General features: G+C 40.7%; 40 protein-coding genes (2 of these 40 running past the window's edge). 25 read left to right on the top strand and 15 right to left on the bottom strand.

Annotated features, from left to right (window positions below):
* The 5 genes from FAX86_RS16975 to FAX86_RS16995 all read left to right on the top strand — a co-directional run.
* Positions 1–1,221 carry the 3' portion of a golvesin C-terminal-like domain-containing protein gene (locus FAX86_RS16975; protein ID WP_144394672.1) on the top strand. The gene continues 258 nt to the left of window position 1, outside the view, so only the last 1,221 of its 1,479 coding nucleotides appear in the window; its start codon lies beyond the left edge, outside the window; it ends in the stop codon at positions 1,219–1,221.
* Positions 1,222–1,487: 266 nt separating this feature from the next.
* Positions 1,488–5,204 carry a Dyp-type peroxidase gene (locus tag FAX86_RS16980; protein ID WP_144394673.1) on the top strand — a complete coding sequence of 1,239 codons (3,717 nt, stop codon included), beginning with the start codon at positions 1,488–1,490 and terminating at the stop codon, positions 5,202–5,204.
* A gap of 56 nt (positions 5,205–5,260) precedes the next feature.
* Positions 5,261–6,220 carry a DUF2608 domain-containing protein gene (locus tag FAX86_RS16985; protein WP_164503645.1) on the top strand — a complete coding sequence of 320 codons (960 nt, stop codon included), beginning with the start codon at positions 5,261–5,263 and terminating at the stop codon, positions 6,218–6,220.
* 41 nt (positions 6,221–6,261) lie between these two features.
* Positions 6,262–7,704 (top strand): alkaline phosphatase family protein, encoded by a 1,443-nt coding sequence (locus FAX86_RS16990; RefSeq protein WP_144394675.1) that lies wholly within the window; start codon positions 6,262–6,264, stop codon positions 7,702–7,704.
* 172 nt (positions 7,705–7,876) lie between these two features.
* On the top strand, positions 7,877–8,761 hold the full coding sequence (locus FAX86_RS16995; RefSeq protein ID WP_144394676.1) for an alpha/beta fold hydrolase: 885 nt from the start codon (positions 7,877–7,879) through the stop codon (positions 8,759–8,761).
* Positions 8,762–8,773: 12 nt separating this feature from the next.
* On the opposite strand, the gene FAX86_RS17000 is transcribed toward FAX86_RS16995, so the two are convergent.
* From FAX86_RS17000 to FAX86_RS17030, 7 genes are all read right to left on the bottom strand, one after another.
* Positions 8,774–9,826, bottom strand: a complete 1,053-nt coding sequence (locus FAX86_RS17000; protein ID WP_144394677.1) for a GGDEF domain-containing protein — start codon at positions 9,824–9,826, stop codon at positions 8,774–8,776.
* Positions 9,827–10,005: 179 nt separating this feature from the next.
* Positions 10,006–11,184 carry an aminotransferase class I/II-fold pyridoxal phosphate-dependent enzyme gene (locus FAX86_RS17005; RefSeq protein WP_144394678.1) on the bottom strand — a complete coding sequence of 393 codons (1,179 nt, stop codon included), beginning with the start codon at positions 11,182–11,184 and terminating at the stop codon, positions 10,006–10,008.
* A 17-nt stretch (positions 11,185–11,201) separates the two neighbouring features.
* On the bottom strand, positions 11,202–11,798 hold the full coding sequence (locus tag FAX86_RS17010) for a hypothetical protein (protein ID WP_144394679.1): 597 nt from the start codon (positions 11,796–11,798) through the stop codon (positions 11,202–11,204).
* A complete protein-coding gene (locus FAX86_RS17015; protein ID WP_144394680.1) occupies positions 11,795–13,591 on the bottom strand; it encodes a hypothetical protein in 1,797 nt (598 codons plus the stop codon). The genes FAX86_RS17010 and FAX86_RS17015 overlap by 4 nt, the downstream gene beginning before the upstream one ends.
* Positions 13,588–14,187 (bottom strand): OmpA/MotB family protein, encoded by a 600-nt coding sequence (locus tag FAX86_RS17020; protein WP_205859241.1) that lies wholly within the window; start codon positions 14,185–14,187, stop codon positions 13,588–13,590. The genes FAX86_RS17015 and FAX86_RS17020 overlap by 4 nt, the downstream gene beginning before the upstream one ends.
* A complete protein-coding gene (locus FAX86_RS17025; protein ID WP_144394682.1) occupies positions 14,187–15,095 on the bottom strand; it encodes a MotA/TolQ/ExbB proton channel family protein in 909 nt (302 codons plus the stop codon). Before FAX86_RS17025 ends, FAX86_RS17020 begins: the two co-directional genes overlap by 1 nt.
* Positions 15,079–17,364: a hypothetical protein gene (locus FAX86_RS17030; RefSeq protein ID WP_144394683.1), complete on the bottom strand. Its 2,286-nt coding sequence runs from the start codon at positions 17,362–17,364 to the stop codon at positions 15,079–15,081. Before FAX86_RS17030 ends, FAX86_RS17025 begins: the two co-directional genes overlap by 17 nt.
* Positions 17,365–17,865: 501 nt before the next feature.
* On the opposite strand from FAX86_RS17030, the gene FAX86_RS17035 reads away from it, so the two are divergent.
* Genes FAX86_RS17035 through FAX86_RS17045 form a run of 3 tightly spaced genes read left to right on the top strand, consistent with a single transcriptional unit; the run spans position 17,866 to position 22,972 of the window.
* Positions 17,866–18,501, top strand: coding sequence for a TetR/AcrR family transcriptional regulator (locus tag FAX86_RS17035; protein ID WP_144394684.1), 636 nt, complete (start codon positions 17,866–17,868; stop codon positions 18,499–18,501).
* A complete protein-coding gene (locus tag FAX86_RS17040) occupies positions 18,498–19,862 on the top strand; it encodes an efflux RND transporter periplasmic adaptor subunit (protein WP_144394685.1) in 1,365 nt (454 codons plus the stop codon). Before FAX86_RS17035 ends, FAX86_RS17040 begins: the two co-directional genes overlap by 4 nt.
* Positions 19,859–22,972 (top strand): efflux RND transporter permease subunit, encoded by a 3,114-nt coding sequence (locus FAX86_RS17045; RefSeq protein WP_144394686.1) that lies wholly within the window; start codon positions 19,859–19,861, stop codon positions 22,970–22,972. The genes FAX86_RS17040 and FAX86_RS17045 overlap by 4 nt, the downstream gene beginning before the upstream one ends.
* A 72-nt stretch (positions 22,973–23,044) precedes the next feature.
* Here the strand turns inward: FAX86_RS17045 and FAX86_RS17050 are convergent, their stop codons facing one another.
* A complete protein-coding gene (locus tag FAX86_RS17050; protein WP_144394687.1) occupies positions 23,045–23,716 on the bottom strand; it encodes a hypothetical protein in 672 nt (223 codons plus the stop codon).
* Between the two features lie 292 nt (positions 23,717–24,008).
* On the opposite strand from FAX86_RS17050, the gene FAX86_RS17055 reads away from it, so the two are divergent.
* Positions 24,009–24,572 (top strand): Crp/Fnr family transcriptional regulator, encoded by a 564-nt coding sequence (locus FAX86_RS17055; RefSeq protein ID WP_144394688.1) that lies wholly within the window; start codon positions 24,009–24,011, stop codon positions 24,570–24,572.
* Positions 24,573–24,632: 60 nt separating this feature from the next.
* Complete coding sequence (locus FAX86_RS17060; protein WP_144394689.1) at positions 24,633–25,313, top strand: DUF1272 domain-containing protein; 681 nt, start codon at positions 24,633–24,635, stop codon at positions 25,311–25,313.
* Positions 25,314–25,320: 7 nt separating this feature from the next.
* Here the strand turns inward: FAX86_RS17060 and FAX86_RS17065 are convergent, their stop codons facing one another.
* Genes FAX86_RS17065 through FAX86_RS17075 form a run of 3 tightly spaced genes read right to left on the bottom strand, consistent with a single transcriptional unit; the run spans position 25,321 to position 28,467 of the window.
* Positions 25,321–26,583, bottom strand: a complete 1,263-nt coding sequence (locus FAX86_RS17065) for a sensor histidine kinase (RefSeq protein ID WP_144394690.1) — start codon at positions 26,581–26,583, stop codon at positions 25,321–25,323.
* A gap of 10 nt (positions 26,584–26,593) precedes the next feature.
* Positions 26,594–27,286, bottom strand: a complete 693-nt coding sequence (locus FAX86_RS17070) for a response regulator transcription factor (RefSeq protein WP_144394691.1) — start codon at positions 27,284–27,286, stop codon at positions 26,594–26,596.
* 59 nt (positions 27,287–27,345) lie between these two features.
* Positions 27,346–28,467 (bottom strand): DJ-1/PfpI family protein, encoded by a 1,122-nt coding sequence (locus FAX86_RS17075; protein ID WP_144394692.1) that lies wholly within the window; start codon positions 28,465–28,467, stop codon positions 27,346–27,348.
* 134 nt (positions 28,468–28,601) lie between these two features.
* Here FAX86_RS17075 and FAX86_RS17080 point away from each other — a divergent pair, with 134 nt between their 5' ends.
* Entirely contained in the window at positions 28,602–29,822 is a 1,221-nt protein-coding gene (locus tag FAX86_RS17080; RefSeq protein ID WP_164503646.1) for an aspartyl protease family protein, read from the top strand.
* A 160-nt stretch (positions 29,823–29,982) separates the two neighbouring features.
* On the opposite strand, the gene FAX86_RS17085 is transcribed toward FAX86_RS17080, so the two are convergent.
* Genes FAX86_RS17085 through FAX86_RS17095 form a run of 3 tightly spaced genes read right to left on the bottom strand, consistent with a single transcriptional unit; the run spans position 29,983 to position 33,819 of the window.
* On the bottom strand, positions 29,983–30,807 hold the full coding sequence (locus FAX86_RS17085) for an HvfC/BufC N-terminal domain-containing protein (protein WP_144394694.1): 825 nt from the start codon (positions 30,805–30,807) through the stop codon (positions 29,983–29,985).
* Positions 30,808–30,835: 28 nt separating this feature from the next.
* On the bottom strand, positions 30,836–31,792 hold the full coding sequence (bufB, locus tag FAX86_RS17090) for an MNIO family bufferin maturase (protein WP_144394695.1): 957 nt from the start codon (positions 31,790–31,792) through the stop codon (positions 30,836–30,838).
* The gene (locus FAX86_RS17095; RefSeq protein ID WP_144394696.1) at positions 31,792–33,819 is read right to left on the bottom strand and encodes a ferritin-like domain-containing protein; all 2,028 of its coding nucleotides are present in this window, start codon (positions 33,817–33,819) and stop codon (positions 31,792–31,794) included. The genes bufB and FAX86_RS17095 overlap by 1 nt, the downstream gene beginning before the upstream one ends.
* Before the next feature lie 576 nt (positions 33,820–34,395).
* On the opposite strand from FAX86_RS17095, the gene FAX86_RS17100 reads away from it, so the two are divergent.
* Complete coding sequence (locus FAX86_RS17100; RefSeq protein WP_144394697.1) at positions 34,396–34,707, top strand: DUF6916 family protein; 312 nt, start codon at positions 34,396–34,398, stop codon at positions 34,705–34,707.
* 14 nt (positions 34,708–34,721) lie between these two features.
* Here the strand turns inward: FAX86_RS17100 and FAX86_RS17105 are convergent, their stop codons facing one another.
* Complete coding sequence (locus FAX86_RS17105) at positions 34,722–35,210, bottom strand: GNAT family N-acetyltransferase (RefSeq protein WP_144394698.1); 489 nt, start codon at positions 35,208–35,210, stop codon at positions 34,722–34,724.
* A 71-nt stretch (positions 35,211–35,281) separates the two neighbouring features.
* On the opposite strand from FAX86_RS17105, the gene FAX86_RS17110 reads away from it, so the two are divergent.
* The 13 genes from FAX86_RS17110 to FAX86_RS17170 form a co-directional block, all read left to right on the top strand.
* Positions 35,282–35,818: a phage tail protein gene (locus FAX86_RS17110; RefSeq protein WP_144394699.1), complete on the top strand. Its 537-nt coding sequence runs from the start codon at positions 35,282–35,284 to the stop codon at positions 35,816–35,818.
* An 18-nt stretch (positions 35,819–35,836) separates the two neighbouring features.
* Entirely contained in the window at positions 35,837–36,370 is a 534-nt protein-coding gene (locus FAX86_RS17115) for a phage tail protein (RefSeq protein WP_144394700.1), read from the top strand.
* A 10-nt stretch (positions 36,371–36,380) separates the two neighbouring features.
* Complete coding sequence (locus tag FAX86_RS17120) at positions 36,381–36,920, top strand: phage tail protein (protein ID WP_144394701.1); 540 nt, start codon at positions 36,381–36,383, stop codon at positions 36,918–36,920.
* A 73-nt stretch (positions 36,921–36,993) separates the two neighbouring features.
* Positions 36,994–37,818: a sulfotransferase gene (locus FAX86_RS17125; protein WP_144394702.1), complete on the top strand. Its 825-nt coding sequence runs from the start codon at positions 36,994–36,996 to the stop codon at positions 37,816–37,818.
* Positions 37,819–37,864: 46 nt separating this feature from the next.
* Complete coding sequence (locus tag FAX86_RS17130) at positions 37,865–47,947, top strand: putative Ig domain-containing protein (protein WP_144394703.1); 10,083 nt, start codon at positions 37,865–37,867, stop codon at positions 47,945–47,947.
* A 107-nt stretch (positions 47,948–48,054) separates the two neighbouring features.
* On the top strand, positions 48,055–50,118 hold the full coding sequence (locus FAX86_RS17135) for an ATP-dependent nuclease (protein ID WP_144394704.1): 2,064 nt from the start codon (positions 48,055–48,057) through the stop codon (positions 50,116–50,118).
* 430 nt (positions 50,119–50,548) lie between these two features.
* Entirely contained in the window at positions 50,549–51,439 is an 891-nt protein-coding gene (locus tag FAX86_RS17140; RefSeq protein ID WP_144394705.1) for a hypothetical protein, read from the top strand.
* Between the two features lie 154 nt (positions 51,440–51,593).
* The gene (locus FAX86_RS17145) at positions 51,594–52,424 is read left to right on the top strand and encodes an ATP-grasp domain-containing protein (protein ID WP_144394706.1); all 831 of its coding nucleotides are present in this window, start codon (positions 51,594–51,596) and stop codon (positions 52,422–52,424) included.
* Between the two features lie 412 nt (positions 52,425–52,836).
* On the top strand, positions 52,837–53,577 hold the full coding sequence (locus FAX86_RS17150) for a hypothetical protein (protein WP_144394707.1): 741 nt from the start codon (positions 52,837–52,839) through the stop codon (positions 53,575–53,577).
* Between the two features lie 32 nt (positions 53,578–53,609).
* Positions 53,610–54,455, top strand: coding sequence for a hypothetical protein (locus FAX86_RS17155; protein ID WP_144394708.1), 846 nt, complete (start codon positions 53,610–53,612; stop codon positions 54,453–54,455).
* A 204-nt stretch (positions 54,456–54,659) separates the two neighbouring features.
* Complete coding sequence (locus FAX86_RS17160; protein WP_144394709.1) at positions 54,660–54,977, top strand: hypothetical protein; 318 nt, start codon at positions 54,660–54,662, stop codon at positions 54,975–54,977.
* 439 nt (positions 54,978–55,416) lie between these two features.
* Positions 55,417–56,259 carry a hypothetical protein gene (locus FAX86_RS17165; RefSeq protein WP_144394710.1) on the top strand — a complete coding sequence of 281 codons (843 nt, stop codon included), beginning with the start codon at positions 55,417–55,419 and terminating at the stop codon, positions 56,257–56,259.
* A gap of 214 nt (positions 56,260–56,473) precedes the next feature.
* Positions 56,474–57,671: the 5' portion of a serine hydrolase domain-containing protein gene (locus tag FAX86_RS17170; protein ID WP_144394711.1), read on the top strand. 215 nt of this gene lie beyond the right edge of the window; only the first 1,198 of its 1,413 coding nucleotides appear in the window; its start codon is at positions 56,474–56,476; its stop codon lies off the right edge, out of view.

A 57,671-nucleotide genomic window follows, 5' to 3' on the forward strand; every position in this document is an offset into this window, starting at 1 on the left:
GTTTACAACACTTGCTATTCACCACGCAGCCATCAAGTCACTCAATATTTAGAATTTGGCAACACGACGGAAACGTTTGTCACCGATCAGGATTGTCAAACCGATCCTTTTGTTGGTCAATGGCGTACGCTGGGTACTTATCGTTTTGAAGAAAATGAAATCGTTGCATTCACGATAACGACTGAAGGGAGTAATAACCGTTATGTTGGCGCTACTGCCATTCGTTACCTTTATGATGAAGTTACTGAGCCGGCTGAAAACCAACCACCGCAATTGCAGCTTTCATCGAACTCTATTTCCGTCAATGCGAACGAGTTAATTACTTTAACAGCATCGGCATTTGATCCTGAAGAGGGTGATTTATCATCGCAAATACAGTGGAGCTCACCACTGTTTTCGACGACTGGAGCGGAGTTTTCTACGCGAGTGGGTACCGAGTCATTCGTGGTTAATGTTTCTGTGTCTGATAATCAAAACGTGAGTGCAATAGAAACGGTTCAGGTGCAAGTCAATAACGTTGCATCGGTCAATCGCAAGTTTTCGTTTGGCTGTGAACTAGGATCAATTTCATCATTAAATTTAACAACCTACAACGCGATTGCGTTGCCGAATGTTGGTGCCATGTGTGATCGTTACACCGCGCAATTAACCAATAACGATAATAATCGTACCTTATTCTACAATGGCGAACAGGGGCGAATTGATGGCGTGGTTGCACGTTATCCACTCGAGGCCATTCTACGAAATGTTGGTATTGCGCCTGTCAATCAACCTTCGCAACCGCATGTTGTTGCACAAAGTGCGTATAACTTTGTCGGATTACATATTCATCATATCGATTATAATCAGATTGACAGCGCGCACCTGGTGGTCGGTCAACGTGGTGCGACACAAAATACGATTGAAGGTAAACAAACAGTATCTGGTACATCGTACGTTAATGATATTGGCCATAATCAATTGCCCAATGGTCGGGCTGATATTCGACTGGTGATTGATTCTGGTGGTGTTGTTACGGCTTATTGGCAAGAGCCTAATCTCAGTGGTAATCCTGCATTAGATAATTGGACGCTATATCGAAATACTGGAGCGTTACCAGGTTCCAATCCAAATTGGGGGAGCTCAGGTCAAGTTATCGTTGGTATTATCACTTACGCCTATTATCAAAATGGACTGCCTTTTTGGGGCGTGGCAGACCAACTTGAAATTAACGAGGAATAATTCTCTGAACAAACAGTCCTGACAACTTAATCAGGACTGTTTCAAAATTTTGTTTACTAATCGATTGATTCTCAATCATTGAAATGATCTGTGATGAGCCTTTGAGTTTGTTTTAGATGTTTTGATTTCTTATCTAATAAATTCTTTTCTTTTTTCGATATGAGATAAAAGTAACTTTATCTCGTAATCGAAATGTCATTTTGTTAATCCCTGCTAGTTTTATTGCTAGCCCTTATCATTTTAAAATTTATTCACGGAGGAGTCTTATGACTAAAAACCGTCCATCCCCTTTGCGTGCAGAAGTCACTAACCTTAACTTTGGTCAGGAAGGTATCGCAGAATTTCCCAAATATGGTCACTTTGCGACTTTCTTTATTAAGAAAGATACCGATGACTTATACGAGCGTTGGTTAAAAGTTGTAAAGCTCACCGATGAATTATGCGCAAAATCGAAAGGCGAGGTGGTTTGTGTAAGAGGTGTGGACTTTTGTCTATGGACTCGTTGGTGCAAAGAACTAAAAATGCCCGTACCTAAAAGTAAACCCGATCATGCGTTACTTAATGACAAACCCTTTACCAATTCTGGAGGGGATCTTTGGTTTCATATTAAAGGAACGACCAACAAAAGTTGTGAGCGAATTTTTGAAGCTATTGAAAAGGCGTTGGATCCTGTCACAGAAAAGATTATTCACACTCCAGCTCATAAAATGCATGGCGGAAAAGTGTTTGGTGGACGCTTCCGCGATGCCATGATCAATCCAGTCGATCCTGTTAATTTATCGAACCGAGTGATTGTAGGGGATGAAGATGCTTTTTATCGCGGCTCAGCTTTCGTATTACAGCAAAAGTTTAAACACAACTGGGCACAGTTAGACGATAAAAATCAAATTGAAAAAGAAGATATGATCGGTCGAAATGTTAATGACGCCATCATTCCAATGCACGATGATCGTAGCCACATAAAGTGTGTTCGACAGGTAAACGGCGAGCGTGTGACCGACCGTATTTTACGACAGGCTTTGCCTTATGGTCAGTCAAAAACCGGCAATGGTAAAGAAGAAGGCGTCTATTTTGTCGCTTACGCCAAAGACAATAATATCTATCACGATTTAATTACTAATATTGTTGGGCCGGAAAAAGGCTTTATTAAAGATAAAATGCTCAGCAATACACATGCAACTTCAGGTAATTTCTGGTTTGTTCCTTCGGCAGAAATCATTAAATTAGCACCTGCTAAAGGAAGTATTCGAGTTCCTGAGAATGAGTATTTCGATGTCCGTAGTTCTAATGGGTACATGTATTACAATAATCGTGACTTTTTGCATCAGACTCAATTGCGAAAAGATGGTGATGAATTTAGCGATCGGATTTTATTACTGTTAAGCCAAAATTTTAGTCGCTGGAATGATACCTGGGAAAAGCCACAAATTATGCCATCGCCTGGACATTTGAGAGACCATTTAAGCAATGATAAATGGAAAAAATACCAAAAGTACGCGACCAGTAAGTCGGCGGCATTACGTAAAGGATTGGCAATAAAAATTAGTCTTTCCGATGTCTTGTTGCAAGAGCAGTATCGAGAGTTGGCAGGATTACATAATATAAAACCCTATGAACTTTTAGTGGGGAATATGCCGCCTCTCACTTTGGGCAGTGGTACTCAAGTTATGGAGTATTTAAACGAAGAAGAAAAAATAGAAGGCTTCTTCGGAATGAAAAATGAGTACTCGGCTACCGGACACAATATACCTAACTATAAAAAAGTATTGCGTTTGGGTGTCGGTGGGTTATTAAAAGAAGCGCAACAAAAGTTAAAAGGTTCGACCGGAGAAACACGTGCTTTTTATCAATCGGTAATTTGGTCTCTTGAAGGACTCGAAGCGTTTATTTTAAGTTATGCGGAACTAGCCAAGTCGTTGGAGGAGTCGACGCCTAAGACGGCTAAGTTTGAACGTGATAACTATGCTGCTATTGCTAAAAGAATGACTAAGCTGGCGTCAAAAAAGCCTAAAGGATTACTCGAAAGCTTACAGTTAATTTTTATCATTAACTGTGCATTACATCAAACCGGCGAACCCATGTCGATAGGACGACTTGATCAATATCTAATAGAGCCTTATTTGGCCGATATTAAAGCGGGTAAACTCGACGGTGCAGGAGCGCAGGAAATTATTGATGCTTTTTGGTTGAAAATGGATGAAACCGTTTTATATAACCGGCAGCACATGCAAGATTATCTAACCTATGGCACCGGCGCTGTATTTTATTCCGCAGGAAACTTTCCGCAAGGTTCTGCTTTAAACCAATGGGTACAACAAGTCACCCTGGGTGGCTATTTACCGACTAATTCGAAAACGCCAAAAGATGGGTGTAATCATATTACGTTACTTTGTTTAAAAGCAGCGCGTCGTCTTCCTCTTAATGCACCTTGTGTTTCTTTGCGTGTGCATAAGAATATGAATGAAGGACAGCATAAAGACATTATTGAAGAAGCGAGTAAAGCCATATTGTCTGGCGGCGCTCATCCTATTTTAATGAATGACGATAAGCTAGTGAAAGGATTGTTAGACAGCGGGCCAATAAAGCCTGAAGATGCTAGAGATTACGTTTGTGATGGATGTTATGAGCCGGTAATTCAAGGACGCAGTGAATGGGCGTTCAGTTATGTTCCAATTTTACCGGTGGTTGGTATGGCAATGAATCAGGGCGCGACAATTGCTGGTGCAGGATGGGTTCATCTACGTGGTATGAAAAATGGTTGGAATTCTCCACCACCCGAAACCATTAGGTCGTTTAGCGAGTTCTTAGATATCTTTTATCGTCAGTACACATGGCAAATCGCAGCTTTCTATAACACGCTAATGAACAGTTATGGCTCCTTATGGGAAATTTGTCCCAGCCCTTTATTTTCATCGATGACCGATGGTTGTATGGAGTCGGGTCGAGATATGACCAATGGTGGTGCTGAAATTCATATCGTTGCTCCTATGATGTGTGGCATTACCAATGCGATAAATTCTTTATACGCGATCAAGAAAATGGTATTTGATAAAGAATCGGCAGTCACTACGTTACCGGAATTATTGCAAGCGTTATGGAACAATTGGGGCGAAGATATGAAAGAGCCGTTTCAGAATGAGTTTGCTGGTGAAGCTCGTTCGGAAGCAAATGCTAGTCGATACAAAGAATTGAGAAAAATATCTTTGGAGCTTCCTAAGTTTGGTGAAGGACAGTGTGAAGAACTTAAACGACTTGCCGACAAAGTGGTTGACCGTTGCGTCAAGATTATACGAGATGGAATTGAAAACCCGGTTCCTTCAGTCAAAAAGGCTTACGATAATTTAAAGAAAAAATATTCTATAAAAGGCAAACCATTTGAATTTACGGTTACTCCGGGTGTTGGAACCTTTGAAGACAATCTTGGTTTGGGTGTGGGTATGGGGGCTTCGCCCGACGGGAGACTGGCCGGTGAGCCTATTGCTGATGACTTCTGTCCAGCTCCAAGTCCATCGGACATGCCGCCGATGTCAGAACCTCACGACATATATAAAGGACTCGACGACTGGAATGTGCCTTCTATTAACTATGGGCTTTCTAATGCGTCGCCGGTTGATATCAATATTTATGAAGATTTTAAGCCAGACGATCTTCAGGAGGTTATTCAACAGTTTGCGCAAGGAAAAATTGGTTCGAATCTATTGACGGTTACCACAGCTAATCCGACAACCTACGCTAATGCACAGGTGTATCCTGAAAAATACGACTTAGTACGGGTTCGTCAAGGCGGCTGGAGTGAGTTTTATATGGCAATGTTCCCTGAACATCAGGCTTATATCGCTCGACGACCTTATTATGGTGTTAAAACCTCCACTGAAAAACAATCGCTAAAGAAAAAGGCGAGCGCTAAAAGCAAAGGAGAACAAGCCAAAAAGAATTCGAAGAAAGGGAAAAAGGTAACTAATAAAATAGTTAAAGATGCCTAGTGACCTGGTGAAATAGAACTTAACTTGAACAACCCATTTATCGGAAGGAGATGGCTGTGACAATAAAACGAAAAATAAGTTATCTGATCGGAGTGCTAACCCTGTGCTCGTTTCAGTTACAAGCATCGTCAGACTTTAAAACCGCCGACTCATTTAAAGCCGTGGAGTCGGCTATTGAAGAACAAGGTTCCTCATATAAACATACTTTATTAGTGATGGATGATGATGACACATTAACCATGATGCGTTGTCCCAATCAAGCTAATAAAAAAGATTGTCAATACTTAGGGGGGCCCGCTTGGTACAGTTGGCAATCCTCTTTATTGAATACTCCCAACGCAAAATATCGAATCGCAAAAGACGAGGCGGATTTATTGAAAAAGGCAGCGTTACTTTTATCGTTGAATGATATGGATTATACCGAGACTTCTGTACCTGAAATATTAACTAAGCTCAGTGATAAAGGTGTCAAACTGGTGGTTTTAACGGCTCGTGGTGGTAGCAATTTATCGGCGACGGAAAGTCAGTTTGAAAGTTTGTTGTTGGATAAGAAAAAAAGTGAAGCAAAGAAAAATGCATCATCATTTTTTTCACTCATTCAAAATAGCGGTTTAAAAGGACTTAAAAGCGATATTTCAAGTATTGCTGGACCGATTAGTGCAACCGATTGTAATGCTGAACGTTCGGCTTATTACCAATCCAGTATTATGTATGTCGCAGGGCAGAATAAAGGATCCATGCTTCATTGTCTGCTTGCAAAGACTCAGTCGGGTGACATTAAAAATATTGTCTTTATTGATGATACGTTAAAAAACGTAAAAGATGTACAAGCTGCTTTCAAAGATAGTAAAAACTATAATGTGACAGCCATTCATTATACGGCACTCAGCGCGCACAAAATGGCTTTAACTCAGGGCAAAGATGCGCACTACTTTCAGCAGAAGGCGAATGAACGTTGGCTAAAAATTAAAAAGAGTTTGTCGAATGCCTTATTAAAACCTGCAGCGGTTCATTAATCACTTAATTATTTTCGAGTAAATATAAAAAGGATCTCACTATGTCAAAGTCAGCTTGGTCAAAAATAGAACATATTGTCGTGTTAATGTTAGAAAATCGTTCATTCGATCAAATGTTGGGTTATTTGTATCATGAGCATGGTAATAAATCACCATTAGGACATGATTACGAGGGATTAACCGGGGAGGAGTTTAATTTTGACTCAAAAGGAAACTCCGTTAGTGTTTTTAAGATCAAGCCCGACGATAAATACGCTTACTTTATGCCAGGAGCGGATCCAGGAGAGGGATATTTTAATACAAATGCACAGTTATTTGGTGACCATATTGCGCCAGAGCCAATAAAGCCAGCCGATAACTCGGGCTTTGTTAAAAACTTTGAATACACACTCGGTTGGGAGAAGACGTCCGACTGGTCGATTCTACCGGGAACGAAACCAGATCATATTATGGGAATGTTTCCGCCCAATATGTTACCGGTGCTATCCAGTTTGGCAATGAATTATGCGGTTTGTGATCATTGGTATTGTTCGGCACCGACGGAAACATTACCTAATCGAGCATTTGCAGCCATGGGAACCTCGCAAGGTCGACTGACTGATAAAGATAAATTATATACCGCACCAACTATTTTTAATCTTATGTCAAAACATAATAAATCGTGGTCAATTTATGGTTACGACAAACCGCCATTAAGTCGAGGTTCTTATTCTGATATTACTCATGCTGATGACAGTCATTTTGGAATTTTTTCTGATTTTGAAAATGCTGCGAAAAAAGGATCTTTGGCGAATTATGTTTTCCTCGAACCACAATGGGGCAAAAATGGCAATAGTCAACACCCTAATTACGACGTTGCGCGGGGCGAACAATTAATATTTGATGTGTATCAAACGTTAAAAAAATCGCCTTTGTGGGAAAAAACACTGTTGATCATTACTTATGATGAACACGGTGGTTGTTATGATCATGTCGCTCCTCCTGAAAATGCAACACCTCCAGACGACACTCATGGTCAATACGACTTTGACTTTAAGCGCTTTGGGCCAAGAGTTCCTGCTGTTTTAGTCTCGCCTTATATTGAAGCGGGAACGGTTTTTCGAGTTCCTGAAAGTGGTACGCCACTTGATCATACTTCGATATTAAAAACGATAGAAGAACGTTTTGATTTACCTTCATTGACCAAACGTGATGCAGCGGCTCCGAGTTTAAGCCATGTTTTGACGTTAGACAAAGCTCGAAATGATGATCCACTTGACGGTATTACTGTACCAAAAAGCGATGAGTCGGTTGATTTATCCAGTGACTCCGATCATTTACAAGAGCTGTATCTGGAAATTATGCGCCAACTGCCTAACGAGGAAGTATTGCAAAAAGAATATCCCGAAGAGCAGAAGTCATTAAAACGCAGTTCAGAGTTGCTCGATTATGCTGAAAAACGTTATCAAGAATACTTTAATGCTCGTAAAGATAACATCACTTAATGTGACAGTGTTTCTGAGTTTTAAACGACCTCATAACGAGGTCGTTTAATTGGAACGATTGATTTTTGCTATTCAGTCTTGTTTTAATAGATTCATAAGCAAAGAAGTTGAAGGAATCTATAAACTTCTGTAATCTCACCATCAAATCTCGTCTAACGCAATATTCTCATTTATGTACCAAGAATCTTTATTTGTTCCAGTTGCTGACCACCAGCTTCATCTACGCCATATTTGGCGTGATAATGGTGGAGCACCTGTCTTGATGCTCCATGGTGCTATAGAAAATGGAAAAATATTCTACACGGAATCCAATAAAGGGCTGGGAAGTTTTTTAGCCAGACAAGGTTTAGATGTCTTTGTTGCTGACTTTCGCGGTCGAGGGCAGAGTCAGCCGAGTTTGTATGAGTCTCAAAATCATGGACAGTATCACTCAATTACTGAAGATATTCCGGCATTGATTGAATTTATCCATCAGCAAACCAATCAACCGGTTCATATTGTTTGTCATTCGTGGGGAGGCGTATTGGCTGCCAGTACCATGGTGCGTTTTCCAGAGTTGAGAAGTAAGATAAAAAGCTATTTATGTTTTGGTACAAAGCGTCAGATAACGGTTTGGAATTTTGAACGATTGTTAAAAATCAGCCTAATTTGGAAACGATTTTCGCCGTGGATCGCAAAAAGAAAAGGTTACTTGGATGCGAAAAAATTGAAGATAGGTTCTGATGGTGAAACGCTTGATACCTTAAAAGAAGGTGTATCCTGGGTTAAGATTGGACCATGGCAGGATCCTGTAGACAGTTTTGACTATGAGTCGGCAGCAAAACATTATGATTGGCCACCGACCTGGCACATTACCGGACTTAAAGATAAGGCTTTAGGCCATGAAAAAGACGTGAAGGTATTTATGGCAGAATGTCATAATCCTGATGCGGATTTTAGTTTGTTATCGAAAGCAACGGGAAACCACGTGGATTATGATCATATTAATATACTGACTCACCCCAAAAGTGAAATGGATCATTTTCCAAAAGTTGCCGCCTGGTTAAACAAACATTAATGGCTAACACTTTTAGTCTTTTTTCTTGTGGCGTTCGCATAATTCGACCCGATTTCTGCCGCTATCTTTTGCAATATATAAAGCAACGTCGGCTTGTTTAAGCAGTGTTTCTGCTCTGATTTGTCGCTCGAAAGTTTCGAGCGCGGCAACGCCAAAACTGCACGTAATATTAATTTCAATATCGTCTTGTCGAAATATGTATTGCTCAACTCTCTCGCGCACTCGTTCTGCGACCAGTACACCTTTCTCTGAGTCTGAATTTGTTAAGACGATAACGAATTCTTCGCCCCCAAATCGTGCCACCCAGTCTGTTCCATCCCGAATGCAGGTTTGTGCAATATCGACAAACGACTTTAAGATTGAATCTCCTACGCTGTGTCCATAAGAATCATTTATTTTTTTAAAGTGATCAACATCAACAAAGATAACGGTAAGCGGGTAGTGAATGCGTAAACTGCGATTGATTTCTTTGGGCAGTTCTTTATCGAGATAAAGACGGTTATAGCACCCGGTTAATGGATCCCGTCTTGATATTTGTTTTACTTTGTTGGCTAAATTGAGAAAATTTTGGATCAGTTTAAATCCCATAAATGCGAAAAAGATAAAGTAGAGAATTAAGAACGACATGATGAGTAGGCGAGCAAATCCGGGTACTACCGCCCAATCAATGTCGAATAAATACATGCCACCAAATGACACGAGTGATGTGAGCATTATCGTGCTTATAAGTAACTTTAAAGCACCGATAAATGTCGCGTTGGTGAGTAAGACAAGTAACACAGCGAAAAGAATTTCTTCTCCTGGCGCTATGAGAAATATGCACGATGTTAACACCGCATCGATATGCATATTAATCACTTCCTGGCGTTTTGTCGTCCACCTGGCAGCCAATAAAATAGCGGTAAAGGGCCATAGTAGACCGGCGATCAGCACAAATATCGCCGGAACCTCTACGAGCCTTTCACCACTGACCACTCCGGCGATTAAAAGGTACGTATAGGCAGCCAACAAACGTGGCAAAAAATTAATCTTTGCTACTGGGTGCGCTTTTTTTATAAATTTCAAAGGGTTAGCTTATAAAAAAGTTTGAGTTCTTATTAAAGACTAAACTATATCTTGCGATTTTTCACGATTAATTGATGGTTGTATTGAGAGCTATGCTCTTGATGCCTAACAAGCCGATAGTCGCATCGCTGTTTCATCTTTGAGCATATTTTTACGTATCCATTGTTGCATTTAATTCACTAGTCAATAAAGTTAATTGCTTCATCCAGATATTCAACCAAAATATCCAATTGCTCTGTCGTATGCGACGCGGATACATGGATTCTAATAAGAGATTCTCCTTCCGGAGTATTCGGATAACACAGTCCACTTACAAGAATATTTTTAACAAACAAGTATTCGACTATCTTTTGCGCTCTCAGAGTGCTGCCGACAACAATACTCACCATGGGATGATCGTTAAATAAAAGTTTCCAGTCTTTAAGGGCTATTTTTTCTTTTAAATAATTTGCATTGCTTTTTAATTGCTCAATTGCCGATACATCTTGTTCCAGAATATCGATTGCTTTCATAATGACAGCGGCGTTAACGGGGGCAATTGGTTCCGATAAAATATAGGGTTTAGCACTTTGTCGCAGCCAGTTGATCAAGGTGCGATCACCACCGATAAATCCACCACTAACGTGACCCAGTGCGTTTGCAAATGAACCCGTGACCAAATCTTGCTTATCTTGTAAATTGAGTTCACTGAACAGACCGCGACCGTTCTCACCCAAAATACCTAAGCCAAGACTGTCGTCTACCACACTAATGGCATCATAAGATTCTTTGAATTCTTGAATGCGCTCTAAATTTGCGTATTCACCATTGGCGTTAAAAACTGCGTCAGTAACGATCATTCGAAAACGAGCATTTTCGGAGCACTTAATATGGTACTCCAAATTCTCATCGTCTTTATTTTTGTAATACACCGCTTTAGCTCGCGATAAGCGAATACTGTCAACTAAGGTGAGATTTGTCATTTCGTCGAGAAATATTACGTCACGCTCACTGGTAAGAGGTTCAAACAAACTCATGTTTGCCGTGTAGATCGAGGGGAAAACCATACAATCTTCAAGAAATAAAAATTCGCACAATCGTTCTTCGAGTGACTTAAATAAGTCCAGAGTTCCTATAAATGTTCTGGATGACGTGCTGCCCATGCCGTATTTGCGTATCGCATCTAGCGCCGTAGCCTGGAGTTCTTCATTAGTGCGCCAGCCTAAAAAATCATTATCGATAAAGTTATGTGCTTTGAATTCACCAAAGTCAACTTGCATGCCATCCGATTGACTGACATTAATTTCATGACGTAATAATCCCGCAGCATCCATATTCGTCATTTCTTTGGCGAATAACTTTTTCATTTTTTCAGACATAACGATTCACTGCTCCTTTATCGTGCTGTTCCGATAAACCAAACGATAGCACTCATGCAATATTGCCAGGATAGGCTCTTCTGGTTGGTATAATCGAGGCAAAACTTATCAAGCCCTTGCGCCAAACATTGATAGTCATCGCCCTTACAGTTTGCCTCTGGTGTTAAAGAAAATTGGGTGACCAGTCTTGAGTACTTTTGTTCCAATCTGTTGACGATGATTTGCCGTGAATTGCCAGTGTTGTTCTTTAGTATTTGATATCGCTCTGAACGAGGAATAAATACCACTTCACTGAGCTTGTTAACCACAATTATATCGGAGTAGAGCTCGCAGTTTAGCTTCTTTTTTTGACTTCTTAAGCTTTTGCAATTATCCATCGCGTATTGAATCAAACATTGGGTCCGTAAGCTCGACAGATTGGAGGCACAGTTATTGCGATCGACAACATTGATATAGCTATTAACGTTATCAATATCTTTTTCTTGAGCACTGGTAATCGCGACTAAAACCTTTTCAATGTAATCAATGCGACTCTGTTGTTGATAGGGCATTGTTTCTGCCGCGAGCAATCCACAAAAAACTAACAAAATTAAAGGAGTAGTCAGCTGTTTCATAGGCGTCCATGATTCTTTATATACTCTACGCGGAATTTCTCAACGTAGTTCTTAAGGTGAACATGATATGGATAGACTTCGAGAAGATCGTCTCTTTTTAAGATCCACTCATTGCCGAGAAAAATATCGGCGTCTTTAAGCACTTCCAGACGCGTTAAACGATATGAGGGTTGTTGTAAAAACTCATTCTCCGTTATAGCGGTACTTTCACTATCGGCGTCTTTCAGCTTGATATTGGATTGACTGTTGTACTGTGTATAACGAAACTTATTTTCCATAGAGCTCGAAAACTGTTTATACATGAGTATTTGAGGGTCTCGGCCATCATCGGTTATTGGAAAAAACCGAGTATTTACCTTAAATTGAGTATCTGCCAATTCTATTGTTGTTTGCGAAGTCTTACTCTTTCCATCGTCTCTACGCATGAAACATTGAAAGCTGACAAGTTCGTTTTTATCACGCAGTTGTTGCTCGCTTTTCGCTATCTTATTCTTGTTAAAAACGGTGTTCTTGGTATTGTCATCGCTCTTTGATTCACTAGCTGTCTCTTTGCTGGAGTCAATAGGCTCTACATCGTCAAGTTTTCTTAAGCTTTCATCAAGCGATAAAATTGTCTTTGCCAAATCGTGTCGCTTAAAAACAAGTTCAACTTCAGGCAACACTTTTTCTTTTGTTAAAAAACTTGTTGGGTTGTTGGCTAATTGTTCACAAGTATCTATCTCGGCATTCCAGTGAATGGTGTATTCTTTGCAAAATCCGGCGGTGATATTGACTTTGGGGTTGAACAACAGTTGGCCATAAGCGTGTTCCAGATACTGGCTATACTTACGCTTCTCATCATCTGTAGCATTAATCGTATTAGTTTGATTTTGGAAATCTTCTAAGCATTGTCCAGGTAACAGTGTTTCAATCGCTTTGTGCAAATACTCAGGCTTTGGAAAAGGTAAGTTGGTCCAGATATGGTGCGACGCTCGAGGAGCGGCACTAATGGCGTATCTTTGATAATCTGTGAGTGCTTCGATTTGATCGAGTTGTGCTTCAAACTTTTTCTTAATGTTTTTCACCTCGTTACCCGTGAAAAATACGACAGACTTGTCGATGAAGCTAGTAATTTGTCGAGTGAAATAATGGGCATAGGGTTCTTCTTTGCGGCGTTTTTCGCATACCTTGAGCTTTTCAACCTCCACCTTTTCCGGTTCACATTCTCCCAGGTCTTTGGCATATCCCAGCTCAAAAGCCTTAAGAATTAATGCACAGCCTGCTTTGGGAACCTGTTCTTCGACAACAGCCAGTTGTTCAGGACAAAAGTCGGAAGACGTTTGTAAAATTTCTCCGGGTAAGTCAGTCACTTTACTAAAGCCACGGTTGTCCAAGGTAATTAATGCCAATAAGAAAAAGATTGAGATACAACCTAGCTGACGTAAAACTAAAGGCAGCTCTTGCGCATTTACTTTTGATAAGTAGCTGATGGCAAAGCTCAAGTTGTTCTTTGTATATAGAGTGGTTGAGCCTTTGGGAATATTTTTAGGCTCAGTTAAATGAAGCAAGAACTTACTTTTTCTATCAAAGCTCCAAAATTTGAAAAATACGCTACCCAAAATTATGGAGAATAAGCCAATAAAAAACGAAAGGCTTTGGTTTAAACTCTTTAAATAATCCAAATTTAAGACATCGGATCGATAAGCGAGCAACAAAAGACCAAATACAATTAAAAGAATAACAATGGAGTTGGTGCCAACATTGATGTTGATCAACCCTTTTTTGTTACTGTTTAGATCGGAGTTTTGATTCATTCGAGGTCAAACTTATTAATTATTTTGTCTTCAATGGTAATCCGTCGATTCTTCGACTTTGCTGCTCTTAAGGTTTGTCTTTGAGCTTCCGATATTTTACCTTCGAAGTCGGGTACTTCTTGCACCGCTGTGTTATCGGCGTGTGTGCAAATAACAGCATGATCAGAAATGTCATCACTGTAGTTTTTTAATTCTTCGTAAGCGGCGTAGGCCCGTTGAAATCCAAGGTTAAAATTGTTTTCCTTCTTACCGTCACCGTCGGTATGGCCATGGATGATCAACATCCGCTTGGTCAATCCTCCTGTTTGGAAGTTAAGCACTTGACCCGTTTCGTCATAAAACAATTCTTTGAAAACTTCTTTACCTTCAGGGGAGATTTGCGATTTTCCAGGAGCGAAGAGTACATCTCCGGGCAAATTCAACATGCGGTCGGTAACATCGCCAATAGTTTCACTGACACCAATGTCCTTGCCTTGATTCAAAGACCAAAGTATGACAAAAAATACCATAATGATGGTCATCAAGTCGGTATAAATCACTTGCCAGGCGGCGGCGCCTGAATTTCTTGTTTTTTCAGTCTTTACAAACTTATTCATCATTCCACCTCAATGGTGTTTTTATTTTCCATGATGACCTGTAATGCGCGGCAGAAAGTTTCGTAATCGTAGTCTAAGTCGACCATACGGCGTTCAAACCGTGTTCCTATTATGCGGTAGATGGACGAGAATATTGCGCCATAAAGAGTAGTTTTAAGTGCTAATGCAAGTTGTGGTGACAAGGATTCCACGGTAACGTCAGAACCTAAACTATCAAACATAATAATCAATCCGATAATTGTTCCTATGAGACCAAAAAGAGGCATAACACTGGAAACAAAATCGAAGTTAGATGTGGAAGACTCATAAAGTTCGTGACACTCAACGTAGTAAGAGTGAGCAACAAACTCAGCGTAATCAAAGTTTTTACCCGATGAAACAACTTCTTGAATATCACGTGAGAGAGGATTGTCGGGTAATCGAATGGCCGATCCTTGTCGTACCAGTCCGACCGCGACACTGCCATCTCGGCCGCGCTGAATGTTGAGTTCATTTTGCAGTGCGATTAACGTTTGTTGAATGTTAGAGGCTCGTTCATTCAGATGTTTTGACGAGAAAAAGATTATGAACGATGAAAACATCAACTTAATCAGTGCAAGACCTGTGACATAAATGAGTAGGCCAATAGAGATGGTAAACATGGAAATGAAATAGTTTTCGGTAATAAAAAAAACCGATGCAACGAGTAACATAATTCCAAAACCAATCAAGCCGACAAAACCTGCTCCAGCGGCTGACTGCTTAACTTCTCGTGTACTTTTATTAAAAGATGGAAAAAAAGTGCCTTTAGACTTTTTGTTGTCATCATCGGCAGATACATCTTGCGACGATAAGTCGTCTAATGTTGTATCCTCTGTTGATGCGTCAGGATTACTCACGTCTTCTAAATCGTCATTTTCTCTCGTCATTGTCTTTCTCTTCTTCCTCTTTGGATTTTTCTATGGCTTCTTGAATTGCTTGCTCTTCGTCCTGAATGATTCGTAAATATTCTGGGTGGTATTGATAGGACTCAAAACCAATCCATGCCACCAGGCTGACAAACGCGAGTACGGATGCCCACTTAATTGAACGTCGTAAAATAACACTTTTCTTTTCGTTCAGTGGGTGCGCACAAAACTTTGATAACCAGACAATTCGGTCATATTCGTCAGTGCGGCTCAACTTAGGTTTTCTATTATCAACAACCTCTTTTACAGCCGTTAGTATTTTATCTTGGCTTTCTAATACATAGTTAGACATACGTCGCGTTGTTAAACATTTAGCATCCTCACTAACTTGATAGTATAGATGCTGGATTAAATGGTGAAGGCCAAAATTCAATACGACAAAAGTATCTGAAATAATTGAAAAATAACGCGAAAAGAAAAAGTTGTACGACTTCTTTTTTTCGCCTTTTTTATAACGAAAGTAGAAATAAGGTGTTGAGAATATATGTTCATTACGTAACAGACCGCCCAGTTTGTGCATGATTATGCCAAACAAGAAGTCTTTATCATCCATACTGGCATCATCGATTTCAGCATCTTCGTCATAGGGCTCATTAAGTAGTGCATCCTCCAAGAGTAAAGCTTCAACAACTTGCATATCATCGAAGTTATCCGACATAAGCGATGGCAGATCATCTTGTGGTTGGAATTCTGGTAAGATTAGCCCTTTAATTTTTCCTGCTCGACTATTCGAATGGGATTGACGGAGGTTTATGTCGCTCGCGAAGTAACTGGCAATTTTTTTTATGATGGATTCTCTTTTCTGGTCACTCATGGAAAAGAGCTTTTTCTTCTTATCGGGATTTAAATTGGGTTGCAGATTAAAAGCGCTGGTGTGGCGATACTTTCGTTTGATTAATTTTTTTTCTGTGTCTCGAGAAATGGCAAAGTCAATCAGTCGTTTTTCGATAACGATACGCGGCCTGCCAAAGCCACCGCCGTAACTAATGACACCTTTATTTTTTCCTGGAAGAAAAACGATATTATCAACCAGTTGCTTATTTAGAGTGACGCCATTGCGTTTTAAGTAACCGATTAAATATTTCTTTATTTTTTTATGGGACATGCTATTAAAGTCTAACTGACCATCAACCAGCTTGACATCAAGAGTCATCGCAAAAACTTCAAGAGTTAAACCTAGCCAGTAGCAAATAAATAATCCCGACAGTGGAAATACATAGAGAAAGATTGTTTTGTCGTTAAAGTTTAAGTATTGGCAAAACGTGTAAATTCCATAGAAGTAGCCCGAAAAAAAGAGTAAAACAAAGGATAGTTTTATCAATAAAGTAATAGAAAAAGCTCGAATAAGCGGAAAGATTGTTGTTTGTGTAATGCGCTCAATGCCTTGCAAGCTGGGAACAACTATTTTTAAGTTGATTATAAGAAAGTAGCCCCACGCAAAGCCGGCGAAAGTAGGAAATAACCATTGATATCGCGCAAAGTCATTTAACAGGCCTTCAATAAAATCGGATAGTTGAAAGTAATCAACAATAAATGGGTAGCCAATGATTAAATAGCTGACCAGCAGAAAGGGTAAAAAATATTGCCGGATGATAAAGACTCGTTCGGTATTTTTACGAGAGTTTCCTAAAAACGATAGGAAATAAGGAAAGCTAATAAATAATGCGAGAGCGATAATAAATAAGTTTCGGTATTTCGTGATAAAAGAGGCCGTTTCCGATGTTTCAGCCTCATTCAATTCGTTGTTGAGTTGAGTCGTGAACTTTCGTTGCTCGAGAATTCCACCTTTCTCCAAAAATGGTTTGAATGCCGCGAAGGCTTCCATTCGGAGTTTCAGCATTGAAGAGTCGGTACCTATGGCAACAGAGCCAGATTCGATTAAGCTTTCTTCTCGAACATCATACACTTTATAGTCAATATCGGAATTATTGACTTCGCCTAGCATTAAGGCATCGATGTTTAACTTTTGATACAGTTTTATCAGGCAGGAGATCGAGCGTTCTGGACACTGGCTTAATTCGTTGTTGTCTTTGTTGACGGAAATAATTCGGGCGTAACCGGCGAGGTCATTGTAGACGTTTTTTTCTAATGCACTCACGAGCCAGGGGCTTTGCTCTTCTTTAGCAACAAAACTGACAACAAAACGTCCCTTTACCACTTCATCATCAGCATGCAGCGGTTTAAGGAAGGATAGAATTGTAATTGCCAGAAAAAGCAGTATACGAATCAATTTTATTCTACTTATATGTCATGTTATTTGAAATATGTCTGATAGACATAGTAAAGAGAGCAACCAAAGCCTCGTAAAACATTGACTTTAAAGGGATAGTTCAGACTAACTCCAAAGTCAAATATCTCTTATTAGGCGTAAGATTACTCGCGAATGAGGGATACACAAGGACATCCATCACAGACCGATTAAAAGGACCTTGGCTTTGCTTAGAGATGGGGAAGCCGTCATCCTTTTAACGTAGGTCGGTCCTATTTTCGATGAGCTCAATGGGCAGATATTGGGAATTACATCATTTTGTATTCGAGATATGAAACTTTAATGTTCTTTCAAAATATAATCAGTCCAAAGAGGGTGATTGACCAAAGCTCATCATCTGATCAGGATGGTGTCAATCAATTGCCAACTGAAGCGCTTTCAGGACCAATTGAAGCACTTTCTGGTTGCTTTTTTATCGAGAACTCTATTTAATTACACGTCTGTGTAATTAAAGGCTTGGCTATGAATGCATCTCGAGGACGTCCAATTGATTCTGATAAGCAACAGGAGCAAAAACTTAAGTTGCTTCAAGCCGCACGAGAATTACTGGACGATAAAACTTACAAGTCGATTACTGTGCGTGATATTGCAAGCCAGGCAGGCGTGAATTCTGCCATGGTGCGTTATTATTTCTCGAATAAAGAAGGTCTATTTGTCGCCTTGTTTCAGCAACTCTCAAAAAACCAGTTTGAAAAAATTAAAACCTTGCTTGAACTCGAGGACCCATTAAAACAATTTATCCCGATGATGATTCAGATGGCTTGCCAAAACCGTGGCTTAATCCGGTTTGTGCACGATGAGGTGCTAACGGAAGAATCGTCGTTAAAGAAGACATTTATCGAAGGACTGCCCCGAAATATTGCAACTTTTTTGCCTCAATTGATTCAAAGGGACATTCAAAAAGGTCGGTTTCGTGAAGATTTGAATCCAAAGTCGGCCGCATTTTCACTCATGAGTTTAATTATGCTTCCTATTGTGATTGATCCGGTCCGAGAAGATGTTTGGCAAATTCCCATGAGCGATATCGAAAGTCCTCAGTGGGCCAATCACATTTATCAATTATTTATTAACGGCTGCAGCAAGGAGTCGAACCAATGAAACAATTTTTACAGCAAAAGTGGACACTTCCCGTAATGATCGTTACAGGGGTAGTGATCACTCTATTAATCATTGAGTTGCAACCTGAGTTAAAGCATCAAAATAAGGAAAAGTATCCAGTCGTTGTTAATGCAATTAATGTCAGGGAAGCCAAAGTTGCGCCAACTATCACTGGGTTTGGTAATGTCGTCGCCGATCGAAAACTCGAAGCAAAGGCCGAGGTGAGTGGGCGAGTAACCTACGTTCATCCAGAATTGAAAAAAGGCACCTTTTTGTCGCAAGGTACCTTACTGATAAAAATCGACGATAAAGATTATCAGCTGGCTTTAAAACAGGCTGAGGCCGATCGGGTGGCTAAGCAAGCAAATCTCAAAGAGCTCGAGCTCACTATCGAAAACAATGAGTTGGAACTTAAGCTGGCGAAGCAAAAACTGTCGGTTCGCAAAAAAGAACTTAATCGGTTAACTCAATTACAAAAGCAAGGATCCATTTCACAGTCGCGACTCGATCAGGAGAAGCAAAATTATCTACAACAGCAACAAGAAGTTCAAAAGCTAGAAAACTTAAAAACGACTTTACCATCGGATATGGAAGTCGTTAAAGCACAAATTGCCATTGCCGAAGCCAAGGTGAAACAAAGTGAACGCAATCTGGAACGCACACAAATTCACTTGCCGTTTAACGGACGTATCAGTCAGGTTCGCGTTGAGAAGGATCAGTACATCACCGCTGCGAGTCCGTTGTTTAATGCGTTTAGTATGGAAAAAATGTTGGTCGAAGCTCAATTTCCGGTTGAGCAGTTTCGCCAGATCGCCGCGGTACTCGACGGCGATAAATTGTCGTCGTTCAGCCAAGAGCAAAATTCCAATATGACCGAGATATTGTCATCAATGGGACTGAGTGCTGAAGTGAATATTGCCGGTAAGTCTCGAGTAAAATGGAAAGCCGTGGTCGAACGAATTAGTGACGACTTGGACCCCAAAAGTCGAACTATTGGAGTCACGGTAAGTGTAAGTGACAGTTATCAGATGATGGTGCCCGGCAAGCGTCCACCACTGCTGGAAGGTATGTATATGGAAGTACAGTTACAAGGTGCCGCGCAACAACGCCTTGTGATCCCAAGGTTTGCACTTCACCAGCGACAAGTTTATTTGATTAATAAGGAACAACAACTCGAACGTCGAACGCTTAAAAATTTTCATTTGCAAGACGAGTTAGTGATCGTCAATCAGGGATTGTTGGCAGGAGAAAAAATTATTACATCTGATGTTTTCCCTGCTGTTGATGGTATGACATTAAATCCACAAAACGATCAACGAACCGCAACACTAATGGTTAAGTGGCTGGAGCAATACCAATGATTCGTTTTTTTGCGGCGCATCCTACAGCAGCCAATTTATTAATGATTTTATTTTTGGCGTTAGGGATATCTGTGCTGCCCGATCTTAAACGGGAAACTTTTCCTCTGATTAATTCCTGGAAGGTTGAAGTTCGTGTTGCATACCCTGGCGCGACTCCTCAAGATGTCGAACTGGAGATCTGTAAGCCGCTGGAAGATGCCTTTGACGGCATTAGCTTTATCGATGAAAAAGTCTGTCAAGCGCGACAAAATCTGGGTTTGATGACCGTTAAAATGTTGGAGCAGGGTGATTTTGAACAGTTTAAAGATGATATCAAAACAGCGGTCGATGGCATCAACGGTTTCCCCGCACAGTCAGAACCTCCCGTGGTTAAAGAATTGGGACGTACCCAAAATGTTGTTGCAATTGCCATTACAGCCGACTTGTCTCAACCTGAGCTAAAAACTTTGGCAGAACAAGTCAAGCAACGGCTGTTACAGCACCCAGAAATTCCCCTGGTTGAAATCAATGGTTTTTCTACCCGGCAACTGCGTATTGAGGTAACTAATGAAAATTTGCGTCGATACGGATTAAGTCTGGATCGGTTAACGAAGATTATCAGTGAACAAAATATTAACCTGCCCTCCGGGAGTATTGAAACATCAACTCGAGAAACACAAATTCGCTTTAATGATGAACGTCGTTCTATCGAAGGGCTGGCGGAATTGATCGTATTACAGGGTGAGCAAGGAAATGAAGTTCGACTGGGTGATATTGCGACTATTTCCGACACCTTTGAATTGTCCGAGCAAAAAGTTCGCTTTAATAACAAGCCTGCAGCGTTATTAAAAATTAACAAAAATACGATTGATGACAGTTTAAATGTGTTGGCTGCAGTTGAGCAAATGATTGCCGAAGAAAATGCGCGCTTACCAGAAGGAATCGATCTACAATTAACTCAAGATGCGACCAGTATCGTTAAAGATCGTATCAAAATGTTAGCAACCAATGCCTGGCAAGGTTTGTTATTGGTGTTTGGCGTTATGTGGTTGTTCTTTACCATTCGTTACGCTTTTTGGGTGGTTATGGGCTTGCCCGTGTCGTTTCTCGCCAGCTTTTATTTATTAAGTTACATCGGCATCACCATTAATATGATTTCAATGGTGGCACTGTTACTGGCACTCGGGATCTTAATGGATGATGCCATTGTAATTGCAGAATCGATAGGGAGCCATATCAAAAAAGGCAAAAAGCCTTTACAGGCTGCGATTGATGGAACCAAAGCCGTGGCCGGAGGAGTGTTTTCATCATTTTTAACAACGTTAAGTATTTTTATTGGGCTGGTCTTTTTGCAGGGGGATTTAGGGCAAATTTTAAAAGTGATTCCCATTGTTTTAATCTCAGTGATTACGGTTTCATTAGTGGAGGCATTTTTTATTCTGCCTGCGCATTTGAATCACTCGTTAGCTCATGCCAAAGACCACAAACCTTCGAATTTTCGAAATTGGTTTAATCAAAAGTTTGAGAATGGTCGCAGTAAGGTGTTTAAGCTTGTAGAGAACCTTGTACGTTTTCGCTATCTGTTTATTGGTAGTGTCATTACTATCTTTCTCTTATCTTTGTCGATGTTATTTTCGGGCGTATTAAAGTTTACTGCGTTTCCCGATGTTGAAGGTGATATATTGCAGGCCCGATTGTTAATGCCTGCAGGGACTCCACTAAGTCGTACCGAGCAGGTGGTTGATCAAATTATTCACGGCCTTGAGGAAACGAACTTAGAATTATCGAAACAGGAATCTTCAAAGTTAGTTAATGCGGTAACCATCAGTTTTAGTGAAAATTCTGATGCCATGGAGTCTGGCCCACATCTGGCGACTATAACGGCTGATCTATTAACCGCTGAAGTGCGTCATACAAAGATGCAACACTTCATTGATTTGTGGCGACAGAAGACCGGTGTTATTGCTGATGCGACGACCTTGTCGTACAAAGAGCCTGCAATTGGTCCCAGCGGCCGTGCGATTAAAATTCGAATTGCCGGTGATAACTTCGAACAATTGTCGCAAGCATCCCATGACTTACAACAATGGCTAACAGGATATCCCGGCGTAGAGAACTTACTTGATGATTTAAGACCAGGTAAACCGGAGTTTTCTTTAACGCTTAAACCCGGTGCCTCAAACCTTGGGCTGGATGCGCAAACGATTGCTAATCAACTCCGCAGCGCTTTTCAAGGTGCAAAGGTCATGGAAACGAATGTTGGATTAGAAACCTATGACGTTTCAGTGCAAATCGCAAAAGACTCGCGCGATGAGTTCGCCGACTTTGATAACTTCGCCATTGTTCATCCAAGTAGTGGTGCGTTAATTCCATTATCGTCGGTAGCTGATATCACATCCACACGCAGTTATTCTCGTATTGGCCGTGTTGATAATCAACGGGCGGTCACTATTTATGGCGATGTCAATACACTCGTTAGCAATACAAATGAAGTCCTTTCGGATGTGCAAAAACGTTGGCTGCCACAGTTTGAAAAAAATTATCCTGAGTTGAAAATATATTTTGAAGGGGAGATTAAAAATAGTGCCATTACTCAAAAATCGATGGCGAGTTCTTTTGTGATGGGCATTATTGGCGTATTTATTTTATTATCCTTTCAATTTAAAAGTTATGTTGAACCTGTTGTCGTCCTTATGGCAATTCCTTTGGCCCTTATTGGTGTTATCTGGGGACACTTATTGATGGGATTAAATTTTACCATGCCTTCCGCATTGGGATTCGTTTCGCTGGCAGGTATTGTGGTGAACGATTCTATTTTATTAGTGCAATTTGTTAAACAGCATGTCGCAGAAGGTGAGACGGTGCACGATGCCGCAGCAAAAGCGAGTTACGATCGATATCGAGCCGTTTTTCTGACTTCAATTACAACCATTGCCGGTATGACACCTTTGTTATTTGAAACCAGTTTACAGGCTCAGGTGCTTATTCCACTAGCGACCAGTATTGTTTTTGGAATAGCAACTTCGACGTTGTTGGTTTTGTTCGTTATACCGTGTTTATACGCTATTTTGGAAGACCTTGGATTTGCAAAGGCAAAAGAACATGCAGAACCGGAGAAAACGTTAACTTAATATTGGATTCTTGAATGCAAAGTGTTTGAAAAAAAGTTCAACGTTGCTTTGGATATTTTTGAATACTTGCGATTAGTCCGTAACGACCAGTTCATAGTTCAACGGCATCCCCTGTGTTTCGATAGCGTTTATCGACACATAGTAGGCTCGACCGAGCGTGGGTGTAAATGAAAGCGATTGGCCGTTGGGGGAGAGGTTGTTTAATGTCGAACCAATTAGAACACGATTCTCATCGTAGAGCTCGATGTAAATATTTTCTTGCTGATAGAAAGGGAGAGTGCAAACTCCAGGTTCTCGACAAACGTAAACGGCGTGAAGATCATTAGAAAGCGAACCGAAAACAACAAAGTCGGTGAGGTCTGTGGCGCTATCAATGGAACCTCGTATAGCAACGGTCGCGCCTTGCTGCATAAAAAAGGCTAACGAATCATCAAAAGTGTTATTGGGCTCTTGTTCAGTTGTTTGAGTAATGCCTGATAATGCATCGATATAATCGCCGGTAATTATCCCTGATGGAAAGTCATTACTGGACTCCTCTTCGGTGCAGGCAACTTCTTCCGTGCATTGACCACTATACCAGGCAAAAATTAAAGATATACCAAATGGATCGTTGAATGCACTAGAGGGACAGTTGTAAATACTGGTATTAAAGCAAACCTCTGGCTTTTTTGTGTCGGATGAATCGCCGCAAGCCAGAAGGAGAATGCTTGAGATGCAATAAAGAAGGATTTTGTGCATAGCCATTTTGAATCAATCGTATTCATTTAAGTTTACGCTATCTTCTTGGATGTTTTAGTTCGATTTTCTTCTTTAAACAAATGCTATTAATAGCTAATAAGACGAGACTAACTCAATCGAAATAAATTGCGGTTGGTTTATGAACAGAAGCTTGAGATTCGATTTTATGTGAAAAATCTTTAAATTCTGCTTTTACCAGTTGTTTGTCTAGGCAAAGTGAGCTCATTCTTCAAATTTCGACTTTGGCAAAAAGTCAGATACACTAGAGTCCTTGATCCTGGAATCTATTATATGAAATATGGTCAACGTCATACCTCAATCATTTAATGAAATTCAGCATCTTTTACCTTCGCTAAAAGAGGTTGGAAAGAAACGTGAGTTTAAGAAGAATGATTTTATCTGCCGAGCGGGCGATAAAGTTACTCACTTGTTTTATATTGTCAGCGGCTTGGTAAAGTGCTTTCAGGTTCATGACGGCAAGGAGGTTATATTAAGGATTTTATCAGATAATAGCGCTGCGTTTGCCTATTCGGCCTTTTTGACCGACAGTTTGTCTTTGGAATACATTGAGTGCATGCAAGATTGCCAAGGTGTACTGATTTCGTTAACTGATCTGCAGCGTGCTCGAGAAAAAAAGCCAGAAATCAATCGGCTGTATCAATTCATGGCAGAACAACACTACTTGTCGATGGAAAGACGGTTAATAATGCTCCATCATAAATCGGCCAAAGAGCGATATCGTTTTTTTTGTGAACATATGGACGATAAAGTGGTCACGGAAACTCCGAAAAACTGTATTGCTTCTTACTTAGGTATCACACCGGAATCTTTTAGTCGAATAAAACGAGAACTTAACAATTGATAAGGTTTTAAATGGCGAACCTACCTAGAATGACGATCAAACCAGTTCTAGGAGTTACCCATGTTAAAAATGAAACCTAATTGCGAAAGTTGTGACTGTGGTGTCAGAGCGGATTCTTCGGCCTATATTTGTTCTTTTGAATGCACCTTTTGCAATAAATGTACGCAATCTTTCGATGCAAAGTGCCCTAACTGCTCGGGCGAACTCGTTCCTCGACCCAAAAGAGCTAAGAGTCTCGCTGTGAATTCTGAAGATAGCGATTCATTTGGAAATAAAAACGGTATTAACGTAAAACTGGATAATATTGAGTCAAAGGCCATTGTAGGAATAAGTGCGCGAACCAACAATTCAAATGAATTGAATGCTTCGAAAGCTAAATTGCCTAAGTTATGGCGAGATTTCAGAAATAAGATACTTGATAAAGATGTTTTTGGCTCGGCAGTTTATGGCGTTTATTCAGATTATGAAACGGATGCGAATGGAGAATACTCGGTACTCGCTGGTGTCGAATGTGACCAAACCAATGAAAACCTAAAACATTTGGATGTTGTACAAATTCCGGGAGGGAAGTTTTTGGTGTTTGAAGCGAAAGGCTCCACTCCAGAAGTGCTTTACCAAACCTGGATTAAAGTATGGGAATATTTTTCTCAACCTAAAGTGAGTTATGTACGAACGTTTACAACCGACTTTGACGTTCGAAAAGAAAATAATCAAATTGCAATATATATTGCTGTTCAATAATATTCTTTTACTCAATGACAACTTTTGTTCCTTCCGGTAGTTTTTCGATTTCTAGAGAGAGTCCTTGATGTTCACACAAACGTGCCACCAAGGACAAGCCAATGCCAAAACCTTGGCTGTGCTGTCCTTTAACTAAAGGCTCGGTTATGCGGTCTTTGATACTATCTTCTAGCCCGATACCGGTATCTGTAATGGTTAATCTCCCATCTGAAAACTGGACTGTCACACAGCCCTTTTGCGTATATTGAAAGGCATTGCCAATTAAGTTAGACAGCAAAATGTGCAGGTCGTGTTGATGAATCACTTTTTCTGCATTCGAAGTCACCTGTACATTAACTTGGACAGGTTTATCTTCAATTAGCCGTGATTTTTCGACAATAACCTGCTCAACAATCGGTAATACTCGAACGGGTTTTGTCGCCTTCGGATGCTCTTGGCGCGCTAAAGCTAATAATATGGTAATCATTTGTTCCATTTGAAGACAAGATGAGTCAATCTGAGCAATCAGTTGTTTTTGGTTATCTGTCATTGAGTGACGGGTATTTTTAAGTAACTCCAAGGAGGTTTTAATAATGGCGATGGGAGTTCTTAACTCGTGGCTAGCATCGCGCGTGAAATGTTGCTCACGTTCAATATAAGTTTGAATTTGCTCCATGGAATACTCGAGTGCAGAAGCCAGTTGACCCACTTCGTTATTGGGGTATTGGTGTTTTAATGATTGACTTAAGGAAGTCGGCGATAAGTGTTCGATTTCCTTCGCCAGTTGTGTAACCGGTTTAATGGCTCGGTTACCAAGTCGGTAGCCCAGATAGATAGCGATGGCGGTCAGTATCATTGTCCAAAATCCTAAAAACCAAAGAATGGTTTTTCGATTGGAGCGAATTAATAATTGACTACTGACTTCAGCGACTAAGTAAGGACCATTCTCATAAATTTGTAAAATGTGAAAGTATCGATTATTGTTTCCTGATACTTCGATACGTTCAGGTTCATCTAACATCGTCGATCTTATTTCATCAGGAAATTCATTTAATGTTTTGTAAATTTGAATGTATTCCGCACGAGGCTTTGGCCATTCATTTTTCTTTTTAAAAACATCCAGAAGATATGCTTCTTCTTCTTTTAGCCGGAGTTGAAAGAATTTATCTTCAATGGTGTAAAGGTTGAGGAAGTTTAGACCACTAAAAAGTAATGACAGAAATAAAGCGAATCCAACAAAATATCTGAGTATTTGATTGCGTAAACTAAACTGTCGCACTGGAATGTTCAAACAAAGGCCTTTAATTTTCGACGGCTAAACTAAAGCCAACACCGTGTATTGTCTTAATGATAGGTTCTGGAAATGGTTTATCAACAGCTTGTCTGAGTTGATAGATATGTGAGCGTAGAGAGTCCGATTCTGTTGGATCATCTCCCCACAGCTTTCTAGCGAGCTCAGAACGTGTCACAACTTTAGGGTGCGCTTGGGCAAGTATTTCAAGAATCGAATAACTCATGCTTGTTAAATTGAGAGGACGGTTTTGACGCATCGCTCGTTTACTTGCAGTATCAATCATGAGATCTCCCACATGAATTGTCTGTGGTTGATGCAATTGGTTACGTTGCGTTAGAGCAAGACATCGCATGTGGAGCTCTTCCAACGCAAATGGTTTGGTTAAGTAGTCGTCCGCACCTTGTTCAAATCCAGCAATTTTATCTGGTAAGGCATCTCTTGCGGTAAGCATGATAATTGGAGTTCGATATTCTGCATTTTTACGAATATTCTCGCAGACTTTTAAGCCGTCCATGCCAGGTAGCGTTAAATCGAGAATAATGACGTCATAATGATTTTCAAGTGCAAGTGATAAACCGCTTGTACCCGAGTGTGCAAAGTCAAGCGTATATCCTTGTGCCTCAAAAAACTGTGCGATATTCTTGCACAAGTCAATTTGATCTTCGATGAGTAAAATATAAATTGATGCCCGCTCTTTCATATCTATTGCTCTGATTGGACACTATGAAGTGGCACAGTGCCCAGTAGCTTTTAGGATTATTATAGTTGTTTTAATAACTCTTGAGCACTATTCATATCTGGATGTTCGCGGAGTAGCTCGGTAATCACTTCTTTTGCTTGCTTTATATCTCCAAGTTGTTGGTAAGCTTTCGCGATTTGTAATGCTATTTGTGGATGTTTCATGTCCTCTTGTGCAACTTGCAGCAAAGTTAATGCATCAGCTGTTTGCTTTTTTGTTTTGGCTTCTAAAAAATAATAGTATCCGTACATTCCGAGTAACTCTGGTTGAAATTTTGATTTATTTGCTCGATAAGTGTTGATGACATCAGACTTCCCTCTCAAAAACTTAGATACGATAGCCAGTGTTTGATCGTCTTTATAACGATTGATTTTAGGGTTTTTGATTCCCATCGTTTCGAGCATGGCCTTTGCGACATCAACCGTTGATGTCGGATTTTGGCCTGTAATAAGTCGGTTATCGATCGCGACATGACTCAACATCATCGGGCTACTTTCAAACCTAGCTGTACGTTGTTTTAGTTTATCTTCGAGCATAAACTCAAATTTTTCAGACCATTTTTTCCCAAACAGTTTTTCTTCTTGGTTGGTAAAGGCATTAACTGCTTTTCCTGCGACCAGGTAGTTACCATTGTTGAGCTTTACATTAACTAATGCTGCTGGCCCATGACACACCGCGCCAATGGTGCCACCCGATTGATAGATATCAGAGATGATCGCCTGCAATGGCTGATGATCGTGCAGATCGAACATGGCTCCTTTACCACCAACCACAAAAACCGCATTGTAATTACTCGCATTAATTGTCGAAAGTTTCAGTGAATTCTGTAGTTTTTGTTGTGCTTGGCGGTCTGCCAAAAATGCTTGGTTAAAAGGCTGGTCAGGATTGTATTGATCGGCTTCAGCGAGTCCGCCTTCAGGACTGGCTATATCGACCACGACTCCGTTATTGTGAAACGTCAAATAAGCTTTCGATAATTCATCAAACTCAAAGCCAGGTTGAGTTTCTCCATTGTTTTCTCCATGACTACTGATTACCATCAGTAACTTTTTTGCAGGAGCGCGAGAATCGACATTACTGGCACATACTAAGGCCAGTGAAACGAATAAATAGCTGATTTTATTAGAAATATACTTAAGCATGGAGTAAGCCCTCTTAGTCTTCAATTGCTGATAGCTTACCAATGAATCTGTGAAATAATTGTCAAATGCCATTTCACATCGATTTCACATCGTCTGCGGTATCTTTAAGCATTCTTGACCCATTGGAGAAGACCATGCGTGCAGTGCTTGTTTTACTATTTATCACTGGCTTATCGGGCTGTAACTTCATTAACAGTGTTCGATTGCTTAATGCAAATGACAGTTTGGAACCTGTCTGGTTGTATAAAGAAGAGATTGCAACTGTGAATTCCCATTACATTGGTGAGCAATTATTTATCGAAGCCAGCATTAATGGGCAAGAGGGTTATCGATTTTTAATTGATACAGGCGCATCGATTCCTTGTCTTATGACTACCGAAAAGGTGAAGCAATTATCTTTGGTAAAAGAATATGAAGTTGAAATTGGTGGCAATGGAAATGAGTCAGACTCACCGGCGTTTGCTACTCAAATAAAACAAGTCGATTTTGGACCTGTCCGATTTAATAATATGACATTCTGTGTCGTTCCGCTCGAAACAACTCAATATTATTTACGGCAAGATGAAGCTTTATTTGACGGGGTTATTGGTGTTCAGTTGTTTGATCATTATCCCATTCAAATCAATCCTGAAACTAATGAAATGGTGGTTTTTAAAAATGAATATCAGCCTCACGCAGAGGATTCACACGTGGTTTTGGAATCCAGTTGGGGCAAGTATTATATTCAGGCTGAAATTGAACTCACTTCCGACAGCTATCAACCTGTTGAAATGATTGTTGATAGCGGAAGTCGTAATTACATTAAACTCAATAAAAGTATGTTAAAAAGCCTTAATACGAGCACGCCCAGAGTTACGGCGGCAGACTTTGGTCTTAGTGGTCGAAATGTGCATGAAAGAGCACTAATTCCTGGGATAAAGGTAGGAAATCAAGAAGCAAAACAAATCCGAGCGAACTTTATTCACGACGATGACGATGATGACATAACCTACATTTTAGGCAATGCTTTTTTAAATCATTTTATTGTGACGTTCGATGTAAAGAATGAGTCGATGTATTTTAGACACGGTACACAGTTAGAGAAGTTATCCAAGTTTAATTTGATAGGCTTGCAACTGCGTAAGACTCAGTCCGGACTCTTTGTGGTTCGAAATATCATACCTCAATTGCCTGCGGCGCGTTTAGATTTTGAAGAGGGCGATCTTATTTCCTCAATCGGTGGTGTTCCTGCCGTTGATATGAGTTTGTCTGATTGGATAACTCGTTCGTCGCTAGAAGAGTCTATTGAAATATGTCGGATTAGAAAAAGCGATGAGCGGTGCTTTAATACCGTGCCGTCTCTTTGGTTTAAGTGAAACTTTAGTCTTTAATGAAAGCTACTGTTTAATGGTGAGTGTTATTGTTGTGTTTGTATTAGAAAAAATGATGATTATTATTTTTGATAGATGGTTATGAGCTAGAACTTAATGTACTGATTAACGAAAGAGACAATGTTTTATGAGGTGTTATAGAACATTATCGATTCATTAACTTAAAAACACCCAGTTTTAGCCACTGTTCGCGAATGCCTTTTGGTTTTGACCAATCTTTCATGAGTTCCACTTGATTCACGCCATTGACAGTTATTACTTGATTGATAGCTGTAGTAATGTTTGAGTACTCGATGAAGTTCTTTAACAGTGAATATTCAAGTTCATTCATGGTGACTAATCGAGTCTTATAGTTTTTTCGAACAAGTACAGTGTAAGTGGTGTGTAATGGAGGTAGTTTGGGTGACTGGTTATCGCGAACCTGACAGTAGTAATTTGCAACTGGAAAGCGAGTGGAAATAAGTGCTATGGCTCGCTGTGGTTTCAACTGGTTGTCGTCCATGTTGTCCGAAAGTTTCTCCAGAAGATTTGCTTCGTCGCCTGGTGCATCAAACATAATAAAAGCTTGTCGTTCAAAGTAAGCCAAATCAATCATAAAGTTAATCCAGGCTTCTTGCTTCTTTTCAGGAAGCTCTGCATCGGGCCTCGTTTTTTGAAGGTAACTGGGAAACCTTTCACCCAGCTCGTGTAAAGAATAACTGTTTGATGGGTATTCGAATAAATAATCTTGTGCGAAGGCATTAAATACTGACTCGCCTAAACAATAACATAGAGCGGGATATTGTTCACGTAAACAAGACAGTAATCGAGCGTAATAACTTCTCTGATAAATACCTAGGCTTTCAGAAGCCGTTAGCTGTGAAGTGTGAGACACATTAATGTCAATACTTTTTTTATCGACTTGTCCCGGAAATATTAGAGCCTGTTGCATCCAGTGTTGTATGTTTTTTAAAGTATTTGAGTTGTGCATGATTTTGGTTTTTATTGGATTATCAGCATTAGCTGACTTTGTCGGTAATATGACTCATTACTTGAGGAACCATAAAGTGATTGGGCGTAGAAATAGCATCTTCTGATTGTTCAAGATTATGAAGCGTTGATGACTCTACCTGAGAGCCTTTTATGAAATTCTTCGCTTTAAAAATTTCAGCTTCACAGTCTACTAAACTTGGAATGTTTCCGTCCCATTCTAAGCAGGTTGCCACTCCCTGCGTTTGTTGCCAGGCAAATTGGAATAAGCGCCACACTTCATCGCGAACCGGTTGATCGTGTGTGTCGATAAGGTGAGTGCCACAATCTTGATGTCCTGCAAGATGCATTTGAACCACATTGTCAAATGGAAAGTCATTAAAATAATCAAAGGGATCCTTTCCAGCATTAAACGAACTCACAAAAACATTGTTGACATCGAGTAACAATCCACAGTCAGTTTCATCAACCAATGCTTTTAAGAATTCTGGCTCTTCCATATTCGAATGATTGAATGTCATGTAAGTACTCGGGTTTTCGAGAACTAATTGACGTCCTAGATAATCTTGAACTTGATTCACTCGCGTCGTGATATGGTTTAAAGTCTCTTCGTTTAATGGAACCGGCAGTAAATCATGGCTGTTGATGCCATTAATACCCGTCCAGCACAAGTGATCGCTGACCCATTCAGGCTCTATCACCTGGGTAAGAGTTTTTAAATTTTTTAAATAATCGAAGTTTAAAGGATCGCAACTACCAATGGATAATGAAACGCCATGAAAAACTAAAGGGTATCGCTCTGCGACTTGCTGTAAATCATAAAGTGATCGTCCTTTGGAGTTCATATAGTTTTCACTAATGATTTCAAACCAATCGACGCGTGCCTCGCCAGCAAGCACCTGCGTCATGTGAGGATGACGCAGGCCCAAACCAAATCCGATTGAGCTTCTTGAACTTGATTTTTCTTCGTGAGTAGATTGAGTCATTAACTGCAACTGCCACCACCACTCATACCGCTGGAACCACAGGCTGCATAACAACCGTTATCGGATAGAAATTTATTGGAAGGCCCAACCATTTCGTTTTCTCCATTGACATCTTGATAGGCTTCGCTGGGTGGATTGCCAAAAATCTTGCCTTCGTTGTTCATTCGTTCTTCGAAAGCATGGCGTGCCATTTTCCACACGCTTTTACGTTCAACGCCATCGGCCGTTGCAAAGCGTTCCGCATTAATTGGCGTTGCACAAGACCCGTGTCCGCGACAGGCATTGCCACCCGGATTACTTTGTTCCTCAGTTGTTCCATAAAGTCCACAGCCGCCTTGATGTTTACAATCGTTAAGCGTATGACAAGAATGAACATTAGCGGTTGAACAGTAACCTTGTCCGGCACAATCATTGGTAAATCCATGATCGGAACGACCTTGTCCCTTACAGGCATTCAATCCCATGCAGGCGTGTTTAACCTCGACGGGTTCAAGTTTGCCATCGAATTGACGTATGGTTGCAATATCAGGTAATTCATTCAATCGATTGATCATATTGTGTGAATTCAGCATGGCCAGTTGATTGGTGTAAGAGCTGCTTTTACTCGCTTCGTCGGCAGATTCTTTTGCCGCTTTTTCTTTAATCGCATTAAAGAACGATAAGACATTGAGCTTTGCCGGTTGACCATTAGAAATAATATCGATGTTCTCAAAAGTCGGGGCCATCGCGCACTCTATTGTCGTTTTGCCATCTTTGCCTGATTTATCTTTAACTTCGCAAGTAAAGGTGCGCATGCCTTGAATGAGTTTGTCTAACACCCAAATCATTGCTTTGTGCATTCCAACATTAAATAGTTCAACTTGTTGAACTCCACTGACCGTGTAAGTCGCTTCTGTCATCAATAACATGTATTGATAAATCGCATTACACAAGTTGGAGAGTTCATGCAAATTTTCTGGGTAATCGCTAGTAAACGGATTTTCAGGATACGGATAAGTAATAAAGTTGAGCTCAGTCTCAGTGATCAGACGGTCGGCAGGATCGGGTGCCTTTGGATGTGGCGCTACCGCTTCGTGTTTTGGATCGTAACCTTCGAGTTGCGACTGTAACAATAGAAACTTGTAATAGTGGGAGTCTTCCGTTTTGCTTTGGTCATCAGTTGGCTCTTCTTTATATTTTCCGCCTATTGCAAAACCTTCACCTTGATCACAAATGGTGGTAATCGCTGTTATAGCGGTATATTTGTTTGTCACTTTAATCAGTTCAACGGGACCCGCATGACTGTCGGAAGAATTTGGAAAAACAGCAGTTTTTGCAGCAGACTCACTTTCTCCAGGAACATTCGACGCTTGATACGTTGACTTTGGATAAATCGTATCAATACAGTTTTGACTGTAATAATCGTTAGAAATTTGAAATTTTGCCGGACCTGAAAAGTCGTCGTCAGTAATGTGCTTAGTGCAAATAGCTGCCCGTATGTAAGAATAGAAATCGCCAATGGTATCCCAGTTATTATCTTTTAGTTTATCTTTAGCTTCTTTGGGATATTCAATCTCAAGAAAATTCCACATGGATTGCAAACCGAAGCCTTCAAGTTTGATATCAATTGGTTTTTTATCAGGACCTTTTTTTTTATGGAAGGGTAGATTGGTTCCTCCACCGGGAATCGAGTTGAAGTTCGGCGATTTACCATAAACTTTTGGCTTAACACCGAGTGCAAAGAGAATATTTGCCGCAAGAGACATGTGCAGCATTTCTTCAACGGCAACACTCATAATAATCCCACCCGCTTTGTTGGCAAACAGATTTAAGTCTGTCTCTTTTGCTGCCGTAATATTGGGTTGGCGGTTGATGGAGTAGTAGGTGTAAAGGTAAATGGGTAATGTGGCCAGTTCGATTTCTACTGCAATCTGGAGATCCTTTTTGAGCTTCGCCAGTAACTCTTCTCGTGTGTAATCATCTTCAAGGGTTTTTACCAGTTTTTTTTCTTTAGATGTAAGTTTGAATAGCGGGTCTGGCTGATACATGAATTTTCTCCTTGGTCATCAAACTGAAACACAGGTAACTTCTCTGCTGTGTAAATTAATCAAAAAGCTTAGTCAGCGTTAACAAAAATGTCTAAGAGCTGAGTGCTGAAAAGAAGTGAAGATTACAAAACGCAATAAATCGAGTCAGTTATTGAATAAAAATTTTATTTCGTAAAGAAATATATAGGGTTGTTTGGTTTGGTAAACGTTTAAAAAAGTGATTTTAACTTTAATCGAGATGGTCTTTGAATGATTTGAAAATTAAAAAACTTAATTTTAACAATGGAAAATTGACCATAAGTTTGTAAGCAATCTCTGAGAAGAAAATAAGATATTCGCTGGTTTATTAATAAATTCATAAATAAATGAAGATGGAGTTGATGGAAATTAAAAATTCAATATATAAAAATGAGTTATTCCCAATCTTTCCTATTGTTGTGGTCGTTCAATTTCTTGCTATTGGCGTTTTTTGTGACTAGCTTTTGTAAAGGAAAATATCACTTTAATTTTTAGGGATTGTTCTATTGAACAATAACGTATTAAAAGCGAATTAATCGCGCTGGAGAATTCAATACAATGGAAAACTATAGTTATGAAACACTACGTGGCATTGTCGGAGAGCAAGTTACGATTGAAGATAAACAGGGAAATGAAGTTTCAATAACTCTTTCAGAGGTGAATAAAGGAAAGATTGATGGGCCAGACTGGGAAGCCTTTTCGGCTATCTACCAAGGTCAAAATGAGTTTTTTATTCCTCAAGGCACCTACACATTAAAACATCCTTCTTTCGGTGAGCAACAACTTTTTCTCTCTCCGAATTCTGAAACCGAATATGAAACGGTGGTCACTCGCGAGCGGCGAGACAAACATCACGTTGCCGCATCTTAAGGCTGATAAAGATGTTACGGACGCCACTCCATCAACAAATAAATATCATTTGTTTTGGTTTTCAAATCAAAACCCAGGCGTTCATACAGTTTTTTTGCCGGGTTGTTGTGTTCAACATGAATGGTCACCGAGCGATTGGTTTGCCGCGCTTCATCGAACAACTGCTGAAAATAATGCGTGCCCAAACCCATATTTCGGTAATCAGGCATCAAAGCAATATCAACAATTCGAATTTCATTATCCCAGTAATCAATAAACAGTCGACCGATCGGTTGTTGTTCCAGCTCAATGATAAAAAATGCATCACTATTGTAATGTTGAGTGTAATGCGTCAACTGAGCATGAAACTGTTGGTCGATGAATTGCTTTTTTTCTTCCAAAGTAAAGTTAGTCATCGCCAGCTCACTTTCTCGCGTCGAGCCATACAGATCGCGCATAAAGGGAATATCATCCGATGAGAACTTACGCAAAGAGAGTTTTTGGATCCATTTTTTATCAGTCATAAGAAACAGAGTGTGAAGGTTAAAAATTTGATTGTGAGGCGGCTCACGTAAATTGTAAAGAGGAAACTAATATGTCGGAACCATTTTTAAGCGAAATAAGAATGTGGGGTTTTAGTTGGCCGCCACGCGGCTGGCAAACCTGTGATGGACAAGTTATGGATATTAATCAAAACCAGGCTTTGTTTTCATTAATCGGAACAAGCTTTGGTGGTGATGGGCGAACGACTTTTGGCTTACCTGATATGCGAGGCCGTTCGCCAGTGCATTCTGAGGGTGGTGAAATTCGTATAGGAGAAAAATCGGGTGTAGAAAGCGTTACTCTAAATGTTGGGGAAATGCCTGCTCATAATCATGCACTACGAGGCACGACCGAGAATGCCAACGTTAATGATTTTACCAGTCGTGTACTGGCTGCCGGTTATCAGAATGTTGGCCGTCCAGCTCGTCAAGGTCCTAAAGATATGTACGGTCCTGCAAAAAATTTAGTCCCACTGAACTCACAAAGCGTTTCTAATAATGGTGGTAGTACGCCGCATTACAATATGCAACCGTCATTGGTTGTTAATTTTTGCATCGCCGTTACTGGCTTGTTTCCATCACGCAATTAATTCAAAAGGACTGACACAATGAGCGATCCTTATATCGGTGAAATTCGAATGTTCGCAGGCACCTTTACGCCGCAGTCTTGGGCGAATTGCAGCGGACAAATTATGGCAATATCACAAAACAATGCATTGTTTGCACTGTTGGGAACAACTTATGGAGGCGATGGTCGCACCTCATTTGGTTTACCTGACTTTCGTGGGCGTATACCAATACATCAAGGATTAGGACCTGGCTTAACGTTTCGCCGGATTGGCGATCGATTTGGCTTGGAAAGAGAAACACTAACTATCAGTGAAATGCCCAGCCACAATCATGCATTTGTCGCCAGTACCGACGATGCCGATTCGAGCAATCCTGCTAACGATGTATTAGCGTCGCAGTCCGATGGTGATCAACCTTATGCGGGAACACCGTCTGATCCGTCAAACTTTCAACAGTTAAATAGTCAAACAATAAGCTATACAGGAGGCAGCCAAAGCCACGACAACATGATGCCTTTCTTATGCGTCAATTTTATTATTTGTCTCTTTGGTACCTTTCCATCACGTTCATAAGGAGTGAAACATGTCTGAACCCTTTATCGCAGAAATTCGTATGTGGGCATGTAATTTTGCTCCACGGTCGTGGGCCTTTTGTAATGGTCAACTACTTCCCATTTCAGAGAATACAGCGCTATTTTCTCTGATCGGTACTATTTATGGTGGTGATGGACGATCAACCATGGGATTGCCCAATTTATCGGATCGAACTCCTATGAATCCTGGTGATGGTCCTGGCTTAACTTCAAGGCGCTTGGGAGAAATCGGTGGTGAGAAAGAAGTGACATTAACCGAGTCGCAAATACCGCAACACGACCATGTTTTGACCGGAGTTGCAGAAGCCGGTAATTCGGGTCAACCGAGTGAGGCTCACTTTATGGGACAAGATGCCGAGTCAGCTGCTGAAGTTATTTCTTTTACCTCCGATCAAGTTGCCATTAATGCGCAATTGGCCCCTGAAAGTTTAGCGAACAGTGGGCAAAACTTGCCACACGAAAATCGTCAACCTTATTTAGGCGTTAACTTTTGTATTGCGTTGCAAGGATTATATCCATCTCGCAGTTAATGTCATTATTTCGAAGGTTATTTTAATACCGGGGCTAAGGCCCCGGTAATAGGATGAAAAAAATATCACTAATATGAATAGAAAGTTTCATTTTATTTCCGGACTACCCAGGTCCGGATCAACCTTGTTGTCAGGGCTACTTCGACAAAACGATTCCTTTCATGCTGCCATGTCCAGCCCAGTCGCATCACTGATGAATGGGTGTTTGGAACAAATGGGAGCCGGTAGTGAGTTCTTTACTTTTTTCGATGATGAAAAACGTAAACATGTGTGTCGCTCGTTATTCGAATCTTATTATTACGATAAAACAGATTACTCCGTTATTTTTGACACCAACCGAATTTGGAATGCGCGACTGCATCAACTCACTGAATTGTTCGATAACTTTAAAGTCATTTGCTGCGTGAGAAATCCAGCATGGATTATGGACAGCTTTGAAAGAATTTATCGAAAAAATCCATTCGACTACAGTCGAATGTACAACCCGCAATCGCGCCAAACCGTTTACTCTCGTTGTGAAGCATTAATTAATGCTGGCAGTGTGGTGGGTAGTGCTTGGACGGCGTTAAAAGAAGCTTACTATGGTGAGCATTCTCATCGACTATTACTAATTGATTACGATTTATTAACTCAGCATCCGGAAAAAACTATGCGGTTACTGTATGAGTTTATTGATGAGTCTCCTGTGCAGCACGATTTTGGCAATGTGGATTACCAAGAAGAAGACTTTGATAAAAAGTTAGGAGTTAAAGATTTGCACACTGTGCAAAGAAAGGTGGAGTTTAAGCCGCGTAGAACCATTCTACCTCCCGACTTGTTTGCGAAATACAACGATATGACATTTTGGTTAGATAATGCGGGAACTAACGCCAGTATTATTGCACCGAAAGAATCCTAAACGTTTTTTAGATTCTTGGTAGAAGTAATTATTCAGGATTGATGTTATGAACAAAGATAAAGTTCAACAGTTTGCAACGGCCATGTTGCCGCTCAGTTTAGGTGTGAGTATGGGACTGTCGTCAGCACCTGGTGGAGGATCCTATTATGGTCGTTCTTCATCCTTATCAACTTATCGCGTAAGTAATGGCGAACGCTTTAATGATCGTCCTCATCGCCGTTTACGTTCAGTTCTACCTTTACATCATAGTTCGAAAAGTCAAAGAGATATTAGTTCTCCTTTCAATGAGAAAGCGAATTCAAACTCGAATAATATTGTTTTAATAAAAAATAAAAGTCAACCTGATGCGCCAACTAGTGCCGACTTAAATCAAACAAAAGATATTGAAGTTAAAACATTACAGTCAGCTAAAGAGTTAGTTATTTTAGATGCTTCAGTTGAAGATAAACATGTTTTTTACCAAATGAATCGACCGGGTGTTGATATTGTTGAAATTGAGTTTTCTGAAAATAGTTTGAACCAATTGTCTAATGTGCTTTCAAGCTATCAAAATTTAGATGCATTGCATTTGGTTTCTCATGCAAAACAAGGTGTGATTCAACTGGGCAAACAATCAGTAACCGAGAAGGATTTAAAACATCATATTCGAGCTTTGGCGTCAATTGATAATGCGTTAAAAGATAAAGCCGATGTGTTAATTTATGGATGTGACCTTGCGGCTAACTCATCAGGACATGCGCTTTTAGAACTCATTGCTAATGAAGCGAATGTTGATGTGGCTGCTTCAAATAATAAAACAGGATCGAGTAAACAAGATGGTGACTGGGAATTAGAAGTTGTTAAAGGAAATGTAGAGACCGATAAACCTTTTAGCGATATAGCTTTGAAGGATTTTACGTCGATATTGCCGATTCCTGGCACCATTTCATTTACAGTGAACTCTGACAATGGAAACTATGGGGGAGACACTTCTTATAATGCAGAATATACAGACAGTGGTTATATATTAGTTGGCGATGGCGCAGATGTCGGTACTGTAATTCAGGATGCTTATGATACATTAATGGCTGGCGCAGCTCCTGCCATTTACGAGTCTCAGTTAACTTTGTCATTTTCAGGTGGTGAGACTTTCGATGCAACATCAATTGTTGTCCGAAATATTACGGCTGCTGGTTCTCGGTCTTTTACCATTACATCCGATGTTGGTGGAGATTCAGTTACGACGGCAAGCTTAGGAATCTACGCTTCAGAAACGGTTGATCTTACTGGGTTTGATGGAATTTCAAAGCTTTATATCACGCCTAACATCTCTGCGCACTTTGATGTCGATGATTTGGAAATGTCTTTTAACGTCAACACCGATCCAACAATCAGCATCGACAATTCCACACTCGCTTTTACCGAAGGTGATGGTGTTACTCAAGTTGATAGCGCAGCCTCTATATCCGACGCCGATGGCGATGCCGATTGGAATGGTGGAACCTTAGTGGCACAAATTACTGCAAATAACGAAGCGGCGGATCAATTATCCATTCCTGATAATGTGGTTGGAACGATTAATACATCGGGAACCAATTTATTAAATGGTGGAACGACAATAGGAACATTAAGCGCGAGTGAAGGAACAGTAACGAGCGGTACCGCACTCACTATTACCTTTAATGCCAATGCAACGAATGCCCTAGTGCAACAAACTTTACAAGCCATTCATTACAACAATACTTCCAGTACGCCGGGCACAGGTAATCGAACTGTCACCTTTACCGCAACCGACACCAATGCCGGTAGTGCGAATGATACGCGAACGATTTCCGTTGATGATACGCCCGATGAAGACGGCTCGTTAACCGCCAGTGGCACAGTGACTGAACCCGTCAACCTGGACACCACCGTCGATACGGTGGGCGAAGCGGTCGATGTGTTTGACTTTACGTTATCCGATGGCGGATCAACTGATGGACTCGCCATGACCGTGTCCCAGGTAGTGGTGAATGTCAGTGGTACAACGACCGATACGGAACGCGGCAACATCACCTGGCGACTCAATGGAAATGATGCAGCGAATGTTACTGGAACGTATAATGCGGGTTCCGATACCATTACTTTCTCCGGTTTAAGTATTTCCATTGCCGACGGCGGTAGTGAAACTTATACCGTTAATGCTTTTTACAACGATAATACCAGCGTTACTGAAGACGCCACGTTTATTTTAAGTGTCGACGGCGATACGGATTTAACGGTCGGTGGTAGCGGCACTCAAATGGCAGCAACATCCGCCGTTACTAATGGCAGTGGTGGAACATTAGATGTTACTGCGAGTGCATTAGTCTTTACCACGCAACCTGCAAGTTCCACTTCGGGCAGTGCGTTATCAACACAACCGGTCGTCACTGCACAAGATGCCTTTGGTAACACCGATGTGGATTTTACAGAAACTGTCACCGTGACCGAAGCAAGTTTGGGAAGTTTAACAAACAACACCGCTTCGGCATCATCGGGCGTCGCAACCTTTAGTGGATTAACTTATACCGCAACAGCCGATCAACAAAGTTTTACCTTAACGGCGAATGATCAAGATGGTGTTGGATCCGATTTACCCACCGTCGATGCGAATTCGGTAACGTCCGATGTTGTCGCGACTCAATTAGTTTTTGATACGCAACCCGATCCTTTATCGGTAGACAGTGGTGTTGCCACCAACTTTACTACGGTGCCGGTTGTTTCTGCCCAAGATGGCAATGGCGTTGTCGACACGGGATACAGTACCGACATATCGTTGGCCGAAGTGAATGGTGCCGGTACTGCCACCATGACGGCAACGGGCGATACCGACGGCAGTGGTGCGACGGTTTCCATTACGCCGAGTTCGGGTGTTTCAACCTTTACCAGTATGCAAATCACTTACACCGCTAGCGGTGGTTCCGATGAAACCTTTAATTTGCAAGCAAGCTCCGGTGGCTTATCCACGGTGAACAGCAGTCAGTTAACGGGCGTAGTTTACGACGCCGATGCGGATGTAACGGCGGGCTCTGGCGTTACTGAACCTATCGTCATCGATACCACGGTTGACTCCGTTGGAGAAGCTGTCGATATTTTTGATTTTACCATTAGCGATGGTGGAACTGCGGATGGAAGAGCAACTGCAATTACCGAAATTCGCGTTAATACCTCGGGTACCGCTGATGCGAGTAAACTGACGTATCGATTAAATGGTAACGATGCATCCAACGTCACAGGAACTTACGCAGCCAATGTGGTGACCTTTACCGGTTTAAGTATTTCCATTGCCGACGGCGGCAGCGAAACTTACACCATTAACGCTTACTACAACGACAATACCGGACTGACCGAAGATCAAACCGTTATTTTAAGTGTCGATGGTGATACCGATTTTGATGTGAGTGGCGGCGGAACACAAATGGGCAGTACCACCGCAGTCACCAATAGCACAGGATCAACCGTTGCGGTTACAGCAACAGCGTTAGCGTTTACCACACAACCTTCGGGTTCTACTTCAGGCAGTGCCTTATCAACACAACCCGTTGTTACTGCACGCGATGCCTTTGGTAATACCGATACTGACTTTACGGAAACAATCACCGTTACTGAAGCGAGCGCAGGAACCTTAACAAGTAACACGGCAACGGCTTCTTCCGGTGTCGCGACTTTTAGTGGACTCACTTATACCGCAACGGCCGATCAACAAAGCTTTACCTTAACGGCCAACGATCAAGATGGCGTCGGTAGTGATTTACCCACCGTCGATGCAAACTCAGTGACTTCCGATGTTGTCGCGACTCAATTGGTTTTTGATACACAACCGGATCCTTTGTCCGTTGATAGTGGAGTCGCAACAAGTTTTACAACCGTGCCGGTTGTTTCTGCACAAGATGCTAATGGTGTCGTCGATACCGGTTACAGTACCGACATTACGTTGGCGGAAGTGAATGGTGCCGGTACTGCCACCATGACGGCAACAGGCGATACCGATGGTAATGGTGCAACCGTTTCCATTACGCCAAGCTCGGGTGTTTCAACCTTTACCAGCATGCAAATTACTTACACTGCTAGTGGTGGTGCTGACGAAACCTTTAACTTGCAAGCCAGCTCCGGTGGTTTATCAACAGTCAACAGCAGTCAGTTAACGGGCGTGTCTTTTGATAGTGACGCCGATGTTACTGCCGGTTCAAGTGTTACTGAACCCATCGCCATTGATACGACGGTTGATACCACTGGCGAAGCCGTCAACATTTTTGATTTTGATATTACTGATGGTGGAACCTCCGATGGTAAAACAACGGAGGTGACTGAAATTCGTTTGAATACGTCGGGCACCGTCGATCCAAGTCAATTAACGTATCGCTTAAATGGTCCTGATGCGTCCAATGTGTCAGGAAGTTACGCCGCTAATGTGATTACCTTTACCGGCTTGTCGATTTCTGTTGCTGATGGTGCAACCGAAACTTATGTCGTGAATGCCTATTACAACGACAATACCAGTTTAACGGAAGATCAAACGTTAATTCTGAGCGTTGATGGTGACACCGATGTTGATGTGAGCAGTAGTGGATCTCGAATGGGAACAACGAGTGCCGTGACTAACAGTACCGGCTCAACCGTTTCTGTGACGGCAACGGCATTAGCCTTTACCACGCAACCTTCGGGTTCGACGTCGGGCAGTGCACTCTCAACACAACCGGTAGTGACTGCACAAGATGCGTTTGGTAATACCGATACCGATTTTTCTGAAACGGTAACCGTCACCGAAGCAAGCGCAGGAAGTTTAACAAACAATACCGCATCGGCGACTTCCGGTGTGGCCACTTTTAGTGGACTTGCTTACACCGCAACGGCCGATCAACAAAGCTTTACCTTAACAGCGAATGATCAAGATGGTGTGGGATCAAACTTACCAACGGTTGATTCCAGTTCAGTCACGTCCGATGTGGTCGCCACGCAATTGGTTTTTGATACGCAACCGGATCCGCTGTCGGTTAGTAACGGCATTGCCACCAGTTTTACGACCGTGCCGGTTGTTTCTGCACAAGATGGTAATGGTGTTGTTGATACGGGTTACAGTACCGACATTACGTTGGCCGAAGTGAATGGTGCGGGCACGGCAACTATGACAGCGACAGGCGATACCGATGGAAATGGCGCAACGGTATCGATAACACCCAGCTCCGGTGTTTCAACCTTTACCAGTATGCAAATCACTTATACCAACAGTGGCGGTACCGACGAAACCTTCAACTTGCAAGCCAGCTCCGGTGGACTATCCACGGTAAACAGCAGTCAGTTAACATCTTTCGTCAACGATGCGCCCACCATTACCAGCACGGCCGTTACTTCGGTGGATGAGGATGCTTCTTACAGCTACACCTTTGTGGCAACCGATACGGATGTTGGCGATACCTTAACTTACAGTGCACCGACGTTGCCGGCCTGGTTGAGTTTTAATACGGGCACTGGCACGTTAACGGGAACGCCAACCAATGCCGAAGTGGGTAATCATAATGTCACGCTGCGGGTGAACGATGGCACTGTCGATGTGGATCAAAGTTTCACAATAACTGTCAGTAACACCAACGATTCACCAACCATTGATAGCACAGCGGTGACGGCCGCAACGGAAGATGCGGCTTACAGTTACACTTTCTCGGCAAGTGATGTTGATGTCGGCGATACCTTAACGTTAAGTGCACCCACGTTACCCACCTGGTTAAGTTTTAATACCGGAACGGGGGCGTTAACCGGAACGCCAACGAACGATGAAGTGGGCGATCACAGTGTGACGTTACGGGTGAACGATGGCACCGTCGATGTCGATCAAAGCTTCACAATAACTGTCAGTAACACCAACGATTCTCCAACCATTACCAGTACTGCAGTAACATCGGCAACAGAAGACGCGGCATACAGTTACACCTTTACCGCGTCGGATGTTGATGTGGGCGATACCTTAACGTTAAGCGCACCCACCTTACCGACCTGGTTAAGTTTTAATACCGGAACCGGCGCATTAACCGGAACGCCAACGAACGATGAAGTGGGCGATCATAATGTCACGCTGCGTGTGAACGATGGCACCGTCGATGTCGATGAAAGTTTCACGATTACCGTCGGTAATACCAATGATGATCCCGTTGTGACTTCCACTGCGGTGACCGCTGCAACAGAAGATACGGCTTACAGTTATACCTTTACGGCATCGGATGTTGATGTTGGCGATACCTTAACCTTAAGCGCTCCGACGTTACCGAGCTGGTTGAGTTTTAATACCGGAACCGGTGCATTAACCGGAACACCGACTAACGCTGAAGTGGGCGATCACAATGTGACGTTACGGGTGAACGATGGCACCGTCGATGTCGATCAAAGCTTTACCATCACCGTAAGTAACACCAACGATTCTCCAACCATCACCAGTACTGCGGTGACGGCGGCAACGGAAGACACGGCTTACAGTTACACCTTTGCCGCTACCGATGACGATGTTGGCGATACGCTAACTTACAGTGCGCCAACCTTACCGACTTGGTTAAGTTTCGATGCGGGAACGGGTGCGTTAACCGGCACGCCAACCAATGATGAAGTGGGTGATCATAATGTGACGTTACGGGTGAACGATGGCACCGTTGATGTCGATGAAAGCTTTACCATTACTGTGAGCAACGTGAATGACGATCCGGTCATTACTTCAACTGCGGTTACGACAGCCAATGAAGATGCCGCTTACAGTTATACCTTTACTGCGACTGATGATGATGTCGGCGATACGCTAACTTACAGTGCACCAACGTTACCCACCTGGTTAAGTTTCGATACAGGAACGGGTGAGTTAACGGGAACACCGACCAATGATGAAGTGGGTGATCACAATGTTGTATTGCGTGTTAATGATGGCACCGTCGATGTTGATGAAAGCTTTACCATTACGGTGAGCAACACCAACGATTCGCCAACAATAACCAGTACCGCAGTAACGTCGGTCAATGAAGACGCGGCTTACAGTTACACTTTCACGGCAACCGATGTTGATGTTGGCGATACCTTAACCTTAAGTGCACCAACGTTACCGACTTGGTTAAGTTTTGATTCTGGAACGGGTGCGTTAACCGGCACGCCAACCAATGATGAAGTCGGTAATCACAATGTCACGTTACGCGTGAACGATGGCACCGTTGATGTTGATGAAAGCTTTACCATTACCGTGAGTAATGTAAATGATGATCCGGTCGTAACCTCAACAGCGGTGACAAGCGTGGATGAAGATTCGGCTTACAGTTACACCTTTACCGTGAACGATGTGGATGTGGGCGATGCCTTAACCTTAAGTGCGCCAACGTTACCCACCTGGTTAAGCTTTAATACCAGTACGGGAGCGTTAACCGGAACACCACTGGATGCAGATGTGGGTGATCACAATGTGACGTTACGCGTTAATGACGGCACGGTTAATGTTGATCAAAGTTTTACAATAACGGTGAATCCAGTGAATGATTTGCCCACCGGTAATGCGATCATTAGTGGAACCGAATTACGCGATGAAACTTTAACGGTCGATACCTCAACCATTGCTGACGAAGACGGACTCGGAACATTCGCTTATCAATGGCAACGTTCCGGTGCCGACATTTCTGGCGCAACCAGCACCAGTTACACTTTAGTCGCCGACGACGTGGGAGAAACCATTCGCATTATTGTGAGTTACACCGATGGCGATGGCACTGACGAAACCGTTACCAGTGATCCAACGGGTGTCATTAACGATCTCGATTCCGATAACGACGGCATTCCCGATCTTGAAGAAGGCACTGGCGATACCGATGGTGATGGAATTCCCGATTATCTCGATGAAGACAGTGATAACGATGGTATTCCCGACAGCGAAGAGGGCACTACCGATTCCGATGGCGATGGCATTGCTGACTATCTAGATTCCAGTCTTGATGAAGACGGCGATGGTATTCCTGATGTGTTAGATGGTGATGCGAATACCGACACCGATGGCGATGGCACGCCCGATGTGTTTGATACCGACAGCGATAACGATGGTATTTCCGACTTTGATGAGTCGAATGCTTCCGGTCAAGATACCGATGGCGATGGCATTGACGATGCCTTCGATGTGGATCAAACCGGTGGCGAAGATAACAACGGCGACGGTATTGATGACGCGGCGCTGTACGATCACGACGAAGACGGTACGCCCGATACGCACGATCGTGACAGTGATAACGACTCCATTCCCGATCGAATGGAAAACGAACGAGGCTTATCTTTACGCCGTAACGTTTCGATTTATCAATTACTGTTTATGACGGAATCCGATTTCGATGGCGATGGCGTTGAAGATTATCGCGACAACGATTCCGATCAAGACGGTATTACCGATAGAGCCGAATCGTTAATGGATTTTGTGGATAGCGATGGCGATCAAATTATTGATGCCTACGATGTGGATGTTACCGGTGGCGTCGATGCCAATCTCGATGGCATTGACGATGCGGCGCAATTAAGTAACAGCGATAACGACGAATCGCCCAATCAGTTCGATCTCGACAGCGACAACGATGGCTTTAGCGATTTATCCGAAGCCGGATTCGACGATGTTGATGAGAACGCGGTATTAGACGACGGTGATGTCTCTACCGATACACCATTGTCGAGCGATAACGATGGCTTGCCCGACTATATCGATCTCGACAGCGATGACAACGGTAGTTTTGATATTTCCGAAGGTGGCGCAGCATCGCTCGATGCCGACGGTGATGGACAAATTGATGATGCAACCGATGCCGACGGTGATGGTTTGGTGGATCGCGTTGACGATGAACCGAATTCGTTTGGAACCATTGCCGATCGCGACGCCGATGGTGTGCCCGGCGCAACCGATGGTGACGATGACGCCGATGGTATTGCCGATTCTGTCGAAGGAATTTTCGATGCCGACCTCGATGGTTTAATCGATGCGTACGATCGCGACAGCGATAACGACGGTTTATCCGATCGTTTCGAAGCCGATCGTCCGGCGCCGCTCAATCAAGATGTCGATCGCGATGGTATTGATGATCGTTACGATGTTGATTACACCGGTGGTATCGATGCCAATGGCGACGGTATTAGCGATTCCTTTGCAATTGTCGATACCGATGGTGACGGCGTGCCTGATTACCTCGATAACGATAGCGATAACGATGGCATTAGCGATGCGCGTGAACAATTAAACGTTGCTTTACTAAATGTCGATTCCGATAACGACGGACTCGACGATGCGATCGATGTTGATGCAACCGGAGGTGTTGATACCAATGGCGATGGCATGGACGACGCAGTGTTTATCAGCGACGACATCGACGGCGACGGTTTACTCGCGTTCCGTGATACCGACACCGATGGTGATGGCATTTTAGATAAAGATGAAGATGGCGACTTTAATAACGACGGCATCGACGATCGTTTGCAACCTGAAAAACGAGTTAAACCCACGTCGGGTGGTAACTCTGGCATTATGATTTTCTCTTTACTGCTGTTGTTAGCTTTATTAAGAAAAAACATCAACGCCAAAGTGTTGCTCGCGTTAATGGTTGCGAGTCTTTCTTCATTCAAACTTAATGCTTCCGGCGATGATTGCATCGCCGGAAAAGAAACTAACGATGCATGTTGGTATTTGGGTATTAGTGTTGGCACTTCCTATTTCGATCCATTAACCGAAGATACCAATTGGGAAAATACCGACGACAGTTCTGTTGGGCAAAAAATGACTTTGGGGCTCGACTTTGCCAGCGATTGGTTTGCCGAGGTGGCGTATGCGCGATTAGGTTCGGCCGAGTTTCAAAGTTTAAATCCTGCGTTGGCAAACCAAGGCACTATTCGTTACAACCTATCTTTTGTCGCCGCGGGGTATCGTTATCGACCCACTGAAACCACCGCCATTTATGTTAAAGCCGGCGTTGCCGGCATGCATGCAACGTCCGATTTTGTTCCAACCGTTAACGATGAGTTTGAAATGTTTGGTATTGGTGGTCGCTGGGTTATGGGCGAGGGCGGACAAGCCTTACAGTTTGAGTTTGAACAATACGAAGATATTCAATTCTTATCGTTCAGTTTGGTGAAGTATTTTTAGAGGTTTAAATTATTAACTGCTTGTGATAGTTGATTTAAAGCGTTCAGAACTCCGCTTTTTCATGTCTAAAAACTATTTCTCTCAATTAATACAAAGGCCCAGTTTTTATGAAAATTAAAAGTTGCAATGTCAAAAATTTCAAAGGACTAGAGAATATTGAGTTGAAATTTGACAACAATGTTTGCTTGATAGCTGGACCTAATGCTATAGGTAAGTCGACAGTGCTTGATGCTATAAGATTAATTCGAGCGACATTATTAAGTAGATATCCATCAGAAGGGCAGTCTGTTTTACATACATTGGGGGCTGCATCCAATCCTAACCAAATGATGATGCGCAGTGGATATTTTGATTTTTCTGCAATAGCGCGAAATCCGAGAGAAAGTTTAATCATTCGCGTAGCTGTTGTACTAGAAGAAAGTGAGATTTCTAAAATAAACTCGTCAATTCAGTCTCTTGCACTAGATTATTTACGTGGAAGTATTGGTAACCAAATTCAACAAGAGCAAGGTGCTCTTACGCAGTTCTTATCTTCATCTGAAGGTAGGAGTCAATTAGCGAAAAGCGAAGCTATCATAGCAACTTATATTCAAGGTCTAAAGGAAAGAGAAGTCGTACAACTAGGTATGGAAATATTACCTGATGGACAAATTCGAGGGGACGATGCAGCTGCTCAAATTGTATGTGGGTTTCTTGAGCGATCTTTACCACCACAAAAAGGACTGTTTAGCTTTTTTTCTGCTGATAGAGCTTTGCCTTCGGGCGAAGCAGCGATACAACTTGGAGCTAATGATGCTGATAACCAAATGAAGTCTCACATAGCGGAGCCGAATTTAAAGTACCAAAGACTTAAAATTAGTATTGCTAACTCAAAATTACTTGAAGAGGATATCGAGACAGACTTTAAAACAATTTTTGATGAAATATTACCTGGGAAAGAACTAGGGAAATTGCAAATAGGTCCAATCGGTAACTTTAGAGTCTCGATAAAAGAGAGTCAAACCACGCGGCCATTCGATATCGACAGCTTGAGTAGCGGAGAGAAAGGATTAATATTAACATTTCTTCTAATACGAAGAGCAGTACATGATGGCGGAGTTATTCTAATTGATGAACCTGAATTACATCTCAATCCAGGTGTTTGTCGAAAATTACTAAGATTTATCATAGACCATTGTATTAAACCAAAGAATTTACAAGCAATTATTTGTACTCATTCTGCAGAGATACTAAATAGTGCATACGAAAGTTTTGAATGCGATATACACCATCTCAAGTCACCAAATAATGCTACCCCGATATACCGTGGAGATTTTAATGAGATGTTTGATGCGCTTGGGAAATTGGGTGTTTCTCCAGCCGAATCATTCTTCTATGAAACACGACTATTTGTTGAAGGGCCTCACGATAAAGAAGTTTTAGAAGAAGGTTTTCGGTCTGTCCTAGGAGATAGATGTCAAATAAGCTACTTAGGTGGAAGAAAGTCTGTTGAAGCTGAAATTGAAAACTTAAAAAATGCTGAAAAATCAGGCAGCTTAGATAAGCTTCACTGTTTTATATTTGATAGAGATAGAAATGTAACAAACTTGAAAAGTAGTAAGTTGGTAAAAGTTATTCAGTGGAACCGTTATTGTTTGGAGAATTTCTTAATCAATAGCAAACTTTTATATGACCTATTAGGAAGAGAAAAGAAAGAAAAGAGTTTACCTGACAGAGGGGAGTTTGATAATTTGATTAAAAAGTTTGCTCTTCAGCAAATAATACCAATTGCAAGTAGAAGAGCTTATGAGCAATTTCGCCCCACAAGTCCTGGACTTGATAACGAAGATCTTAATGAAAAATATGAGGATATGGCAGGAATATTATTTAAAAAATTAGAAAGTCTTAAAACTGATTTAGTGAAAATGGACTTGGAAAACTGGGAAGAAAAGTATATAGAAGCATGCAAAGAAAAAGATAAGGAATTGTCTAAAAGTTGGGGTGGTAAATGGATTTCTGAATGTAATGGCAAGGATGTTCTTGATAAGTTATTTAATTACTACTCAGTTAAATGTAGTCGGATTGAGCTGAAGAAGTCGTTAATGAGACTTATGAAAGAGAAAGAAAGTTCAGAGTGGAAAGAAATACAGAAACTTTTAATAAAAAATGTATTGCATGATAGAGGATCTTAAATAGCATTTATAGGATTTTCTCAATACCAATGAAAAATACCCCGAATAGTTACTTATATGTTCTTAAGGCTGATAATGCTAATCTATTGAAGTTAGGACAGATTGGTGGAGGTGGTAGAAAAAGCCAAGGGGTCAGGCCTATTGGATATAGTTTAGAGGCAAGGCAGAAAAGAAAGGTGTATGCAAAAAAAACACTGGGCCACCGATGCCACTTTAGGAAGTTTTATTGCCAGTCTTTTATAAATAAAGCGCTGAGACGATAATAGCTTTTCGATTAGGTTCCTTTCCCGCGGAGGTTATGCCCAAAAACCAAAGTTTTGACATATAATTATACTAGTGTACTGTCCTTTTATTGCCTCAGCCTGAACTGGAGAAGAAATCGAACTCCATGAGCCCAATAGAGATTTAACTTTATATAAAAGAGTTTTCTATGTTTGATGAAACATACATAAATCTTAGTGATTTAGAGAGTGAGTATAATTTCGAACGAGAGTTAGTGGTAGCTGGGAAGTTAAAAGCTGGCGAAGAAGGACGTTTTTATAAAGCCATTGAAAAGTCAAAAAATAAGAAAAATGTTGAAGCGGTACAAATTGAAGTGGATTACTTAAAAGATTTGACGTTTTTAAAGTATTTCAAAAATGTCGATACTGTATTGGTGTTTGAGGCATATTTAGACAGTCTCTCTGGAGTTGAGAAACTTCAGAAACTAGAAGTGTTGATTTTAAACTTTAATAGAGATCATGGTTGTGACTGCTCCGCTATATCTGATTTGAACTTGAAGTTTCTAGAGGTAAAGAATGTGGGTTCAATTGAATATCAACTTGGGGGTGGCAACTTAAGAGCTGAATCTATAACTGTTTTAAAAGGTGATTTCGAAGATTTAGGGTTTCTTAAGTCGACAGGTGTAAAAAGACTTGATATAGGTGATTTTAGTGTAAAGTGTCTCAATGGGATAGATGAGCTCGAACTTTCAAAGTTATCAATAAGACTGTGTAAGAAAATTGAGCGTTTAACTTTTGATAATGACCTTGAACTCGATTTTTTCGAAATTGAAACTTGTAATAAATTGAATATCAATAGCTTTATAGGAAAGGTTCGGTGCACGGAGTTGAGGATTTCATCTTGTAAGGGTGCTTTTGATTTTAGTCAGCTTCTTGGTATTCAGGGGGTGAAAAAGATATCTATTGAAAATACTGGGGTTGAATTAGATTACGAGAATTTCGGTAGTAAGGGCAAGGAGATTGAAGATGTTTATATTTCGCCTCTTTCAAGCGTAAATAGAAAGAAGATGAAAGAAATATTCCCTAATTTAACGTGTTAACTATATATTGTGTTAGGGAAAATAAGTCACTGGGAATCACGCCTTTTCTATGAGCATCCTTTTTCATGGTGGTTATGCTCAAAACTCAAGGTTTTGACTTGTAGTTTACGGATATCTTATTCTTCTTTATATTTCGAGGTAAAGTAGTTTGTTAATGGAGTTGAAAAATTTAGATGTTTTTAAACTGGAAGATGAGGTATGGATTGCCAATCGTGCAATAGGTATACCTGCCTATGATTTTAAATTCGAAAACTTGTTTGCTTGTCGAAGGCCTTATGAATTACCCAAGGGGGAGCAACTTATTTGCCGCATAGGTGCGCCAGACGATTATAGTGCGGTTTATTCTGAGTTCTTGGATATAGGGTTTCAGCTGATTAATAATGTTCAGGAACACGACCGGGCTAGTCAGCTTCATGAATGGTATCCTCTAATAAAACAATATACGCCCAAAAGCATGTGGTATGAAGAAATACCCAATGTTAAAGAAGTAGAGGAAGAGTTTGATTATCCGGTGTTTATTAAAGGAACGCGACAAACCGCGAAACACGATAAATCACTCTGTGTTGCGCATAATCGGCAAGAGTGTGAAGAAATACTAAAGCGTTACAAATCCAATCCAATTCTACACTGGCAAAAATTAGTGTGCCGTGAGTTTGTTCCTTTGCAGCCAGTTGAAGCACCGCAGACTTATAAAGTGTCACCTTCCTTTGAGTTTCGGAGTTTCTGGTATAGACAAGAGCTTGTTGGAGTGGGCCATTACTGGTCAGAATTTGTAGAGTATGATTGGTCACCAGAGCAAAAAGTAGAGGCGCTAAATGTCGCACGAAAGGTGGTTGAAAGTATTAAAGTACCTTTTGTTGCAATCGATCTTGCGCTCACTCAAGACAATAGGTGGATAGTTATTGAGTGTAATGACGCTCAAGAGAGCGGCTATGCGGGAGTATCACCAATTCAGCTTTGGAAAAATATCATTCAATGCAATTAAGTTGACTAAAAGTAGTACGGTGTTAGTTCTATTGAATGTGTCTTTAATTCAATAGCTTACGCTCATTGGTTTACTTTGAATCGCTACTGAGCTTAAATCTAAAAAGTAAACGAAAACGCGATATGAATAATCACGGAAATTCTATATGTAGAATTATCCAGTTCAGCTAAATTCATATTTATCCTATCCACTGTATTACTTGTACTATCCTTATCTAAGGTGTTTTATTTAAATCAAGAAGATACTTTAACCTCGAGTTTAATTAAGCATTTTGTTATTGGAATTTTCGGCTCCTCTGGGTGGAAGACCGGGTTGTAGACGCACTTATGTGCGAAGAAGTTGAAGCTCTTAGAAAAGCAGCTACAGAAATGGAGCTGAGTGAAGATTGGTTTGAAAATGCATGTGAGTTACCATGATTATACTAGAAAGTGATACTAAGAAGCTGAGTCGTACTGACTTAAAAAAATTTTGGGAAAATAAAGAACCAGAGTGGCATGAGAAGAGGCAAATCGAGTGGCACATTATCGAATTAAATAACTTAGATAAAGTAGAAGATAAAGAAAAGAAATTATTAGAAAACTACTTTCTGAAAGGTGAAGTTGATGGATATTTGAGTTTCACATATGCATACGCTTTTACTCCATTTGAAACTCCAGTGGATGCATATACTGTGTTTTCATCCGAGCTTTTAGATTTTGAAAAGAAAAGAATGGTAGCCAAGAGCTTTCCTTATATCGCAGCAAAAGTACTCGCTGGAATTAGTTGGAAGAGAGCTCATATCAATAACTTTATTAGTGGAGTTTGGGGAAGTACTTACTCACCTATATTTTCTAAGGTTAATGAAAAGAAGCAAGAGGTGATTCTAGATGAAAATTCAGATATGTGGTTGAGTGCTTTTTTTTCTGATGCTAGGAAATATTTATTAGGAACAGACTTTTATTCGGGATGTCTTGATTGTTTTGATTATTTCATAACCTCTATTCCCCATCTTAAGCCTACTAAATTTTTTAACAAAAGGTCTGCTGAGCAGTTATTCAAAATACTAGATCTCATATTGTTAATCGGTACAGATTGCGCAGAGAAGTATGAGTTTGCGAAGAAATTAGATGCTAATAAAAAGTTAGTTGAAAGAGCGCTTGAACAAAAGTATTAAATAAATGTAATAGAGAATACTGAGGCTGGTTAATGATAGATATATGTCAAGTCGATAAGGTTTTTTGGGAGCTCGACAATAAAGATTGCTTAAGCACTCGCAAAAAGCAGTGGAAAAGTATTGAACAGTTTATTTACCCATTTAAAAATATAGAAGCTTCAAGAATATTGAAAAAGTATTTCTTAAAAGGAGAAACACCCGACTGGAGTGCTTTGTACGAAAGTTGGCCCGTTAATGACACTGATAGGCACTTAGATATACTTTCATTCTTATGGCTTCATCCCTCAAGTGATAAAAATGTGCTATCTTTATTGGCATCGTCATATATATCTTCAGAACTAACTCGTCCTCAAGATATATATTTTGGCATGAGTCAATTGCTTCAAGCTCAAATTAGAGGGAATGAAGAAGTAGAAGATGGTTTCGATAGTTTTGCATCATATGACTTTTTTGGTAAGGAAGAAACCATTTTTGAAGTACTCTTTCAACCAATAGATAAGTTTTATTTTCATAAAGAGTATCAATCTAAGACCGAACAGGCAAAAGCGCATTTTAAAATAATGCCTTTTCAGCCGATAGTGGACTGGATGATTTGCGATAAAGAAAAGTGCGCAAAAAAACTCAGTTTGTATGAGAGTGAACTTGCCGTGAAATACTTATTCTATAATATGTCAAATCCATCTTATCGTTTAAAAAGAGATTTGAAGTTATCTGGAAAAGTATATCTTGACTGTTTTAAAACGCTTATTTCTTTAAGGGCAAAAGATATTGATGAACATAGAGTAAAGGTAAGAGATAATTTCATATATGCATTCGAGCACTTTGATTATCCTGAAGAGATTAAGGCTATTTGGTGCTCAGCAAAATCTGAAGTTTAAGGTTATGCCGCTGGCTTAAATAGAAGTATTAGCGTGATTGTTTCTTGAAGTAAGTAGAATATTACAGGGGCAAGCCTATTGAATATAGTTTAAAATGTATCTCTTCCTCTAGTTTCTTAATGAAATATAATCATTGAGATATCCACATAACACTGGAACACCCATGTTTGGAATCTTAGGTTCACCAACAATTAGAGATGGACTATGAATAATGTGAGGTTAAAAGGCCTTGGTCAAATGATACTTTGGCTATTTTTGACTATTATTGCTGTCATAGTTTTAAATTCGTATTTTGGTGAATTAAGTTGGTCATCGAAAGGATGGATTATTAGCCCGCCTGGAGCTTTCGCCTTAGCAGGGCTTGTACAATTTATTTCCGGAGTTCCATTTAATAAGCTCTCTAGTCAATGGGACTCACTAAAAAGCTGGCAAAGAGGATTAATTAGCACACTAATACTTCTTTTGGCCATAGTTGTTATGCTTGGTGTTATTGCCCTATATTTAATTAATACGATTGAATAAAAAGAAAGTTTGGATGTTCAAGAAAGTATTAAGGAGTTAAGTCTATTGAATATAGTTTAGAAAAAAATAACACTGGGGCACCAATATCTTTTCGATTAGGTTCCCATCCCGCAGTGATTTTTCTCAAAATTCAACGAAAATATTCGGACATCCATTTCTTAATTATACTTTATTACAATTCATTCGCTTTCGAGGTGGTTCGAATATGCTCGAACTCAATAATCCCAATGATAGATATATGGATATCCTCAATAAATGCTAGACTTATGGAAGAAAACTCAGGGACACTCAAGTCTTGATTCAGCTGGAGGTGGTAAAGGATGCTCATGAAAAATATGAAAAAGCTCGAGAGAATGCAGTAGAGTTTTAGAAATAAATAGAAAATGAAGTAATTAGTTGGCTACCGGATGAATTCGAGCGAAAAAACTGCGATTAAATTATGGGTTTTATAGAAGAACAGAGAGAAAACTTTTTTCATCCTCATGATAAAGATTGGATGTCAGAGAGAAAAGAGGAATGGAAAAAGGTAAAAGCAAATTTAGATTTGATGGGTGCAATACCGAAGCGAGCGCATAAAATACATAAAGAATTCTTTTTAAAAGGTATTTTTGATAAAAAAGATATTTTTGTGAGACCGTTTTATGGTATCGAACTTCTCTTTTTTATGTGGTATTGGCCAAAGGCTGATGCATTTTTTTATTCGCAAATACTTAAAGAAAAAGGCATTCAACTCAGAAATGTCTATACATATGTATGTACCACTATTAAGCCAAAGGATTTTAATAGTGAGTATTGCATTTTTGGTGGACGTGAAGAGTTAATAATGAAGGTATTATGTCCGCATCTTGATTATAAGGAGTTCGTATGGGAAGGTGATGGACGCTTTCCAGCTTGCGATGGTATGCCTCCAAATAAGCTTAATAAAATGTGCTTCGAACATACTCTGCATATATTTGAATCAAAAGCTCCCTGTATTTTCGCTCCTGGCCAATATTTATGGGATCACGTTAATTTTAATTTTGATAATTACTATTCTGAAATAAAAGCAAACGAGCACTTTCCTGTGCATGAGTATCGACTTAGAGCTATTATTCGTTTGATATTAGAATTAGAGCAGTGTAAAGAGAGTAGAGTGGATAACCCTTATATCGAGAGCTTGAAGAATGACTTAGTGAATAAGTTTAATAACTCGTATTTTTGTCAGTCTTTACTAGATTATTGGATTCAAGAAGTTGATAATTTTAAAAAAGGAAAGCCTTTCCCTAAAGACCCTCGGTTTTGATATCAATTTAAACTTTAAAAAATACTCAGGCAGCGATGTCTTAATTACAATACATTTGCCTTCGATGTGATTTAAATATGCTCGAACTCAATAATCCCAGTGATAGATATATGAATATCTCCTTATAAGTGCTAGGCTTAAGGCACTCTGAAAAGTGCACATTTGAAAGGGGAGTCAATGTGACTCTTTTGCTTATATTTATAAAGGCCTTAAAGTGAAAAATAGTCCATTCCATTTCTTATTGGTTTTCTTGTTTTTAGCGAATTTTTATGCTGAAAGCAGTGAGAGTTCTGCCAGTGCTGTAAGTCCCGATGCGCTTAAAAATGAAGCTGTGAAATTAGGAGATATTTATGCCGCAATGAACTGGTTTAACGGCAGCATAGAAATAAGAAAGAATGATGTGACTATTTTGAGTCGCTCATGGGGCTTTGCAGACCGTGAAAACAAAGTTAAGAATACACGCGACACTCTCTATAACTTAGGTTCTATTATGAAGCACTTTACAGCGGCTTTGGTGCTACTGGAGATTCAAAATAATCGACTTAAGATCGACGACCGATTAATAAAGTTCGATTTAGGGTTTAGTAAAGATATTGCTGAAAAAGTTACAATTGGCCACTTATTATTTCACCAGTCCGGTTTTCCTGACATATTTGTTGCTAAATACCGAGAGAATCAATTGGCCTATGATACGCTTGCCAAACGTCTTACTATTTTATTAGATACAGAACTGTTGTTCGAACCTGGAAGTGAACGACGGTATTCCAATTATGGTTACGTAGTTTTAGCGGCTGTGCTAGAAAAAGTTACTGGAAAGCCGTTTGATGAACTTTTAAAAACTAACATTCTAAGCCCTTTAAAATTAAAGCAATCATTTTATCCCTATCCAGAAGGCCATTCTAAGCTTTCAAAACGATATACGTTTTCATATGAAGGTGAACAAAAATTTGTTGGTAAAACCGAGCATCATGGCCCGGATGGTGGATTAGAAGCCACGATTAGTGATGTGTTAAATTTTTATAGTGCGCTTTTTTTTACCGATAAGATTTTAAATCGATCAAACTCGATAAATGAAAAGTATTTTAAATTCTCATCCAATAAATTCGGAGCTTTTGGAGGAGGAGCAGGTGTTAGTACGGCGGTTGAGATTGACTTAGTAAACGGATACCAAATAGCGGTTCTTTCGAATTCCGACTATTTAGTTGCTGAGCGAATAACAGGGAAGCTAATGCAGTATCTTGAAGAGGGGATTTACGAAAAGCCTCGATTGCCACCTCATGTCTATGCTTTTAAAAAATATAAAGAGCTCGGTAAGAGCAAGTTTAAAGATCAATTTAAAAATCAATATCAATCCGATGGGTATCGTCAGTTTATCGGTCGTACCCTGAATGAACTTGCAATTTCTCTCGCTA

The sequence above is a fragment of the Pleionea sediminis genome (assembly GCF_007570825.1).
Classification (GTDB): domain Bacteria; phylum Pseudomonadota; class Gammaproteobacteria; order Enterobacterales; family Kangiellaceae; genus Pleionea; species Pleionea sediminis.

Coding starts and splice junctions, on each gene's coding strand:
- FAX86_RS16980 (WP_144394673.1), top strand. CDS start 1,488: ATGACTAAAAACCGTCCATCCCCTTTGCGTGCAGAAGTCACTAACCTT.
- FAX86_RS16990 (WP_144394675.1), top strand. CDS start 6,262: ATGTCAAAGTCAGCTTGGTCAAAAATAGAACATATTGTCGTGTTAATG.
- FAX86_RS16995 (WP_144394676.1), top strand. CDS start 7,877: ATGTACCAAGAATCTTTATTTGTTCCAGTTGCTGACCACCAGCTTCAT.
- FAX86_RS17005 (WP_144394678.1), bottom strand. CDS start 11,184: ATGTCTGAAAAAATGAAAAAGTTATTCGCCAAAGAAATGACGAATATG.
- FAX86_RS17010 (WP_144394679.1), bottom strand. CDS start 11,798: ATGAAACAGCTGACTACTCCTTTAATTTTGTTAGTTTTTTGTGGATTG.
- FAX86_RS17015 (WP_144394680.1), bottom strand. CDS start 13,591: ATGAATCAAAACTCCGATCTAAACAGTAACAAAAAAGGGTTGATCAAC.
- FAX86_RS17020 (WP_205859241.1), bottom strand. CDS start 14,187: ATGAATAAGTTTGTAAAGACTGAAAAAACAAGAAATTCAGGCGCCGCC.
- FAX86_RS17025 (WP_144394682.1), bottom strand. CDS start 15,095: ATGACGAGAGAAAATGACGATTTAGAAGACGTGAGTAATCCTGACGCA.
- FAX86_RS17035 (WP_144394684.1), top strand. CDS start 17,866: ATGAATGCATCTCGAGGACGTCCAATTGATTCTGATAAGCAACAGGAG.
- FAX86_RS17040 (WP_144394685.1), top strand. CDS start 18,498: ATGAAACAATTTTTACAGCAAAAGTGGACACTTCCCGTAATGATCGTT.
- FAX86_RS17045 (WP_144394686.1), top strand. CDS start 19,859: ATGATTCGTTTTTTTGCGGCGCATCCTACAGCAGCCAATTTATTAATG.
- FAX86_RS17050 (WP_144394687.1), bottom strand. CDS start 23,716: ATGGCTATGCACAAAATCCTTCTTTATTGCATCTCAAGCATTCTCCTT.
- FAX86_RS17055 (WP_144394688.1), top strand. CDS start 24,009: ATGGTCAACGTCATACCTCAATCATTTAATGAAATTCAGCATCTTTTA.
- FAX86_RS17060 (WP_144394689.1), top strand. CDS start 24,633: ATGTTAAAAATGAAACCTAATTGCGAAAGTTGTGACTGTGGTGTCAGA.
- FAX86_RS17070 (WP_144394691.1), bottom strand. CDS start 27,286: ATGAAAGAGCGGGCATCAATTTATATTTTACTCATCGAAGATCAAATT.
- FAX86_RS17075 (WP_144394692.1), bottom strand. CDS start 28,467: ATGCTTAAGTATATTTCTAATAAAATCAGCTATTTATTCGTTTCACTG.
- FAX86_RS17080 (WP_164503646.1), top strand. CDS start 28,602: ATGCGTGCAGTGCTTGTTTTACTATTTATCACTGGCTTATCGGGCTGT.
- FAX86_RS17085 (WP_144394694.1), bottom strand. CDS start 30,807: ATGCACAACTCAAATACTTTAAAAAACATACAACACTGGATGCAACAG.
- bufB (WP_144394695.1), bottom strand. CDS start 31,792: ATGACTCAATCTACTCACGAAGAAAAATCAAGTTCAAGAAGCTCAATC.
- FAX86_RS17095 (WP_144394696.1), bottom strand. CDS start 33,819: ATGTATCAGCCAGACCCGCTATTCAAACTTACATCTAAAGAAAAAAAA.
- FAX86_RS17100 (WP_144394697.1), top strand. CDS start 34,396: ATGGAAAACTATAGTTATGAAACACTACGTGGCATTGTCGGAGAGCAA.
- FAX86_RS17105 (WP_144394698.1), bottom strand. CDS start 35,210: ATGACTGATAAAAAATGGATCCAAAAACTCTCTTTGCGTAAGTTCTCA.
- FAX86_RS17110 (WP_144394699.1), top strand. CDS start 35,282: ATGTCGGAACCATTTTTAAGCGAAATAAGAATGTGGGGTTTTAGTTGG.
- FAX86_RS17115 (WP_144394700.1), top strand. CDS start 35,837: ATGAGCGATCCTTATATCGGTGAAATTCGAATGTTCGCAGGCACCTTT.
- FAX86_RS17120 (WP_144394701.1), top strand. CDS start 36,381: ATGTCTGAACCCTTTATCGCAGAAATTCGTATGTGGGCATGTAATTTT.
- FAX86_RS17125 (WP_144394702.1), top strand. CDS start 36,994: ATGAATAGAAAGTTTCATTTTATTTCCGGACTACCCAGGTCCGGATCA.
- FAX86_RS17130 (WP_144394703.1), top strand. CDS start 37,865: ATGAACAAAGATAAAGTTCAACAGTTTGCAACGGCCATGTTGCCGCTC.
- FAX86_RS17135 (WP_144394704.1), top strand. CDS start 48,055: ATGAAAATTAAAAGTTGCAATGTCAAAAATTTCAAAGGACTAGAGAAT.
- FAX86_RS17140 (WP_144394705.1), top strand. CDS start 50,549: ATGTTTGATGAAACATACATAAATCTTAGTGATTTAGAGAGTGAGTAT.
- FAX86_RS17145 (WP_144394706.1), top strand. CDS start 51,594: ATGGAGTTGAAAAATTTAGATGTTTTTAAACTGGAAGATGAGGTATGG.
- FAX86_RS17150 (WP_144394707.1), top strand. CDS start 52,837: ATGATTATACTAGAAAGTGATACTAAGAAGCTGAGTCGTACTGACTTA.
- FAX86_RS17155 (WP_144394708.1), top strand. CDS start 53,610: ATGATAGATATATGTCAAGTCGATAAGGTTTTTTGGGAGCTCGACAAT.
- FAX86_RS17160 (WP_144394709.1), top strand. CDS start 54,660: ATGAATAATGTGAGGTTAAAAGGCCTTGGTCAAATGATACTTTGGCTA.
- FAX86_RS17165 (WP_144394710.1), top strand. CDS start 55,417: ATGGGTTTTATAGAAGAACAGAGAGAAAACTTTTTTCATCCTCATGAT.